A 57,671-nucleotide genomic window follows, 5' to 3' on the forward strand; every position below is an offset into this window, starting at 1 on the left:
AGGGCAGAGTCGATTGACTGGCCCTGACGATATAGAGCACGCCTGGCAATACGCTCAGGAAGGTGGCCGTGCCGGAGCCGGTAAGGTAATAGTTGAAGGGCATGTGAATTTCGATTATGAAATTACGCTTCTGACAGTCCGCACGCGACAAGGCGTAACATTTTGTCCGCCCATTGGCCATATTCAAAAAGACGGCGACTACCAGTACTCCTGGCAACCCACCGCGATGAGCGACACAGCCCTGGCGAGCGCACAACAAATTGCCGATAAAATAACCCAGGCGCTTGGTGGCTATGGCTTATTTGGCGTAGAACTGTTTGTCTGTGGTGACGAGGTGATTTTTAGTGAGGTCTCTCCACGACCACACGATACGGGCATGGTCACACTGATTTCCCAGAACCTGTCGGAGTTTGCTTTACACAGCCGGGCGATCCTCGGGTTACCCATACCGGTTGTTAGCTGTTATGGCCCAAGCGCTTCAGCGGTGATTCTGGGCTTTGGTGAGGGCAATCGCATCAGTTTTGGCAACCTGGATAAAGCGCTCAGTCAACCGATGACAGATTTGCGTTTGTTCGGCAAACCCACTATCAACGGCAAACGCCGTTTAGGTGTAACCCTGGCTCGTGGTGAGACCATTGACTCTGCAGTTGCCACGGCCCGTGAGGCTGCCGATCTCGTGGACATTACCATCAGTAAAGATTAACCAACGATAACAATAAACCTGCCAAAACAAAAAAAGCGCCTGCAAGGGCGCTTTTTTTGTTTTCAGAAGCAAGAATGTTAGCCTGCCATGGCGGCCTGTAATTTCTTCATCGCATTCTTTTCAATCTGGCGAACCCGTTCTGCTGAGACCTGATATTTATCTGCCAGGTCCTGCAGGGTGGTTTTATCGTCCGCTAACCAGCGAGTTTCGATAATATCCTGACTTCGATCGTCCAGGGTTTTCATGGCTGAGTATAAACGCTTAGTGGCGTTAGCATCCCAATCATCATTAATCACACTTGACTCGACGTCTTCTGATTTATCTTCCAGATACTGAACCGGGGCAAAGCTGCCGTTTTCATCGTCATCGGCACTCAAATCAAAAGCCTGGTCCTGAGAGCTCATCCGCGCTTCCATTTGCAGCACTTCTTTAGTACTGACACCCAGCTCATTCGCCACGGTTTGCACTTCTTCGTGACTGAACCAGCCCAACCGCTTCTTTGCTTTACGCAAGTTAAAGAACAACTTACGCTGGGCTTTAGTGGTAGCCACTTTAACGATGCGCCAGTTTTTCAATACAAATTCGTGAATTTCGGCTTTAATCCAGTGCACGGCAAAAGAGACCAAACGCACACCCACTGACGGGTCAAAGCGTTTTACCGCTTTCATTAAACCAATATTGCCTTCCTGAATAAGGTCTGCCTGAGGCAACCCGTACCCTGAATAGGACTTGGCAATATGCACAACAAAACGAAGGTGAGACATTACCAGCTTACGTGCCGCATCGATATCTTCATCTTCACGCAAACGTAACGCCAATTCGCGCTCTTCGTCAGCGGATAGCATGTCAATCGTGCTGACAGCCTGAATGTAACCTTCAATACTTCCATTGTGTGGAACAGACAGGGCCATTGATTGTAAGTTTTTACTTGTACCCACGCTCATAGTCACCTCAATAAAATCCTATATACTTCACTTAATCCAATAACAAAAATACCAGTTTGCGAAGCTTAGGTTGGTAGCATCTCACTGCGACGCACCAACCAATCAAAAACGAAATATAGGGGTTAATACCATACTTATCAAGACCCCGATATCATAAAAAAGTTCAAATTTTTACGTCTGCGATAGCTAACCGGATGAAGAGTGTAGAAAAACCACTTTTTCAGTGCATAAATTGGCCTGCTTCATAATGTAACTTAATGTTGCTGGCACATAACATCGCAGGTATCGCAAGCATTACCTGCATAAGACCGGACTACTGTGGCCAGACTTTCACAAAAAACCTTATCAGACCCACTATTGCCTGGCATTAATCATCTTTGCGTCGCAAAATTTTCTTTGGACAGGTGATTATTAAAACTATTCGACGTATATTACTTCCATTGGACAGCACAAGATCAATAAACGCAAATGAATTGCGCTGAACTGCATGTTATGGAGATCGGATGTTTGCATATGTAGCGCGCCAGCCAATTGTAGATACATCTCAACAGTTGTATGCCTATGAGCTGTTATTCCGGGATGGGGAAAAAAACTGTTTTCCCAATATACCGCCCGATCAAGCCACTTCCAGACTTCTCGCTGCCAGCCATTTAAACATAGGGCTGGAAGCAGTAACTAACGGCGCACAGGCGTTTATCAACTTCCATACGGATACGCTACTTTACCGCTTTCCTACCAGTCTCGACCCGAAAAGTGTGGTCATTGAAATAACCGAAACCGTGGATGTTAGTGATGACCTGGTAGAAGCCTGCAAGCAAATCAGCAACCAGGGCTACCGGCTGGCACTCGATGATTATGATCTCGAGGAGAAATGGCAGGTCCTGCTGCCGCTTATCAGTATTGTTAAGTTTGATATCACCACCGTCACTGATGAACAAATTCGCGAAGCGGTTCCCCTTCTGAAGACGCATAACATTAAATTAGTAGCTGAACGAGTGGAGACCAAAGAACAGTTTCATTATTACCGCCAACTGGGCTTTGACTATTTTCAGGGTTACTTCTTTGCTCGTCCTGAAGTTATCCGCCACCGTAAGATGAGCTCGTCGGCCGTCAATATGCTCGAATTATTAAAAGAAAGCACAGCGGCTGAACTTAACATTGAGAATATTAACGCGATTCTCGAGCGGGATGTTTCTCTCTCCTACCTGTTACTGCGGTTTATTAATAACCCCACGGTAAACAAGCGTAACGAAATCACATCGTTGAAGCACGCCATGACCTTTATGGGTGAGCAGGAAGTGCGTAAATTTATTGCCCTGTTGTCGCTGGCTAATTTATCTGACGGTCAGCCCGGTGAAATCCTGAGCATGAGTCTGGTTCGGGCCCGTTTTTGTGAGCTTATCCTGATTGCGATGAAAGACCAAAGCAAACCAAGCCGTGGTTTTCTCACCGGCATACTGTCACTTATCGACACCCTGATGGAACAGGAAATGCGCGAACTGGTAAAGAAATTGCCACTACCGGATGATGTGAGTGGCGCATTATGCGGTGAAAACAACCTCCTGAAACAATGCTTACAACTGGCAACCGCGTTTGAACGCGGTCAGTGGGGTATCATAAGAGCACTAAGCTCGCGTTTCGGCCTCACCCAAAAGCAGCTACACGAAATTTATACCAGTTCGCTCAGTTGGGCTGCGGCTTTGCAGAATGAAGTTCATAACTAATTATCGCCCGAACATTGCGCCGGATCAGTCTATTTTAACTAACTAAAGATGGATCAAAGATTAACCATCGGTTAGAGTTTGTATAGGTCTGTTGTTAAGGCCAATGGTATAACAAGGATAATCACTTTAATGTTTGCATTTATCGCTCGCCAGCCAATTCTAGACCGGGAAAAGGATGTTTTCGGTTATGAACTGTTGTTCAGGGATGGTAAATCCGGTACCTACCCCACCCACGATAACGAGAAAAGCCGCTACATCGCAGAGCATTTTCACACCCTGGGGCTGGACGATATCTGCGGCGATAAAACCTCGTTTATCAACTTTCACAGCGATACACTGATTGCCGGTCTACCCGCAACGCTTAATCCTGATACGGTGGTGATTGAGCTGTCTGAATACCCAGCCCAACAAGCGGCGCTGGTGGATGCCTGTAAACATGTAAAACAGCTGGGCTTTAAACTGGCGATTGATGATCCGGCGATGATCAGCGGCCAGCATTCTATTTTTCCGCTTATCGATATACTTAAAGTCGATGTACACAAAGCCAATTACAGCGTTATTGAACAGAACATTCCTCGTTTTCTGCAATCCAGCATTCAACTGGTCGCTGAAAATGTGAATAACCACGACGACTTCGTGGTTTGTCGTGATTTGGGCTTTGATTTATTTCAGGGCTACTTTTTCGCTACGCCGGAAAAAACCACGCAACGTCAGCTACCTGCGTCAAAAATGAACCTGGTTGATTTGATGGGCGAAAGTGCCAGCTCGCAGTTTAATCTGGAGCGCATTAACCAGATTGTCGAGCGCGATGCCGCCCTGTCATTTTTGTTGCTCAAATTCATTAACAATCCCACCATTAATAAACGCTATAAGATCACCTCATTAAAGCATGCGCTTAACTATATGGGTGAGGTGGAAATTAAAAAATTTATTGCCCTGTTGTCGCTGGCTCACCTAGGTGACGAAAAGCCGCTTGAATTACTGCATATGTCTTTAGTACGGGCTAAATTTTTCGACCTGCTCGCTCAGGAACGCGGGCTGAATTCCGATCCGCCGATTGGCTTTTTGATTGGCCTGTTTTCATTACTCGATGCCCTGCTCGATCAGGAAATGCCGGATATTTTACGCCAGCTCCCGCTGACCGACGAAGTCAACGATGCGCTGCTGTGTAAATCGGCTGAATTTAATCACTACATGAAACTGGTCCGAGCCTTTGAAGGGGCAATGTGGATGAATGTTATTCGCGAATCCAGAGAGCTCAACATCGATCAGAAATACCTGCACAGCTTGTTTAATCAGGCCATTGTATGGGGCAACGGGGTACGTAAAACCATTTCGTCCTACTTCCCGAGAAAACAGGTCACTGACAAATAAAGTCGTTCAGTCTTCTACGCCCTGCTGGCGCACGGCGGCCAGAAGTTGTGGAAAGAATGTCAGAAACGATTGCTCAAACACCCTATAATTTTGCTGCACTTCGTCGATGCTGCCATGAAAGTTATGCTGAAAACGAATGCGACTGGCAGTGCGCTCCAGCGCCCTTTCTACGCCCTGCAAATGCGTATAGGTATCCAGCCAACGATGGGTCAGCATGCTCCTGACCATTGCCTGCATGGACTCGGGCATAACACTGACACGCTGGGCCAGACAATCATAGGCACGATGACTGAATACCGTAAAACTATCCTCGCTGTATAGCGACCAGTGCTTAATCAGGAAGTGATCAAACAACACATCCAACATGATACCGGCAAACCGCCGGCGCCTGGCAGAAACTTCACCACGGGCCTGGCGCACAATACTGTGCGAATCAGTGAATTTGTCCACTAATATATGGTTGGCGACGCCTGCTCTCACCGCATCGGAATAGAGGTCAAGATCAACGCCACGGCGAAAATCGCCCAACAAATTACCGAAGCAGGAATCGGCAGTGGGCCGGGCTAAAAATAAATGGGCCAGATAGTTCATAAGAAAACTTACTGTGGCTCAATTTCCCGCACATGCCGCTGCACCGAAATTAACGAGCCCACCAGCCCCAGCATCACCGACAAGAACAACATGGTAAGTAGCGCCGAACCGGTTAACCCGGTAATATGAAAGGACTTGTCGTATAAACTGGCAAACGCCTGAATGCTGCTGTCCATCCACCACAGAATAATGATGACCGCCATCCAGGCAATCACGCCCCCCAGCAAGCCATACCAGAACCCCGTATAGAGGAAGGGCCGGTGGATAAACCCGTCGGTGGCACCCACCAGTTTCATCACCAGGATCTCATCCCGCTTGTTGAGGATATTCAGCCGGATGGTATTACCAACAATCAGGACAACGGCAATAAATAACAGCACGCCAATAATAGTGACCAGCTCAGTAGCGATTTGCAGAAAGCTGTAGAGCCGCTCCAGCCACTCAATATCCAGCTTGCCCATATCCACTTCCCGCTGTTGCTGCAATTTCTCCAGCAGCATCTGGGCAGCGGTTGGTGCGGTATGTTTATCGCCGGGGGTAACCAGCACTACATCCGGTAATGGATTGGCTTCAAGATATTTCACCGCATCCCCTAAACCAGACAACTGTTTAAACTCTTCCAGCGCATCATCAGCGGGGATATAAACCACCCGCTCAATCTCCGGCCAGGTTTGTAAACGAGTGATTAACTGTTGCGCTTCTGCGGCGCTGGTCTGATCTTTCAGAAACAACGAAATTTCCGCTGCCTGCTCCCAGCCGGCGCTGATTTTTTCGGTGTTCTTTACCAAAATGTACAGCGTACTGGGCAGGGTAATACTTAACCCCAATACACCAATTGTCATCAGCGATGCTGCAGGCTGCCGCCACAGCTCACCAAGGCTTCCCAGCGCCTGACGGATGTGATTAACGAAGAACATAACAAAGCGCTGGGCAATATTGATTTTACGTTCACTGGCGCCCTGACTGCGGCCTTTAAACAAAATACTCATAGCGCTTCCTCGCCGTCCGTTAAGCCGTCGGTGATCATTTTACCGTTCTTAAGTGTAAGAGTGCGATAGCGCATGCGCGCAATCAGGCCCAAATCGTGGGTGGCTATGAGTACAGAAACACCGGCCTGATTAAAATCTTCAAACAGGCGCACAATTTCCATGGATAATTTGGGGTCGAGGTTACCTGTCGGCTCATCGGCCAGCAGCAGAGGCGGTTTATTTACCACAGCCCTGGCGATGCCGACACGTTGTTGCTCACCGCCAGACAAGGTTATGGGTAAATTGCGTGCTTTGCTGCGCAGCCCCACCATCTCCAGTGCGGCATCCACCCGCTTGGCAATTTCCTTGTGACCGTATCCTTCAATGACCAGTGGCAGTGCCACGTTATCGAAGACCGTTTTGTCCATCAGCAGTTGATGGCTCTGAAAAATCATGCCGATATCACGACGAATATAAGCAATCTGGCGTCGCTTAATCACGTTAAGATCGTGGCCGTTAATGAGTACCCGGCCAACAGTGGGGCGCTCCATTATACTGATCAGTTTAAGCAGGGTACTTTTACCGGCACCGGAATGCCCGGTTAAAAACGCCATTTCGCCCTGGGCTATGTGAAAGTCGACTTTAGACAGCGCTCGCTGGCCGCCGGGATACGTTTTGCTTACCTGCTCAAATCTGATCATCAAGGATCCTGATTATTCTGTCTGTTGTTTTTATTAGGGTTAACCAATACCAGATTAACTTTTCTCACCCTCGCTGAACAGCGCATCGATAAATTCGTCGCCGTTAAAGCCACGCAGGTCGTCAATGCCTTCCCCCACCCCAATGTAACGGATCGGAATAGCAAATTTATCGGCAATAGCAAAAATCACTCCGCCCTTGGCTGTTCCGTCGAGCTTGGTGAGGGTAATGCCGGTTAACCCTACGGCTTCTTTAAATAGTTTAGCCTGACTAATCGCATTCTGGCCGGTAGCGGCATCAACAGTGAGCATGACTTCATGGGGCGCATCCGGGTTGAGTTTTTTCATTACCCGCACCACTTTTTTCAGCTCTTCCATCAGGTTATCTTTATTCTGTAAGCGACCGGCCGTATCGGCGATAAGGATATCACTGCCTTTGGCCTTAGCCGACTGCAAAGCATCGTACAACACCGAAGCGCTATCCGAACCAGTAGGCTGAGCGATAACCGGAATATTGTTACGCTCCCCCCACACTTGCAATTGTTCCACCGCCGCAGCCCGGAAAGTATCACCGGCTGCCAGCATGACTTTTTTACCCTGCTGCTGATACTGCTTGGCCAGTTTACCAATGGTGGTGGTTTTACCGACCCCATTAACGCCTACCATCAGAATGACAAAAGGTCCCTGGGCTTTATCGTGACTGGCAATCACCTCTGGCAGCGGTTGCTCTACGGCAGTAAGCATGCTTCTGAGCTGCTGTTTGAGCAATTCGTATAGTGCATCGCCGTTTTTCAGTTGTGAATGTTTAGCGCCTTCCACCAGACGGTCGATAATTTTCTGGGTCGTATCCATTCCCACATCGGCCACCAATAGCTGGGTTTCGAGCTCTTCATACAGCTCATCGTCAATAGCCTTGCCGCGGAACAGACTAACGATACCGCTGCCGAGGTTGGCCTTAGTACGCGATAAACTGGCTTTAAGGCGACCGAAAAAGGATTTCTTTTCAGTTGCTGCAGAGTCTGCAACAGTTTGCGTTGTCGGAGGTTGTTCAACCTCGGGGGCTGGCGCTGGTATTACCTGTTCCTGCGAAGCAGGTTCCACCGTATCAACAACCTGCTCTCCAACGTTAGATTCATCCGTTAGCGCGTCGATGGGTTCGGCTTCTACCAGACTGCTGTCTGGCTCAGCTTCATCAGGTACTTCGGGTTGTTCTTGCTCAACCAGATCTTTTTCAACCTGCTCCTTTGTGGCAACGATGGCTGTATTGCTGTCTGAGCTTTCGTCTTGAGGGGGATTAGTTGCTGGTTCCGGCGTTTTATTTTCATTTTTATTTTTGTTAAACCAGCCAAAGAGTTTAGACATTGTATTGACAATTCCTTACTGAGAAACCGCTTTGTGCGGTAAACTACTAAATATTAATTTAAGCGTGCTGCGTTATATCAGCACATAATACCATCGACTGGCATAATGAATCGAGTAGCAAAACCAACCTCACGCCATAACAAAAAAAGTGGTAGCGTACGCATTATCAGCGGCCAGTGGCGCGGTCGCCGGTTACCTGTGCTGGATGCTGAAGGGTTACGCCCCAGTACCGACCGCACCCGCGAAACACTGTTTAACTGGCTCATGGCCCATGTCCAGGGTAGCCGGGTACTCGACGTTTTTGCCGGCTCCGGCGTACTGGGACTAGAGGCGTTATCTCGCTATGCCAAAGAAACCGTGTTTATCGAAAAACATGCCCCCACAGCCAAACAATTAAAAGCCAATCTTACGACACTGAAAGCCGGGGCTGAGGTTCACTGTAACGATGCAATGGCGGTATTACCAACGCTAAAAACCCCTTTTGATATTATTTTTATTGACCCGCCCTTTGGGTATGATTTAGTCAATCCTTGTCTGACCGCACTGCATAAGTACCGGTTACTGGCCGCAAATGCCCTGATATATATTGAACAGGAAATCAACGCTCCGGTGCTCTCCCTGCCACCCGGCTGTCAGGTTATCAAGCAAAAGCAAACCGGCCAGCTGACCTATTGTCTGCTTGAGTATACCGGCGCTGACGCTTAAGGGTTTAATTCCAGGCCGATATTGGATATCCCTTCACTGGCGGCAATGGCTCTAAGCTTTGATACTTTCTGTGTCATTGGCGCTTTGGTGGTCACGGCATCGAGCAATTCCTGCTGTATGGCTATTTCAAATTGCATCAGCGGATGCGTTTTCACGTCATCCTCTGTGGCTTCACCCGTGGCCAGTAAGTAAGCTTCAACACTGCCCTGGGACAGTTTACTGACAACCACGGCACCATGGGGATCCACTTTCATAATCAGGTTAATGGCCGACGACATGGCAATGGCAGCATCCAGCGCAGGATACACACCAAAAGAGTCGTAATCGCTTACATCAGGTGTTGCCTCTTCTACCTTTTCCAGTTGCGTGGCAAAGTTAATTTTGCTCTTGGGGCTGCACAGAGACTCCCAGATAAGATCCAGGCATTTTGCCAGGGTATCAGGCTCAGCAAACTCAGTAAGCTCACAAAAAAGCTGATAATTGGGCACCATACGGTGCAGTAGTGCAGCACTGAACGCAATGGCATCAGTGCCTTCCAAAGCCCGGACCTGGGCGAATGTTGAGAGTTTAGTTGTCAAATTAACGCCTGTTTTCCAATCTGAAGCCATACAATATTGGGGCACATATTAACCCACCTGAGAAAAATAAGTACCCACACCGTCTAAAAACATTTGGATGGCAATCATCACCAGGATCATTCCCATCAGGCGCTCCATGGCGGTTAAGCCGCGCTCGCCTAACACCCGGTGAAATGCGCCTGAGAATAGCAATATGGTCGCACTCACCAGCCAGGCGGCACCCAATGCCAACGACCAGTCTCCCATACGATCAGGGCTCTGGTTAGATAGCAGGATCAAAGCTGCAAGCGTTGACGGGCCTGCAATCAGCGGTATAGCCAGCGGCACGATGTAAGGCTCCTCGCCTGCCGCCAGTCCCAGCGGACTGCCGCCGGCCTTAGGAAAGATCATTTTAAGGGCGATCAGGAACAAAATAATTCCGCCGGCGATGCTCACGGTTTCCTGTTTTACATTCAAAAAGTCCAGTACCGCCTGACCGCTAAACAGAAAAACATACAAAATAACCAGGGCAAATACTAATTCACGTATCAAAACGATGCGTCGGCGCTTTGGCTCGATCATCTTCAGAACAGACATGAATATGGGCAGGTTGCCGAGCGGGTCCATAATTAAAAACAGCATGACCGCTGCTGACCAGGTATCCATAATCGATTGTCTCCCATCGAAATACAGGCAATATTTACCTATATTTAAAGTTTATTTCACAAATTAAGTTTTTTGCGCTTTACTCTCTGTACCGCTTTCACTATGCAGGTTGCATTTATGAGTTTAATGACAGTCCAGGAGGTTGCGGATTTTCTTGATGTTCAGGAAATTCGCGTTGAGCGTCTACAGCGAGAGAGTCTGCTCGTTGCAAAAGAGACAGACGGTAACGGCAATCCCTTATTTGACTCTGTTGAAGTAGAAAAATACAAAACCTTAGCAGAGCGACTCGGCGGTCTGTAACCACCGAGTAATCCCTTTCTACTGGCCGATAAAGGCTGCCAGTGTTCTGATACCGGCCGCTGTAGCACCTGCCGGCATTTCGCTGTTGGCACTGCCGTGATATGCCGCGGCCAAATCCAGGTGTAACCAACTGTCTGCCGGGGTCACAAAACGCGACAAAAACCCGGCGGCATTAGAGGCGCCACCTGCGCCGCCGCCTTTTTGCGGACGACTGTTAGCTGTATCGGCAAACGCTGATGGACATTTTTCCTGGTGCCACGGTTGCAGAGGTAATGGCCAGAAGAGCTCCTGCTGCGCCTGGGCTTCACTTAGAAACGATTGGCTAAGCACCGGATTGAGACTGAATACCGCGTGATAATCATACCCCAGCGCTACCGTTGCGGCACCGGTCAGCGTAGCCGCATCAATAATACAGGCAGCCTCTGCTTCGGAAGCCGCAATAAGGCCGTCGGCAAGAACAAGGCGGCCTTCGGCGTCCGTATTAACAATTTCCACACTGACACCGTTTTTATATGTCAGTACGTCACCGAGTTTGTAGGCGTGACCGCTGACCAAGTTTTCAGCGCAGCATAAAAACAGCTTCACCCGTTTATTGAGACCCTGCATTATGGCCAGTCCCAGCGCGCCGGTCACTGTTGCTGCACCGCCCATGTCACACTTCATATCCAACATACCTTCGCTGGACTTCAGGCTGTAGCCACCACTATCAAAGGTAATCCCTTTCCCAACCAATGCAAAAGCCACCGGCGCCTGCGGATCGCCACCAGGGTTATAATCCAGTTCCAGCATGGCCGGGGGGCGTTCACTGCCGCGCCCGACGTTGTAAATACCTGCCCATCCCTCAGACGCAAGCTGTTCACCACTCACTACCCGATAGGTTACTGCATCACCGTTTAATGATTGCAGCCAGTCGGCACTTTCCTGTGCCAGGCCTGCCGGAGAAAGCCGCTCAGGGGTATCATTGGTGAGCTTACGGGTAAACATCATCGCAGTTACCTGACGCTCTGCTTCAGCTCGCTCAGCGTTATCACATAACGTTACTTCACCCGGATTACGCGCCTTGGAGAAACTCATCACAAAAGTTACCTGGTCAATAACCGACCATTCACCGCTAAGCGTGACTGACGGGATCCCGAGATTGTCTATCTGTCTCGCGGCTTTACGAATACTGCGCAGACGGTCCGCTTCATCCCTGATGTGGATGGTGATGTCGTTACCGGTAAGACTTACCAACGCCTTGTCTCCCCAATGAACCGGGGCCGGGTTGCTCGTGATCTTCACTTTCATGTCAGTCATAATGCTCCTTACTATTATTGTCAGGTTTATCTATGCAGTTTACTTCACCTTTGTTGCGCGGCACACTCCTTAAGCGCTATAAACGATTTTTTGCCGATATATTGCTCGACTCCGGTGAGCAGATTACGGCCCATTGCCCGAATACCGGGGCCATGACCGGCTGCGCCGACCCCGGATTTACCGCCTGGGTCAGTCCGTCAGATAACCCAAAGCGTAAACTAAAGTTCACATGGGAACTGGCAGTCACGCCTCAGGGTGACTGGATAAGCGTTAATACGCACCGCGCTAACAAATTAGTTCAGAGTGCACTGGAAACCCACACACTGCCGGGAGTAACAGGCTACACCGAGGTCAGGCGTGAAGTCAGCCCGCCGGATTTCCATTCCCGTTTCGATTTTTGTGTGACTCGGACCGATCATACGCCGCTATACATTGAAGTAAAATCGGTCACCCTGGCCCAGGGCACTAACGGTTTTTTCCCCGATGCGGTAACCAGTCGCGGCACAAAGCACGCCGAAGAACTGGCCATGCTGGCTCGTGAGGGCGTAGCCACCGGTTTATTGTTCTGTGTTCAGCACAGCGGTATCCAAAATGTCCGGCTGGCCGAGCATATCGACCCTAAATACGCCCTCGCAGTACGTCAGGCTGCGACCGACGGGGTCAGGATTTTCGCTGTAGGCTGCCAAATCAGCCAAGAAAAAATCAATATAAATCAGTCATTACCTGTTATTTTGTAAAAAAAGAGTTGATTTTTAGGAAATGGACGTCATATTTGCGCCTTGCTGAAATAAGCAGGTACCCTTGGGTACAACCATGGGGTAAACAATACAGCATCATGTTTACCTCGTCAGACATAGACACTTTACGTTGCCTGTACAATACTATTCTGTTATAGATATTTGTTTTATTTCAGGACATTTAGGGTGTCGTAGTGTAGGAGAAGTGACACATGCCAGCTGAGAAAGAAACCAAATCCCTTGGTCTTTTGGCACTTGCCGGGCTCACCCCGTATCAACCAAAAGATGACGAAGAGTATATGAACGATGCTCAGATGGAGCATTTTCGTCAAATACTGAAAGCCTGGCGTAACCAGTTGCGTGAAGAAGTTGACCGCACGGTTACTCATATGAAGGATGAAGCAGCGAATTTCCCTGATCCAGTAGACCGCGCCGCACAAGAAGAAGAGTTCAGCTTAGAACTGCGCACCCGCGACCGTGAGCGTAAACTGATCAAGAAAATCGAAAAAACCCTGAAACGTATCGAAGAAGACGATTTTGGATTTTGTGACCAGTGTGGAATCGAAATCGGTATTCGTCGCCTCGAGGCACGTCCAACAGCCGACCTGTGTATCGACTGTAAAACCATGGCGGAAATTAAAGAAAAGCAACTCCAGGGTTAATGATAATTGCCGGTCAGTATTGTAATAACTGGCCGGTATTTTACTTTGTCTTCTTTATCATGTCCGTTTTAGCAGGACAATTGAACTACGTCTTTCATTACCACAGTGTTTAACCACGTGACTCACTGCTCCAAACCCATTTATACCGGCCGTTTTGCCCCCTCTCCCACCGGCCCCTTACATTTTGGTTCGTTAATTGCGGCGTTAGCCAGTTTTCTCGATGCCAGAGCCAATCAGGGCCAGTGGCTGGTGAGAATGGAAGATATCGACCACCCGCGGTGCATTGAAGGGGCCGATAAGGATATTCTGGACTGTTTAGCAGCCCACGGGCTTATCTGGGACGGCGATGTACGCTACCAGTCTGCACAGTTAAACGACTATGACGATGCACTGCAAACGCTATTCGCGCAAAAGGCGCTGTATGCCTGCCAATGCACCCGTAAACAAATCAAGGCATCCGGCGGGGTTTATCTGGGGACATGCCGTGAACGTAACCTGCCGCCCCAGGGCAATGCGCTAAGACTCAAATGTGACCAGCCGGTGACCACCTTTACCGATCAGTTACTCGGGCCGGTAGTGATCAGTGACCCCCATGCCCTTGAAGATACCGTGCTTCGCCGTCGCGATGGTCTGCACAGCTATAATCTGGTGGTCGTAGTGGACGATATTGCCCAGGGCGTCAATCATATTGTACGCGGCAGCGATTTGCTGACGACTACCGCGGCGCACCTGACCTTGTACCGCCAGCTTGGCGCCAAACCGCCGCTTTATGCACACATTCCGGTTGCAGCGACCTCATCAGGGCGTAAACTAAGCAAACAAAATCATGCCCGGCCACTGGATCACAATCATGCTCTGCAAAACCTGCAACATGCATTGGGCTTTCTTGGGTTTAGCGACATCGCAGAAAAGTACAGCACGATATCGGCATTACTTAATGCAGCGATAGCGGCCTGGCAGTATAATAAAATACCGAAAAGACATGAAATTATTGTCGACGGGGCAGAATCTACTTATCATAGTGCCCCTGAAAGTTAAGGAGTAGTTACCATCATAACCCGCGTTCTAGACAAGGTGAAACGCGCATTGAGTCGCGACAGTGAACAAGCCCCGCTGATTGAAGGTGTGGTGATCCCTCGCGCTGAGCATACAATATCCCGGGAAGACATTAGTGATAATGCCCTGAAGGTGATGTACCGCCTGAATAACGCCGGGTTTTCTGCTTATCTGGTTGGCGGTTGCGTGCGCGACCTGATGCTGGGCCATAAACCTAAAGATTTCGATGTCGTCACCAATGCCACCCCCGAGCAGATCAAAGGGTTGTTTCGCAACTGTCGCCTTATTGGTCGCCGTTTTCGCCTGGCGCACATTGTATTTGGTCGTGAAATCATTGAAGTCGCGACCTTTCGTGGCCACCACAATGAAGATCAGTCACTGGCCAAACAGGATGAGCAGGGACAGCTGGTAAGAGACAATGTATTTGGCACCATTGAAGAAGATGCCGAACGCCGCGACTTTACCTTCAATGCCATGTATTACGATGTGGCAACCTTTTCTGTCACTGATTTTGCCAACGGTATCCGTGCCATTAAGCGACGCGAAGTGGATTTAATTGGCGACCCTGAAGTCCGCTATCGGGAAGATCCGGTCAGAATGCTGCGCGCCGTGCGTTTTGCTGCCAAACTGGATATGACGATCAACCCGCGTACGGCAGAACCTATCCGTGAACTGGCACATCTGTTATCCAATATTCCGCCGGCGCGTCTGTTTGAAGAAATACTCAAACTGTTTTTGTCTGGTCAGGGTCTCAAGACATTCCGCATGCTGCGTGAGTTTAACCTTCTGGAGCCTTTGTTCCCGATGCTTGGCAGAGTGTTTGCCGCGGCTGACAGCAAGGAAATAGCGCTGATTGAACGGGTATTGGTAAATACCGACGAACGTATTAACACCGGGCAGCGGGTCACACCGGCTTTTTTGATTGCCACCTTATTGTGGTACCCAGTAGAAGAGCATGCCACCAAACTCCAGTCAGAGGCAGGCCTCAACGCGCACGATGCATTCAATATTGCCATGGGTGATGTATTACATCGCCAATCCCAGCGCATTATGATCCCAAAACGTTTCAGCACGGTGGTACGCGACATCTGGAACCTGCAGCAGCGGCTACCAAGACGCTTTGGCCGACGGGCTTTCCAGTTATTGTCGCATCCGAAGTTCCGCGCAGCGTACGACTTTTTACTCGCCCGCGGTCAGACTGAAGGAGGTGCATTGCTGGAGTTAGCCGATTGGTGGACCCAGTTTCAGGATGCGTCACCCAACCAGCAAAAGAAAATGCTCAATACCCTGCGTCAGGAAGAAGGCGGAGCCCAGCGTAAACGCCGCCGTCCCAGAAAACCGAAATCCGATAACCATGTCCAGTAAGCATAATGTTTATATTGGCCTGGGCAGTAATCTGGGCGAATCACTGAGCCAGTTGATTTCGGCTATTTGCGCGATCAGTGAATTGTCAGATACCCAGGTAGAGAAGGCTTCCTCTTTTTATCAGAGTAAGCCCATGGGCCCGCAGGATCAGCCCGTTTATATTAACGCCGTTGCACGCATTACAACCACTTTAGATCCCCATGAATTATTAACCAGCCTGCAAAAAATCGAACATCATCACGGCCGGGTCCGTGAAGGTGAGCGCTGGGGACCACGCACCCTCGATTTAGATATTCTGCTGTATGATACCGAGACCATCAATACCGATGCTCTGATCATTCCGCACATTGGTATGGCCGAGCGCGAATTTGTACTGGTTCCGCTTTTTGAAATTGCGCCAGACATGATTATGCCAGACGGACTGCCGCTATCAGTGTGGGTGTCACGCTGCTCGCTGGACGGTCTTAAGCGCCTCGCCTCAATCAACGAGACATCCACTCTATAATGGCCCTGTCGCCTTTATTGCATTGGGAGAATGCCCATGAAAAAAGTCACCATTTCGACGCTGATTAAACAAAAACAACAGGGTGAAAAAATCACCGCCCTGACAGCCTATGACGCCAGTTTTGCCAAGCTATTTGATGAGCAAGGGATTGATGTGCTGTTAATAGGAGACTCACTGGGCATGGTGTTACAGGGCCAGGACAGCACCTTGCCGGTAACCACGGTAGATGTTGCCTACCATACCCGCTCAGTCGCTGCCGGGGTGAATACAGCCTTCGTGATTGCCGATATGCCGTTTATGTCCTATGCCACACCAGCGCAGGCTTATGAAAACGCAGCGCAATTAATGGCCGCCGGTGCCAGTATGGTCAAACTGGAGGGCGGGTCCTGGCTACGTGACACCATCACCGGCCTTAAACAGCGAGGAGTGCCGGTTTGTGGTCATCTGGGGCTTACCCCGCAATCGGTGAATGTCTTTGGTGGCTTTAAAGTACAAGGTCGTGAAGAAGACAAAGCACAACAGCTTGTGGATGACGCGTTGGCTTTGGAGGCAGCGGGAGCACAAATGCTGGTACTCGAGTGTGTCCCCACGCCACTGGGTAAAGCGGTAAGTGAACAACTCAACATTCCGGTAATAGGCATAGGCGCGGGCGTGCACACCGACGGCCAGATCCTGGTCATGCACGATATGTTTGGTGTCAGCGCCAATTATATGCCCAAGTTTTCGAAAAACTATCTTACCGAGACAGGTGATCTGCGTAAAGCCGTTGCCCTGTATATTGAACAAGTAAAAAACGGCCTGTTCCCCGGCCCCGAACATAGCTTTGACAAATAATGCAATTTATTGAATCACTAAGTACTTTACGAGAAGTTCGAGAAGATTGGCGCAGCGCCGGTCGCTCTGTTGCCTTTGTTCCCACCATGGGTAATTTACACGACGGCCATCTGGATCTGGTGAAGCAGGCCAAAAAACTGGCCGATAAAGTGGTGGTGTCGATTTTCGTAAACCCGATGCAGTTTGGTGCCAATGAAGATCTGGATGCCTATCCACGTACGCTTGACGCCGATCGTAGCAAGCTAGAAGCCCACGGTGTTGACGCGCTGTTTTTCCCGGCGGTTGATGATGTTTATCCACGCGGTTTAAGTGAACAAACCTTTGTCGAAGTGCCCGGCATATCTGAACTACTGTGCGGGGCGAGTCGCCCCGGCCATTTCCGCGGTGTCGCGACCATCGTGTGTAAGTTATTTAATATGGTACAGCCCAACGTGGCTTGTTTTGGTGAGAAAGACTTCCAGCAGTTACAGGTGATCCGCATCATGGTGGAAGATTTATCCATGCCGATTAACATTGTTGGCGTGCCCACAAGACGTCAGGAAGACGGACTGGCGATGAGTTCCCGCAATGGTTACCTCAGTGCTGAACAACGGGCCGCAGCCACTCAGATATACGCCGCCATGGAACAAATGCGAGAAGCGATTTGTAATGGTCGCGAAAGCTATGCGGATATCGAGCGTAAAGCATCTCAGTCGCTTATGGCAGCTGGTTTTAAACCGGATTACGTTACTATTCGAAATGCCAGGAGCCTGCAACCTGCACAGCCAAAGGACACTCAGCTGGTCATTCTGATGGCGGCGTTTATAGGCACAACACGTTTAATCGACAATATGCAGATTACACTGGATCAGGCCTGATCCAGTGTCGCAGGGGTGTTCACCGCCAATAATTCCTGCCACACGCGATTGCGGCTGGCAATGGCGTGTTGCTCTTCCAGAATCGCTCTGAGATCGCGGGTTGTGGTCATTGGATTGGCCAGCACAACACGAAAAACCGTGATGGGATAAGCGCCATAAACCGGACATTCCAAACGAGTCCGTGACACAAATGACTTACCAGCTTCACGCTGCAATTTTTGCACATTGACGACCAGGCGGTCAGCTTTACTGTTGAGCCGCTGCGCGTGTACCTGAGGCAACGTTTTCAATTGGGCCTGAATAGCCGCCGGACAAACCCGGTAAGTCATAATAGAAAGTGTGGGGGAAGTGATCAGCTCGAAATCAGCATGTGCCTCAATCATAGCCGCAAATTTTTTCGCTTTTTCAATACTCTGGTTAATCAGCAGTTCATAGCCACGGCGGCCCAGAATATGCAATGACGAATACACCATCATGGCCATGCCATTACGAGAGCCTTCGAGAGTAGTCGCACCCAGATCCTTTGAACCTTCACGCAGAATATATTGCGCGTGATGACGCACAGCGTTGGCATCTGCCGGGTTCTTAAACAGCGCCATGCCTGCCCCCATGGGTACATACATTTGCTTGTGCGCGTCAATAGTCACCGAGTCGGCCTTTTCAATGCCTTTTAAAATGCCCCGGTAGTGCTTGGAAAACAGCGTAGCACCGCCCCAGGCAGCATCTACGTGGAACCAGCAGCCCAGTTCTTCAGCCACATCGGCCAGTTCATCGAGCGGATCAACATGACCGGTTTCCGTGGTTCCGCCAATACCAACAATGGCCAGCAGTTTATTGCCCTGTTCCTGATATTCCCGGCCTTTTCTGAGCGCCTCGGTGGGATCAAGCACTTGCTCCGGACAAGGCAACGTAAGCAGGTTTTCGCGCCCGATCCCCAGTACATCCACCGCTTTCGAGAGGCTGTAATGACCACGCCGCGAGCACAATACCCCGAGATTGTCGATATCATAGTGACGGTAAGCACTGGCCAGTCCGGCTCTGGCTACACCAGGAAAACGCCCCTGTGGACCAAGGATTTTGTTCCGTGCCACCCAAAGTGCGGTAATGTTGGCAACAGTACCACCAGAGCAAAACGCGCCCAGGGCGTGTCGGGCACTGTGCAGGTATTGTTCGTAAAAACTTTCGTCCTGCTCGTAAACCAGATTGTGCATCATGCCCAGCACCTGACGTTCAAGTGGGGTAAACGCTTTTGAGGTTTCTATTTTGACCAGGTTCTGATTCAGACCTACCAGCAGCTTGGCCAGCGATAAATGAAAGTACGGCAACGCCGATGTCATATGGCCAATAAAAGTTGGGGAATAGGTATTCACTGAATGAGCAACCAGCTTTTCCAGCAGGTTTTCAGCGTGCGTTGACACAAACTCCGGCGACTCAGGCATCATTGCATCGGCAAAGTCCTGTTCGACTTCTTCCAGCGAGGTTTTCTTCGTCACTACGTGTCGAGACAAGAAATCCAGGATATTGTCTGAAAGGTGTTCTTCAATTTGTGCCAGCTTAGAGTCTTTGTGCTCTGGCTTGGTAAAAACCCGAAACAGGTGCTTCAAGCTTACTTGTGCTTCACCCACACTGTACACCTCTCGAATTGAAAATGATAACTGCGCTGAAGCTTTGTCACATTAACTTTTAAACGCTCGCGCAACATTGCCAACCGGCCTAATCTGAAACTCATTCCGGATACTTAGCAATGACCTTTCACAGCCCATGACTGTAGCGCAGATTACCGGCTACGCCAAGGCCAGCCAACGTTTCTTGCGCTAAACAGCCAGTAAAAAGATCTTCCGGGGCAGCCCCAAAGAGTGTGCGATTATAAGGATTTTCTAACAAAAACCCATGAAAATCTGTCATATTAGTGACACAAATCCAGTTTTTAACCACTTTAGTGTGTGGCCTTATTCCGCCACTGCCCCGAGCAACTGCCAGCATTGCTGGCCACTGTCCTGATACTTCTGCTCAAAGGGCGTTAACGCCGTTCGCTGTGAATTAACCTCAGCAATCTCACACTGCATGCCATATTTAGCCGCGGCAACAGCGAATTCCTCAAGGTAAATCAACCAATTACTGCGCACTTCAAGACAAGGGGACAGGGCCATGAGAGCGGGCATAGCCTGACTCGCATGCCAGCGCTTTTGTACCTGAGAAGGTTTGGGGTACGGATTAGGATACAGCAGATAATGGGCTTTGATGCGCCAGGGGCTCTGGTTACAGGCATCTCCCATCAACCGCCAGAAGTCGACTACATCAGCCCGCACTACCCGGTAGTTTGTTCGCTCGCTCTGATAATGCTGGTGCTTACTGACTCTCAGGGCTGATTTATCGATGCCGACGATCCGCGCTTGCGGATATCGTTGAGCCAGTTCGGCCGTGCTTTTGCCCACCCCACAGCAGGAGTCGAGGATCACCTCGCCCTGCCAGTCACTCAGCCAGTCAGCGACTTCATCGAAAGCCTGCTGGGTATGGGCATGGATGGGGCGACGGTTTTCGGTACGCTGGTACTTTTCAACTATCGCCTCAAGCTTATCGTGAACGCCATTTTGCTGGCTTTCTACGGTGCGAGAATTCCCCCGCATGATCAGGAACGGATCCCCGTGCCGCGCTTGAGCAACGTGTAAGCAACGGTAAACAATGCCAGGTTAAACAACACCAGTAAACCCATGGCCAGGCCAATATTAACATCAGACACGCCTAAAAAGCCGTAGCGGAAACCATTCACCATATACACAATGGGGTTTGCCTTACTAACCCATTGCCAGAACTCAGGTAAGAGTGTCAGCGAGTAGAAGACGCCCCCAAGGTAAGTCAGCGGTGTTAGCACGAAAGTGGGGATCAGGCTGATATCGTCAAAGGTTTTAGCGAAAATACCATTAACCAGCCCAGCCGTCGCAAACAGTGTTGCCGTGAGTATCAGGGTCAGCACTATAATAGCCAGGTTGTGAATATGGACATCCACAAATAACATCGATACCACCGTTACAATAAGGCCAATCAGCATGGCCCTGGCTACACCGCCGCCCACGTAGCCCAGAATAATCACCGAGGTAGGTACCGGTGCCACCAGCATTTCTTCCAGGTTACGCTGGAACTTGGCGCTGAAAAATGAAGACGACACATTGGCATATGAGTTGGTAATTACCGACATCATGATCAGGCCAGGCACAATGAATTCCATATAGGTAAAGCCACCCATCTGACCGATACGTTCGCCGATGAGATTACCAAAAATAACAAAGTACAAACTCATAGTAATGGCTGGCGGCACCAGGGTTTGTACCCAAATTCGCAGAAAGCGCGTGCACTCTTTTATCCAGATGGTGGTTAAAGCTATCCAGTTGTTTCCGGCAGACATTACACCGACTCCTTACGTCCGGCTTCAACCAGACTAACAAATAATTCTTCCAGACGATTGGCCTTATTACGCATACTCATTACCTGTATGCCCTGCTCCGTCAACTGACTGAACACCGGATTAAGGCCATCGGATTTGGCTACGTCCACTTCCAGCGTGTTGCTGTCGAGTAAGCGGTATTCAAAACCCGCCAGGCTGACATCAGCAGTTTCACCCTGCAAATCCAGCACAAAGGTTTCGATATTGAGTTTCGACAACAGCGCCTTCATGGACGTATTTTCAACAATCAGTCCTTTATCGATGATGGCGATATTGCGACACAGCATTTCCGCTTCTTCCAGGTAATGCGTAGTCAGAATGATGGTGATCCCCTGGCCGTTAATTTCCTGCAGGAAGTGCCACATTGAGCGCCTGATTTCGATATCAACGCCTGCTGTAGGTTCATCGAGGATGAGCATTTTGGGCTCATGCATTAAGGCTCTGGCAATCATCAGGCGACGCTTCATACCACCTGATAATTCACGTGCACGGGCATTACGTTTTTCCCATAAATCGAGCTGCGATAAATATTTTTCGGCCCGTTCGTGAGCAACATTACGTGGCACGCCGTAATAACCGGCCTGATTGAGCACGATCTGCAATACGGTTTCGAACTGATTAAAGTTAAACTCCTGCGGCACCAGACCGATGCACGACTTGGCCAGCTCCTTTTCCTTATCCAAATCGTAACCAAACACTTTTACGTCACCTGAAGTTTGGTTTACCAACGAGCTAATGATGCCAATTGTGGTTGATTTACCCGCCCCATTAGGACCGAGCAGGGCAAAAAAGTCACCCTCTTGCACACTCAGCTCAACGCCTTTTAAGGCATGAACTGAGCCACGGTAGGTTTTTGTTAACCCCGAGATTGTTAACGCTTGCATGCTGATTTCCGTGTTTATTGTTGTGTTGCCCTGGGGGGCAGGAATTGGCAAAAGGTATGTAAATACACCATATTCGCCTGACCATCCAACCCAACGTCTGTTATTGGTGTTTCATTTTTTGGCAGGAGGCCTGAGCACAACGGGTTCAGATAGAATTCGATTTTCAACTGATATGGTAACAAATTTACAGATTTAAAGTGTCTACTTTGGCGGACAAACCATTCAAAAAAACCAATAACGTATAAAATAAAATACCATAAGCGGATTATACATACCAAATTTATACCTAATGTCGGCATCTGAGGTTTGTTTCCCATCTGTGACGTGCTATTTTCAAGCTTTAACAGCAACGTATCTATTCTCTGGTAGCTCATCAGTCCTCTCTATGCCCATCCAATCCACGAAAAATATCGAGTCCTGCCTGGTTTTAATCGTTGATGATGATCACATCAGTCGTACACTGGTTGCTAATATCTTAAATAACGTCTGCCGCTCTTTCACCGCATCGTCCGCTGCCGATGCCTTAGAGTTCTGTGAAAACAAACTACCTGATTTACTGGTGGTAGACGTAAACATGCCTGATACCAATGGACTGGAGCTCTGTCGTCAGTTCAAAGCCCGCAATGATACCGCCGATATCCCGGTTATCTTTATAACCGCTGATTTAGGTAAAGATGCTCAGGTAAACTGCTGGGAGGCCGGTGGTAATGACTTTGTGACCAAACCGGTGGTTGCCCAAACCATCGTTCACCGTGTCCGTAATCAATTGCTGAGCAAGCTGCGTCTCGACGCATTAAGAAAACTCAGTTATGAGGACAGTCTGACCGGCTTATACAACCGCAATTACCTGAATGAGGAATATCCCCATTTATCGCGCCAGTTGATGCGCGACCACCAGCCATTAGGGCTAATCATTTTCGATGTGGATTATTTCAAGCAGTACAACGATCTTTATGGCCATCTGAAGGGTGATATCTGTTTGGAAAAGGTGTCGTCGGTGTTGGCTCGTTACTCGCGGCGAGCCCGTGATGCCGTGGTCAGGTATGGGGGAGAGGAGTTTATCATGCTACTGCCGAATACCAAACTATCCGGTACGCGGGAGATAGCGAATCAGATTTTAGCCGATATCTATCTGTTAAACATAGCCCACAAGCACTCACCTTTTGAGCGGGTTACCCTGAGTGCTGGTGCCGTGAGTATTCAGAATATTGAACGCTACCCCCTCAACGATGTCATCGAACAGGCTGATATCAACCTGTACGATGCAAAGCTCAAAGGTAAAAACAGGGTCGTTACGAGCTAACCGCTATCGCTGTGCGGTTAAGGTTGGATCTTCCTCACCGAGTTCAATGACCACTTTCCGGTCGAAGAAAGTGCCTTCATATTCCTTATGTTTACTGCGTTCCTCACCTAACGCCAAGGTAAGCACCTGCGTTTCGTTTACGCCCTGATTAAGTAAGTATTGCTTTACGCTAATCGCCCGTTGCATTGACAACGCCTGATTGTACTTAGCATCACCACGCTGATCTGCATGACCGGTGAGGCGAGCCTGAAGCGAGGGGTAACCGCGTAATGCCTTGGCAATCAGATCCAGTTGCTGCTGATAATCCGGCGCAATGTCATAGGCCCCGGTTTGAAACTGCACCACACTCTGCAAAGTGATAGCCGGCGCATCCTGAGTACGCGTATCACTCACCTGGGTGGTCATACTCGCCTGCTGTAACTGTTGTATCTGGCTTTTCATTGCCAGTAATGATCGATCGCGCTGCGATAATAACTCGGCCTGAGCGGTTAACCTGGCCTGCTTGGTCTGAAGTTCCTTATCCTGTTGAATATCATTACCTAATAACGCTCCCACGAAGCCAGCCACGGCGGCGCCCACCGGCCCCGCTACCATAGCGCCAATGACTACACCGGATCCCATACCAATACCGGCGGCATGTTCATAAGGTTTTTCTTTTTCGCTGGCCATGGCTGGCGCAACTGATGTTAAGCAAGACATGGCAAGTGCGGCTGAAATGATAGTTTTACGCATAGTAGTTTCCTTTGGGTAATCAAGTTATGTTTCGCTGTGAACGATAGGTATTACACCAGCGGGATATGGCACGGTTGGTGTCAGGTTGTGGCAATGTGCTGAACAAAAAAGGAAAAACATGGCAACTTGTGGCGATATTAAACACCAAATGAATTGCCAACTGCGGAAAACCCACCATCACCAGCGCAAAAGTGGCAGAAAAATGGCAAGCTCGGGGAATTTGTGCCGAACTTCCGCCTAACCCTGTTAACTAAGTTATAGTAGAGGCCGGTATTAGACAGGATGAATGATGTATGCCAAAAACCATTGCCATTGTTGAAGATGATATTGCTATCCGTGATAACTATACTGCCGTGCTGAGCGGACAAGGCTATACGGTTCAGGCTTATGCTGATCGACCGTCGGCCACCCTGGCATTCAGCCAGTCTTTACCCGACCTCGCTATTATCGATATCGGTCTGAATGACGAAATGGAAGGCGGCTTTATGCTTTGCCAACAGTTGCGTCAGCTTTCCCAGTCGTTACCTATCATCTTTTTTACTGCGCGGGATAATGACGTGGATACCATCAGCGGCCTGCGTATGGGTGCCGATGACTACCTGACCAAAGACATCAGTATGGCACACCTGTTAGCGCGCATTGCCGCCCTGTTCAGACGCACCGACTTACTTGCCACGCCAAAACAGGACTCAGATTCAATTCGCCTTGGCCATCTTAAGGTGGATGTCAGTCGCATGACAGTGAGCTGGAAGGATATCCCGGTTGCCCTGACCGTCACCGAATTCTGGATGTTGCACGCTCTGATCAAGCGCCCGGGGCATGTTAAAAGCCGTCAGCAACTGATGGATGAATCACGTATGGTAGTCGATGACTCTACAATCACCTCACATATCAAGCGCATGCGGAAAAAATTTGTGCAACTCGACGAAAGCTTCGATCATATCGATACAGTCTATGGCATGGGATATCGCTGGCAGCAATAGCTGGCCGGTGTAAGAAGGAATCAGGCTGGTGAAGTTGCGTTTTTCAATTCGTCTGCAGTTATTGGTACTGTCGCTATTCTTGTTTGCCATTCCCTGGCTCGGCTATAAATATGTCTGGGAGCTGGAGCAATACCTACGCATCGGGCAGGAACAAACTATGATTGGCACGGCCAGAGCGGTTGCCACTGCGCTGCACGAACGCCCGGCCCTGTTTGACAGTCAGTCCGCATACTTACAAAACGTACGCCCCGGTACAGATTTGTATGCGCCGCCCATTGATGTGCCCATTCAGCTCGACGGACGCTTACAGGAATGGCAGGCGGTATCACCACTTATCCAGTCTTATAATGAAGAGAACGTAGTCACTTGGTTTGCCGATCAGAATGTGCCGGTCACCCTGTCCGTAGAGCACATGGTGGGTCGTTACGATCAGTACTTTTACGCCATGTTCGCAGTAACTGATGACAACGTGGTTTTTCGTGCACCCAACAGCCTGAGCGTTGACCGCTCCGATCATCTACTGATCGGTATGCTGGATGCTCAGGATACCCTGCACCGCTACATAATTTCGCCCTACGACGCCGGCTGGGTAAATGCTTACCAACTTGATGAGAACCCTGGCCGCTTTCGCGCCGTCGATAACGCGCTGGAAATTCAGGGCCGCTGGGAGCTAACCAATAGCGGTTATAATGTCGAACTCCGCTTTCCAATTACCATGACATCCGGCGCCCTGGCTTTCGCCATTGTCGATGTTGACGACCCGGTTAACCGCGCCAAACAGTATGCCGTGGGTACCGCTAACCCCAACCAGAGTGATGATTTAGGCACCGTGGTAACCCCATCTCCTGAAATCGAGCGGATACTTTCCGGGTTACGCTATGCCGACTCCAGAGTGTGGGTTATCGATAAACACAAGCGAGTACTGGCCCGCTCAGGTTCTATCCATTCTTCTCTCGGGCTTAATGCCGGTAGCCAGGAAAGCAGCAGTCAGGGATGGTGGCACTACGTAGAACAACAATGGTTGCTGCCACTGTATTATCAGATACTCACCCGTCCCCCCGGCGATTTTGTTGACGAGCTGGCAGACGCCTATGCGCTGGCTGGCAAAGATATCAATCACGCGCTGAGTGGCCAGCCAGACTCCCTGTGGCGTCTGACTCCGGACAACAAAGCAGTGATATTATCTGCCGCCTATCCCATTTACATTGGCGATTCTGTCATGGGGGCGGTGGTCGTTGAACAGACCACCCACGGGATCCGAACGTTGCGGAACCGGGCACTGGAACAGCTTTTTCACGTTATTCTTGCCGTAATGCTACTCGGTACGCTCGGCTTGTTGATGTTTGCCCACCGCATCTCCAGTCGTATTCGCAATTTACGTGATGATACCGAAGCGGTCATCGACCCGAACGGCAAAATAATCGGCAGCCTGCCGCCATCCCGACATGGTGATGAAATTGGCGACTTATCCCGCTCATTCAGCGCGGTGTTAAGCCGCCTGCAGCAGTACAATTCATACCTAGAAAATATGGCATCCCGCCTTTCCCACGAACTACGTACGCCTATTGCCGTGGTTCGCTCCTCACTGGATACCCTCAACGAGGTTAAGGATCCAGCCCAGCAACAGGTGTTTTTAAGCCGCGCACAATCTGGTATAAGCCGGTTAAGCAGCATTCTGAACAGCATGAGCGAAGCAACCCGATTGGAACAAATGATCAGTCAGGAAGACACTGAGCGCTTCGATATAGTGAAAGTAGTTGGTGGCTGTGTAGCAGGCTATCAACATGCCTACCCCCACCGGCAGTTTGCGCTCAGGCTCAGTTGTGAGAAAGCACTGCTCAATGGCTCGCCGGATTTAATTGCTCAAATGCTGGACAAGATTATCGCTAATGCGGTGGAATTCAGCCAGGCAAAGAGTACTATTGCTCTGCATATGTGGCAGGAACAGCGCACTGTTAAGCTCAGCATTACCAATACCGGCCCGTTGCTACCCAAAGGTATGCACGAACAACTGACCCAGTCCATGGTGTCGGTTCGCGCAGAGGGCAATAATGCCGATGGACCGCCGCATTTAGGCCTCGGGCTATATATTGCCAACATGATTGTGGCCTTCCATAAAGGGAACATTGTACTTCAGGATTTACCAGACAAAACCGGGGTCTGCGTGGTGATTTCACTGCCCGTAACCCAGAACTAACCAGAAAGGGTGAAAGAATGAGCGAAGCTGATCCGCGGATTGTGGCACTGGAAAAGCAGTTCAGTCAGTTACACGTACAATTGTTTGATACTTTTAGTCACGCCCAGTCTGCGGTGATGACGGTGATCCAGACCGGCCAGGATATCGACGCCAACCATGATGACTTTACCCAGCTTAAGCGTGATTTTGAGGTAACCGTGGCGATGTATCCGGGCCGCGACCAGACTATGCAGCAGAAAATCAACGCTACCAACGAGCTGGCAACGAGTCAGCAGAGCTCGAATGTACACTTAACTCAGGTGTGGGCTGCGGCGGTATCAGCATTGTCCTGCGACCGCATGCTGGCGATGATTCCAACAGATTTGCGGGACGATCCCGATGTGACTGGTGAGTTACAGCAAAAACGCCGGGAACATCTGACCATGTGGGAGGAGCGACTGGACAATCCTTAACGTAGTCCGTATCGGGCTACTTTTTGCCCGGCGCCGACGTCATACTGCTATCAGGTACATTTTTAAGCATCATCAGTTGCTTACGGCGGTGCATCACATAAGCCAGACGGCGCATGCTAACATTGGTATCCTTCTCATCCTCAATATCCACACCCAGTAATCTTTCCAATAGATCCTCCAGCGTCAGTATGCCTTCCAAACCACCGTATTCATCCACAACCAGCACAATATGCACGTGGTTTTTAATAAACTGATCGAAAGTAGATGACAACGGCATCGAACTTAGTACGGTCAACATGCTCATACGGTATTGTGACAACGGATTGTCGCCATGGCCTTTTGCCTGGGCAACCAACAAATCAGACCGCATCACAAAGCCGGTAATTTGCTCTGAGTCGCCCTCTTCATAAATGGGAATGCGTGAGTATTTAATACTGCCATGTTTATGGAAAAACTCTGTAATGGTCTGTGTTTCGGGCACCGAAAACACCTGGGTACGATGAGTGATGGCATCTTTTACCGACAGCTCATTGAGAGTAAGCAAGCTCTTCATGACAGACGCTTCATGCTCATTTAATTGGCCTTCTTCGCCGCTCAACTCTGCCATAGCGTGTAACTCGGCACGATTAAGCCCGCGCAAAGGACTCTCTTCTTTAAAACCCTTAGTTAGCCATTCAGACATCTTCACAAAAGGGTAAAGCAGAAGAACCAGGTACTTAAGGAAGTACGCAGTGACTGGAGCCAGAGCGCGCCAGAAAGTTGCGCCCAAAGTTTTGGGGATAATTTCCGAAAAGACCAGAATCAACAAAGTGAGAATAGCCGAAATAAGGCCCAGATACGCATCACCAAATACTATTGCCGCCTGAGCACCGGCACCAGCAGCCCCCATGGTATGGGCAATAGTATTTAACGTTAAAATGGCCGATAAGGGGCGGTTAATATCTTCGGTGAGATGGCGAAGCACCACGCCACTGGGCTTCTGCTCTTTTTCCAGAACAGAAATATAGGCTGAAGAAACGCTCAGGATCACCGCTTCGGCGATGGAACACAAGAATGAAAATCCTAGTGCGATAATCACGTAAACGAGCAATAAAATCATGTAAAGCAGTCCATTGAGTCAGTGTACAAAGGTTATTATGAGGCCTTATCCGGTGGATACAAGCGCTATAAAGCGTAACAAAATATCTAATACCAAAGAATGATTAACAAATTTAATAATTATTGTTACATTTGAATTACATTCGATGAAAAAGAGGTTCGAATTATGACTAAAGCTAAATTGTCAGATCAAATTTCACTGGTGTTGTATTCTGTTTCGTTAATGATCATTACTGCGGGTGTTTTTAACGCATATATTTGAACGCAAAGCTCTTAAAGAGTCAGCGTGGCTAGCACATAAAGCAAAAAGCCGTCAGTAGCACTGACGGCTTTTTTCATCAGGATGATTGCCGTTTGAATTTACGGATCACCGACCAGGATTCAAGCATTACCAACACACTGACAATCAACACAACCGCATCTAAAAAGACCAGTAGATAGTTACCATCGAGGTAGTACTCTTTTAGCTTAATAATCCCCGCCAAAAATGCCATCACAATTACAAAGGTCATAGGTACCAGGGTATAAACAGCCGGGCGCTTCATTTTAATCAGCATCACTGAAATCACCAGCAGCGTCATACTTGCCAGGATCTGATTGGTTGAACCAAACAATGGCCAGATGATCATACCACCGCTGCCCGAGGAGCCGCCAGCACCGAAGGCCAGTAACAGGCAGCAGGCTACAGCAACCAGGGTAGCTATCACGCCATTTTTCAGTACCGGTAACTGATAAATTTCACCCCACTCCTGAATAATGTAACGCTGTAAGCGAACGCCAGAGTCCATGGTGGTACCGGCAAACAACACAACCATCGTCGCCAGAATGGTGGATGAGAAGTCTACCGGTAAGCCCCAGCCCTGTTGGATAAGGTTAGCGCCACCTGTGATGAATGCCGCTACCGAGCCATCCCCAAGATGGCTGTATACCTCATGCCACTCTTCTGGTGATGCGGCTAATGCCACGCCGCTGACCGCAACAATCGTCACCAGAGCCAGACAACCCTCACCTACCGCACCAAGGTAACCAACGAAACGGGCATCCGTTTCTTTATCCAGTTGCTTCGAGCTGGTACCCGAAGAAACGATCCCATGAAAACCCGACACCGCGCCGCAAGCAATAGTGACGAACAACAAAGGGATAATACTGGGGGTATCCACCGCTGTCTGGGTATTAAACGCAGGTGCCGTAATATCCGGTAGCGACACAAACACCGCACCATAAAGTAAAAACAATCCAACCAGTAACTGCATGCCGTTAATGAAGTCTCTAGGCTGTAGAAGCATCCACACCGGCAGTAGTGAAGCAATGGCAGCATAGATGAACAAAATAATGATCCAGTTAGCATTGGCGGATAAGCCAAACAGGGTTTCCGGTAACTCGATAGGAATGTAGCTACCAGCAAACACTGAAGCGTAAAGCACTATGATCCCCACCAGACACATCGGGATCAGGCTAAAGTTTCGTTTCAGAAGCTGGCCAATAACCAGCGCCACGGCAATCGCCATCCAGGCAGGAAATACCGCGTTAGGCTGGGAGACAAATGATTTAGCAATGACAACGCCGAAAACGGCATTTACCATGAGCAAGACTAGGAAGACGACTACCATGAACAGTGAACGGGTATGCTTACCAATGACATCTTCCGCGAGCGCCCCCATAGACTTACCCTTATGCCGGCTGCTGGCCCACAGCGCCCCCATGTCATGTACCCCGGCAAAAAACATTGTACCGAAGACGACCCAGAGTACTGCAGGAACCCACCCCCAGTAAACCGCGATAGCCGGACCGACAATCGGCGCAGCGCCCGCTACAGAGGTGAAATGATGGCCCCACAAAACCACTTTATTCGTGGGGACAAAGTCCACACCATCACGTAGTTCGTGAGCGGGCGTTTTAAAGTTAGGATCGAGCTGGAAAATCCGTTCCGCAATAAACTTTGAATAAACAAACCAACCCAGCATCATTCCCGCAATGCCGAGCAAAACTATCAGTACTGAAGCCATGAAAACACCTTAAGAAGGTGATAACGACTCAATAGACGTTAATCACCAACAATTAAACTATGTAACTCCCAATTCTAACGCATTTCATTACTAAGCAAAGCACCCTACGCATTCTACTCTGGATAAGGTGCTGGTCACTCAGGATGAATAACGGCTTTAAATCGGTCCATTTTGTATTGCTTGATTATAAAGCAGTTTGGCATACTAGCTTCCGTATAACGATTCATTTTTATCAGCGCTATTATAAGAACCAAGCTATTCCATGGACGATAAAACGTCTTCAGTACCCGACTCTTCAGCCTGATCTCAGTCGATACACTTTGCAGATTGGTTACTCACACCCAGGGCTCGCGAGCTTTCCCACCGGGGTAAGGTTATTGAATTAGAGCCGCTGTTGTTCAACCTGTTACTTTATTTTATTGTAAATCACAGCCGTCTTGTCTCACGTCAGAACCTGGTCGATGATGCCTGGCAGCAAAATTGACTCAGACAAAAAACCTTTAATTCAAACACTGTATATCTGCGTTTCCAACATCGGTAATAATGCTTTATACAGCATTAGCACCCCGAATTAAGGCTTTATAAGGTTTTCATAAGACACAATCGCAAAAAACCTGCTTAATCTTGCTCCTGTCATCAGGCAACAACGCCTGACAACAGATAAAGGAGCAATACCATGAAACGCATTCACAACCGTCTGGCGACATTCGTTACTTTAACGTTTATCAGTGTTTGTTCAAGCCGGGTTGTATTAGCACAAGAAAGTCAGACTGAGGCAGCTGTTAAGGTAACCGTTACAACAAAACCCAACCAATGCACAGTTAACATCCCCTGAACAGGCGCAATATACTGTTGACGTGTCTTTAGCTAATGCGTTTTTAAAAGAAGTAGAAGCACAGGTTTCAACAGCTATCCAACAGCGTCGCCAAGCATTGGAGTCTGCACTGGTTAACACGGTTTCAAACATAATTTCACTTTAATCGTCGGGAGCTAACTCATGACAAACACCATTATTCGTTCTGCAATTTGTGCCCTTGGCTTATTGGCCGCCGTAATCACCCCGGTATCAGGTTTTGCGGGCGATGCACACAGCTCGGTCTGGAAAGTAACCAAAGGGGAAGATAGCGTCATTATAGGCGGTACCATTCACATTCTGCCGGTAGCGGAGTTTCCGCTACCAGAAGCGTTTACAGATGCTTACGCCAAAAGTGATACTTTAGTCTTTGAAGCCGAACTGCCTGATCTAACCGATGCGGCGGCTCAACAGCAGGTAATGGCGGCTATGATGTATAAAAATGGTGAGACGCTGAAGGACACATTGTCGGCATCAACCTATCAGGCACTCAGCGAGTATTTCAAGGCGTTTGGCGCCAATATGGAGCAATTATCTCAGTTCAAACCCGGTTTCATCACTACCATGATGACCGCGATGGAAGCCCAGCGAGTGAGAATGGCCGGCGAAGGTGTAGACGGGTACTTTATGCAGTTGGCGCAGAGAGACCATAAAGACCAACAATATCTTGAAACAATTGAATATCAGATTAGCGTTCTGTCTTCGTTAGGTGAAGGCGATGAAGATCGTATGATCTCAGAAAGCCTGACAATGATGCCTCAGTTAAAAACCTACTTACAAGACATTATCACAGCATGGCGCGCCGGTGATACTGACACACTGCGGGCCCTATCAGTGGATAAATTCAAAAAAGAGTCACCGGCTTCATTTGATTTAATGTTTACCGAGCGCAATAACAACTGGGTTCCTCAGATTGAAGCGATGTTTGGCAATGATGCACAGGAGTTTGTATTAGTGGGCACCGGACACCTGGTAGGTCCAACCAATGTGTTGGCATTACTCGAAGCAAAAGGCTACACAGTGGAGCGTTTCTAACACCGTCTTTAGCGCATAGTCATTGCGGGTAAGCAGCTTACCCGCTAAACAAGAAAGGGAACCCAATGTTTTATCACTATTGCTGGCCGTAACGCCGAGTGTCGCAAAGCCATTAAAATTAATCTGTGCGCTGGCTGTTACCGAGAAGAGTACCAGTGAAACGACACGGATAAGACTCGAAAAACTTCGGCATTTATTCCAGAACAAGAACAATTTTGATCTCCTCTGAAACACTATTTACCGGTAAGCACGACAATGCTGATGAATTTTTAGTAAATACTCAACGCTTGCATCAAGGGTAGCAACCTGCACCCAGCGGCTTGGCCCTACCGAAAAAGATAAGCCGTGAACAGTAAGCACCGATTTCTTGCTCACCCACTGAGCACTTGTAAAAAAGTCCGTAAACTGGTGCCATTAACATAACCTGTAGTGGTGTTCACAAGCATTGAACGATATTTGAGCGTTCATGCTCTCACCCTGCCAGCCCCCCTAAGCATATTAAAGCGAGAATGAGTCCGTATTTTTTCATAATAATATCCTTTAATTAAACTTATTTATCTTAGTAACTAATGACTTATATTCATTTCCTGTAATTTTCTGGGCCTCCCTAACCAATCTTTCAGCTTCTTCAATGTTAAAAATTTCTGGGTGATGAATGTGATCCAAATACTTCATCGCTAAAAATACTTTAGCTTGTGGTTCGACTACTGATGCTTTTTTTAAAAGAACCAGTGACCTATTATGCAACTCACTTGCTTCAGGACTCGTTCGCTTTAAACCTAATGCTTTATTATCAAGGGCTAGTGCTAAAAAAAGTTGAGACTTTTGATTATTTCCCTCAGCTGATTCTTCTAATCTTTCAAAAGTTTCTTCAATGAACTCTTCTTCTGAACTATCCCCTACAAGTGAATTGCAAACTTTCATTTTGTTAACCATATTAGCCCTTAAACCCGCCAACAATTCAGGCGTATACATTGAGCTAACATTTGCTTGTTGAATTAGGAAGTCATCTATTTTATTTTCAGTATCATATTCAAAATAAGAGAAGCAATTTCTTCTTTCTTTATATTCATCTACATCTTTATTTGGGCGTTGAGATTCAAGGGATGATGAATATAATTCCTTATAATCTCTTTCTATTTCTGATTGGTGTTTGGTTATCACTTTTGGCTTTTCTTCCGCGACAATTAAAGTGACGTCGTTGCCATCGGCACTTGAATTATCATTAGCTCTTACCGTTCCATTTTCAGTGCTAGAAATATTTTCCATGACTGAGCTTTCCCTTTTTGGGGACTCGAAACTCTTAAAAATTATAAACGAAGTAATTATCGCAAAACTTAAGATTGAAAAAATTTTCAATGAATACATTGTCAGCCATTCCTTTTGTATTCTTTTATATTAATCATTTTGTATTAAAAAATACAATAGGTGTCGATTGAGCAAGTTTCTCTGCAGGGCGAGAGCATGAGCGTTCAAATATCGTTCAACAATACCAAACCTGCCGGATACATCTTTTGCGAGTAATCAGTGCTACCAGTGCACGCTTCTGTTTCCATAGCAAACTCACTTTTCTGGTTGTCTTCGTACGAAGCATGTTCAAGGCAAGTTTCCTCGCCATTGACAGTATTTCGGCGGCATTGCAACTCACGTTATTGGTCAACACCACTCCGGCACCAAAAGCCCGTTAGATAGATAAAGTATGGCGGACGAACGTCCGCTATAATGTAAACTTTCTCGTTCAAAGTAAGCACTGCTTTCTTCCGCTTTTCGCTCATTGATGCCATTAAAGACTCAATGAGCAAACGTCCGGTTTACGGAGCAGCATAACAGCGTCAGAGGCACCTTTAGACAAGGACTCTCAATACCTGCAATTGAAACTGATTTCGAGCGTTGCTGAAAACAGTCCGGGCAAGGTGAGTTTGTTACATGCTGTTTTCGTGAACAATACTGTACGCCCATTCTGTGAATAGCCGCTCAGTGATATATCCCTCACTTTTATTCTTTATTAACTGTTCAACTAATTTTTGCATATTTTCTCGGAGCCAGACATGTAACATTCTTCTTAGGGCATAGCCCACGTGTTTATATCCCAGGGAGATAATTGACTCTCCTCAGAAGTGAGTCAGAGATAGCGCATCTACTATATTTTGAATATAAGCACGCTAGCACCTCGATTTGTTAATTTTTTGCTAGTTCTGGATTGTTATGCAATATAAAATTAATAACTAACAGAAGGTTAGTTCCTATAAATAAGTGTTCACTTTGCTTGTAAGTATGGCAGATCCCTGTCAATTTTCTGTCCATGGGAGTTAATGATTCAAATGTCTTCGGCCAAATAAATATGCCTCCCCCGCTAATACCATGCGGCAAAGGTGATATTTCTATTTTGCCAGTGTATGAATCCACAGCTTTTTTCCTGTTGAATTTCATAACGATTTGGTAAGGCTGTTTACAGTTATGTTTTTCATATTCCTCCGGTTTAGACTGCAATGCTGAATACGAGAAAACTTTATTATTTACCTGGTCATTTTCAATTTTTGCTTTGCGGTATGGATAGCCACACAAACTAAAAATGGTGTCTTCTGCGTACTCGGGTGCCAAAAACATATCCTGTTCAGTAACTACCTCAAAGACTTTAGATAATTCTAAACCAAAATCGGTCTCTAACTTAAAGTAACCCACATCAACTAGATCATTTTTACGGCCAATTATTGGGTTGAAGTGAGAAAAACTTCCACGTATCCCTGTAAGGTGCCTTGTTACACCAGGAATCAATAAGTGACCAGATTTTTGTTCATCTATTACATGCCCAGCAGTAAGTATGAAGTAATAAGCTCTAAAAAGTATTAATACACCAGACCCTATTTGATTAATTTTCTCTGTTTGAAAATCTTGATGAAAAATTGGTATTACTGAGGCTAACTGGTCCTTCAAATTCATCCTTAAAAAACTAAATAGTTGATTACTGATACATCATAGTAACACCCGTTTCACTGGAAAAACCATATTCTCAGTATTCACGGGAAAGAAAATGGATGTCCGCTTTACAAGAGACTGTCGGGTTAGGTTGTAACTAATCCACATAACCAACAGGAAGAACCTTCTGCTCACGTTCAAGTACATCAAAGCGCCCCATAAAATCGTCAATGAGTTCGCGTCTGCTACAGAGAGCAAAAGTAAGATATGCAGGGAAAACCTACCTTATATTTTATTCAAAGCTACTGCTCACAGACAACTAGTAAAAATTCACAGTAACTTAACTAAATTTGTGAAAGTCTCGAGCAAACGAATAATGGCCAAGGTATTTACAGGTGAGGACAATACTGAGTTAAAACGTCCGCAGCGTCATTTGCGTAACGGTAACGAAACATGCTACATCTCCGCGAGTTCTTAGCGGTGAGTTCCCAATATATAGTCGTAGAATTTAAAAGAGTTGTGCTGAAAAGGTTATTTTGGCTAAGACAGCCTTTTTAAGGAGTTCCCGGATATGCGCTGCGCGGATTCCGGGATGATCTCATAATAGATGCTCTTTCTCCGGGCATAAAAAAAGGCCGCGTAAGCGACCTTTTTTGGGTACGGTGTTAATCGTCGATCTTAATCGATGATTTTAGATACAACACCAGCACCTACTGTACGACCACCTTCACGGATTGCGAAGCGCAGACCTTCGTCCATCGCGATTGGTGCAATCAGTTCAACTTCGAACTTCAGGTTGTCGCCAGGCATTACCATTTCAACGCCTTCTGGCAGTTGAACAGCACCGGTTACGTCAGTGGTACGGAAGTAGAACTGTGGACGGTAACCTTTGAAGAATGGCGTGTGACGACCACCTTCATCTTTAGACAGTACATATACTTCCGCTTCAAACTTGGTATGTGGCGTGATTGAACCAGGCTTAGCCAGTACTTGTCCGCGCTCTACATCGTCACGCTTAGTACCACGTAACAGAACACCAACGTTCTCACCTGCACGACCTTCGTCAAGCAGCTTACGGAACATTTCAACACCAGTACAAGTCGTTTTAGTTGTATCTTTGATACCAACGATTTCTACTTCTTCACCTACTTTAACGATACCTTGCTCAACACGACCCGTTACAACAGTACCACGGCCTGAGATTGAGAATACGTCTTCGATTGGCAGGATGAACGGTTTATCGATGTCACGCTCTGGCTCTGGGATGTATGAATCCAGGGCTTCACCTAACTCAACAATTTTCGCTTCCCACGCTGCATCGCCTTCAAGGGCTTTCAGTGCTGAACCTTGAATTACTGGCAGGTCATCACCTGGGAAATCGTACTCTGATAACAGTTCACGAACTTCCATTTCAACCAGCTCAAGCAGCTCTTCGTCATCAACCATGTCACATTTGTTCATGAATACGATGATGTAAGGTACGCCTACCTGACGACCTAACAGGATGTGCTCACGAGTCTGAGGCATAGGGCCGTCAGTTGCAGCAACTACCAGGATCGCGCCGTCCATCTGAGCCGCACCGGTGATCATGTTTTTAACATAGTCAGCGTGTCCAGGACAGTCTACGTGAGCGTAGTGACGAGTTGGAGTGTCATATTCTACGTGTGAAGTAGAGATGGTGATACCACGTGCTTTTTCTTCAGGCGCGTTATCGATTTGATCAAACGCTTGAGCAGAACCACCGTAAGTCTTTGCAAGAACAGTAGTGATTGCTGCAGTCAGAGTGGTTTTACCGTGGTCAACGTGGCCGATAGTACCCACGTTTACATGGGGTTTCGACCTTTCAAACTTTTCTTTTGCCATTTTTCTCGTTTCCTAAGTTAAAAGTCCGATCCAATAGCAGACCGGACCGAACCTTCAAATTTATTAGCTTCGTGCTTCAATGATTGCTTTCGCCACGTTATTAGGCGCTTCTACATAGTTGAAGAACTCCATTGAATAAGAGGCGCGCCCCTGCGTAGCAGAACGCAGGTCTGTAGCATAACCGAACATCTCTGAAAGTGGCACCTTTGCCCGCACAATTTTTATACCGGCCACACCGTCTTCCATACCTTCGATCATTCCACGGCGGCGATTCAGGTCGCCAACAACGTCACCCATCCAGTCTTCCGGAGTGGTTACTTCAACGTTCATTGTGGGCTCAAGCAATACCGGGTTCGCCTCAGCGGCCCCTTTCTTAAAGCCCATTGAACCGGCGATCTTAAACGCCATTTCAGAAGAGTCAACATCATGGTAAGAGCCGTCGAACAAAGTTACCTTTACATCGAGAACCGGGTAACCTGCCAGCACACCATTTTGCATTTGCTCCTGAATTCCTTTGTCCACCGAAGGAATAAACTCTTTCGGGATAACGCCGCCAACAATCTCGTTAACGAATTGGTACCCTGCGCCTTCTTCATTCGGCTCTATGCGCAGCCAGACGTGACCAAACTGGCCACGGCCGCCCGACTGACGGACAAACTTGCCTTCGACTTCCACTTTCTTGCGGATCGTCTCGCGGTAAGCCACTTGTGGGTTACCAACGTTACATTCAACTTTAAACTCCCGCTTCATGCGGTCGACAATGATATCTAAGTGTAGTTCACCCATGCCGGAAATGATGGTTTGTCCGGTTTCATCGTCGGTTTTAACGCGGAACGATGGATCTTCAGCTGCCAGCTTACTCAGGGCAATGCCCATTTTTTCCTGATCGGCTGTTGATTTTGGCTCAACAGCAATTGAAATTACCGGATCAGGGAATTCCATCCGTTCCAGTGTGATCACATTGTTTGGATCACACAGCGTATCGCCCGTGGTGACATCTTTCATGCCGATAGCGGCCGCGATGTCACCCGCGCGAACTTCTTTTAATTCTTCACGGTCTTTCGAGTGCATTTGCACAATTCGACCAAAGCGTTCCCGCTTACCTTTCACCGGGTTAAACACGGTATCACCGGTGTTTACCACGCCGGAGTAACAGCGGAAGAACGTTAACGTACCCACGAATGGGTCGGTGGCTATCTTAAACGCCAGCGCTGAGAATGGCTCGTCATCATTTGCATGACGCTCGCCTTCGCTATCATCAGGTAAAATACCCTTGATTGCCGGCACATCGATAGGTGCGGGTAAGTAGCGAACCACAGCATCAAGTACTGCCTGAACGCCTTTGTTTTTAAATGCACTACCACAGGTTGCTAACACAATTTCGTTGTTTAGCGTACGAATGCGCAGGCCTTCATGAATTTCATCTTCAGTCAGTTCTCCGCCTTCTAAATACTTGTCCATTAACTCGTCGGTGGCTTCAGCGGCCGCTTCGATCATCTCGCTACGATATTGCTCAGCTTTGTCCAACAACTCAGCAGGAATATCTTCGTAAGTAAAAGTCATGCCTTTATCTTCAGCATTCCAGTTAATGGATTTCATTTTAATCAGGTCAATCACGCCGCTGAACTCTTCCTCAGCACCGATGTTAAGCTGAATAGGCACGCAGTTTGCGCCCAAACGCTTACGGATTTGACCAACAACCCGTTCGAAATCAGCCCCGGCACGGTCCATCTTATTCACAAAGACCATGCGCGGAACGTGATATTTATCCGCTTGTCGCCAAACGGTTTCTGATTGAGGCTCTACGCCCGAAGACCCACAAAATACCACTACGGCACCATCCAGAACGCGCAATGAACGCTCTACCTCGATGGTAAAGTCGACGTGTCCGGGGGTGTCGATAATATTGATGCGATGCTGATCAAACTGTTGCTGCATCCCGGCCCAGAAACAGGTAGTAGCGGCGGAAGTAATGGTAATTCCGCGCTCTTGTTCCTGTTCCATCCAGTCCATGGTTGCTGCACCATCATGCACTTCACCAATTTTATGCGATAACCCGGTATAGAACAGCACGCGCTCGGTTGTAGTGGTTTTACCCGCATCAACGTGCGCAACAATGCCTATATTCCGGTAGCGATCAATTGGGGTCTTACGCGACATACATCTCTCTCAGTTAAACGTTGATTACCAACGATAGTGTGCGAACGCTTTGTTCGCTTCGGCCATACGGTGAACGTCTTCACGTTTCTTAACCGCTGAACCTTTGTTGTCAGCTGCATCTAACATTTCGGCTGCAAGGCGTTGAGCCATTGACTTCTCGCCACGTTTACGTGCCGCTTCTACCATCCAACGCATACCTAATGCATTACGACGAACAGGACGAACCTCTACTGGTACCTGGTAAGTTGAACCACCAACGCGGCGAGACTTAACCTCTACAGTAGGACGAATGTTGTCCAGAGCTTCTTCGAATACATCTAAGTGTGCCTTGCCGGTTTTTTCAGCAACAATATCAAGCGCACCGTAAACGATTTTTTCTGCAATCGATTTCTTGCCGTCGAGCATTACGACATTCATGAACTTAGCAAGCAGCTGTGAACCAAATTTTGGTTCTGGTAGGATTTTACGTTGACCTACGACTCTTCTTCTTGGCATCTTCTATTCTCCGTGGAATTCAGGGATAACCCAAAACTCAATTAATTCAGTTTGGCCTTACTAACGGAGAACCGTTAAGACTTGGGCCGCTTGGCGCCGTATTTAGAACGGGCCTGTTTACGATCGTTTACGCCGGCGCAGTCAAGCGTACCGCGAACCGTGTGATAACGAACACCTGGCAGATCTTTTACACGACCGCCACGAATAAGAACAACACTGTGCTCTTGCAGGTTGTGGCCTTCACCACCGATGTATGAAGAAACTTCAAAACCGTTGGTTAAACGCACACGACATACTTTACGTAGTGCTGAGTTTGGTTTCTTAGGCGTAGTAGTATATACACGAGTACATACACCACGTCTTTGCGGGCAAGCTTGCAGGGCAGCAACGTTGCTTTTCTCAACGGGCTTTCTGCGTGGCTTGCGCACTAACTGGTTAACTGTTGCCATTAACTAGCTCCTGATTAAAAACTACAAAAACCCGGGCCTTTGTCCGGGTCGATTAATTACGACTTTTACATCGTTGTCAGACCGTATGCTCGTTACGATCCTAATGACATTGAATCTAAAAACCGTGCCCTGTGTGGGCGGCTAAAAAGCCTGCTACCATTTTTGGGTCGCGGAATAGTAAAGATCAATGCCTGTGCTGTCAAGATGTACAAAGGTTAACCACAGAATAAACCGGTATTTAGCCTGTACAGATGACAAAATGGGGCACTACCTTGCGGTAGTGCCCCAATCGCTTGCTTAAGTGATTATTCCTCTGACGCAGACTGGTCAGAAGATACTTCAGCATTTAATGCTTCAGTCAGCGCTTGTTCTGCTTCAGCAGCAGACACTGACAATTCAGCAATTTCTTCATGACGACGCTGAGCACGTTTCTCGTGATAAGCGAAGCCGGTACCAGCTGGGATCAGGCGGCCAACGATAACGTTTTCTTTCAGACCACGTAAATCGTCTTCTTTGCCCTGAACCGCGGCTTCGGTCAGTACGCGGGTTGTTTCCTGGAACGATGCTGCTGAGATGAAAGACTCTGTAGACAGCGACGCTTTGGTGATACCCAGTAACTGGATTTCATAAAGCGCAGGCAGTTTGCCTTGTTTTTCCATTTCACGGTTCGCGATCTTAACCGCTGCGACCTCTACCTGTTCACCTTCCAGGAATTGCGTATCGCCCGGTGCCGTGATCAAACACTTACGCAGCATCTGGCGGATAACCACCTCGATGTGCTTATCGTTAATTTTTACACCCTGCAGACGGTAAACTTCCTGAACCTCGTTCACGATGTAATTTGATACCGCGCTTACGCCACGCAGACGTAGGATGTCATGTGGTGACTCCGGGCCATCAGCGATAACTTCACCGCGTTCCACGTTTTCACCTTCAAACACGTTAAGCTGACGCCACTTCGGAATCATTTCCTCGTATGGGTCGCCGTCTTTCGGGGTGATAACCAAACGTTTCTTGCCTTTGGTTTCTTTACCGAAACCAATGGTACCAGAGACTTCAGCAAGGATTGCAGGCTCTTTGGGCTTACGCGCTTCGAAGAGGTCAGCAACCCGTGGCAGACCACCGGTGATGTCTCGAGTTTTCGAGCTTTCCTGAGGAATACGTGCCAGCACATCACCTTCGTTAGCGACTTTTCCGTCAGCCGCTTCGATGGTGGTGAAGCTTGGCAGGCGGATTTCCTGCAGACCGAACTCGTCGCTCTCCAGAATCAGCTTAGGCTCTTTCGCATTCACTTTAGACAGATCTTTCACCACAACACGGGTCAGACCAGTCAGCTCATCCTGCTGCATTTCGGTGTTCGAGTCATCGATATCAGCAAATGAGATCTTCGATGCACGCTCAACGATAATTGGGTGACTGTGCGGATCCCAGTTAGCGACGACGTCGCCAGCCTGTACAGCAGCACCGTCATCAACCGTTAAGGTTGCACCGTAAGGCACTTTATAACGTTCTTTCTCACGGCCCTGCTCGTCGGTCATGGTCAGTTCAGTTGAACGTGAAACAATAACCAATTTACCGTCGGTGTTTCGTACATACTTGGCGTTGTGCAGCTTCAGGTTACCGGCTGTTTTAACCTGTACACTGTTTTCTGCAGACGCTCGTGATGCCGCACCACCAATGTGGAAGGTACGCATGGTAAGCTGAGTGCCCGGTTCACCGATTGACTGAGCAGCGATAACACCAACAGATTCGCCTTTACCAACCATATGACCGCGCGCTAGGTCACGACCGTAACAGTTAGCACACACGCCGTAATCGTTGTCACAGGTGATTACAGAGCGAACCATAACCTGATCAACAGAGTTGGCTTCAAGCAGGTCTACCAGGGCTTCGTCAAGCAGCGTGTTACGCTCAAGCAGAATTTCTTCAGTACCCGGAATGTAAACATCTTCTGCAACTACGCGACCAAGCACTCGCTCACGCAGTGGCTCAACAACGTCACCACCTTCAATCAGTGGCGTCATCAGTACACCTTCGTACGTACCACAATCTGAGTTAGTGATAACCAGATCCTGTGCCACGTCTACCAGACGACGAGTCAGATAACCCGAGTTCGCAGTCTTAAGGGCGGTATCGGCAAGACCTTTACGCGCACCGTGGGTTGAGATGAAGTACTGTAGTACGTTCAGACCTTCACGGAAGTTAGCCGTAATGGGCGTTTCGATGATTGAGCCATCCGGCTTCGCCATCAGACCACGCATACCCGCAAGCTGACGAATCTGTGCCGCACTACCACGAGCACCGGAGTCAGCCATCATGTAAACAGAGTTAAATGAGGCCTGCTCTTCTTCTTCGCCTTTGGCGTTGACAACCACGTCAGTTTTCAGGTTATCCATCATGGCCTTGGCAACTTTTTCGTTGGCATTTGACCAGATATCGATAACTTTGTTGTAGCGCTCACCGGCTGTTACAAGACCGCTTTGGAACTGTTCCTGGATCTCGATAACTTCCGCTTCAGCAGCGTCGATAATTTCTTTCTTGGCATCCGGGATAACCATATCGTCGATACCAACAGACGCACCCGCGATCATCGCGTAGTGGAAACCGGTATACATGATTTGGTCAGCCGCAATAACGGTGTCTTTCAGACCAAGACGACGGTAACAGGCGTTAAGCAGACCAGAGATTTGCTTTTTACCCATTGCCTGGTTGATCAGTTCAAAAGGCAGACCTTTTGGCAGGATCAGAGAGAAAATCGCACGACCAACCGTAGTATCGGTCAGGGTGACTTTCTCAGTTTTAGCGCCGTCTTCCGCTACGTCATATTCTGTAATACGTACTTTAACGCGTGAATGTAGTTCGGCGTTACCGGTACGGTAGGCTTTTTCTGCTTCGTGCGGGCTGGTAAATACCATGCCTTCGCCCTGACCGTTCACTTTGTCACGTGTCAGGTAGTACAGACCCAATACAACGTCCTGTGAAGGTACGATGATTGGCTCACCGTTCGCTGGCGACAGAATGTTATTTGTCGACATCATCAGTGAGCGGGCTTCTAACTGGGCTTCAATGGTCAGTGGTACGTGTACCGCCATTTGGTCACCGTCGAAGTCAGCGTTATAGGCCGCACACACTAATGGGTGCAACTGGATCGCTTTACCTTCAATAAGGGTCGGTTCAAACGCCTGGATACCCAGACGGTGAAGCGTTGGTGCCCGGTTAAGGAGTACCGGGTGTTCGCGAATAACTTCGTCCAGTACGTCCCATACTTCCGGCGCTTCGCGCTCTACCAGCTTTTTAGCCGCTTTAATGGTAGTGGCTAAACCACGACCTTCTAACTTACCGTAGATAAACGGCTTGAACAGCTCAAGCGCCATTTTCTTAGGCAGACCACACTGGTGCAGACGCAGTGTCGGACCAACGGTAATTACAGAACGGCCTGAGTAGTCAACACGCTTACCCAGCAGGTTCTGACGGAAACGACCCTGCTTACCTTTGATCATATCGGCAAGCGATTTCAGAGGACGCTTGTTGGAACCGGTGATAGCGCGGCCACGACGACCGTTATCAAGTAGTGCATCGACCGCTTCCTGCAGCATACGTTTTTCGTTACGTACGATGATGTCAGGTGCCGCCAGGTCTAACAGACGCTTCAGACGGTTGTTACGGTTGATAACACGACGGTATAAATCGTTCAGATCAGACGTTGCAAAACGGCCACCGTCCAGCGGTACCAGAGGACGTAAATCCGGTGGCAGAACTGGCAGTACGGTCATGATCATCCACTCTGGTTTGTTGCCAGACTGTTGGAATGATTCAAGCAGTTTTAAACGTTTGGTGATCTTCTTACGCTTGGTTTCTGAGTTGATTGACGGCAGCTCTTCACGCATTGCAGCAACATCAGCATCAACATCCAGATGCTTAAGCAGATCGAATACGGCTTCGGCACCCATCTTGGCTTCAAACTCGTCACCGTGCTCTTCTAACGCATCCAGGTACTCTTCTTCGCTCAGCAGTTGGCTGCGCTCAAGCGTCGTCATGCCTGGTTCTGTTACAACGAATGACTCGAAGTACAGCACACGCTCGATATCACGCAGAGTCATATCCAGCATCAGACCGATACGAGACGGCAGAGATTTCAGGAACCAGATGTGGGCAACTGGGCTGGCCAGTTCGATGTGACCCATACGCTCACGACGTACTTTGGTAAGGGTTACTTCAACACCACACTTTTCACAGATAACACCACGGTGCTTCAGGCGCTTGTACTTACCGCACAGACACTCGTAGTCTTTTACAGGACCAAAGATACGCGCACAGAACAGACCATCACGCTCTGGCTTAAACGTACGATAGTTGATGGTTTCTGGTTTCTTAACTTCACCAAAAGACCATGAACGGATCATGTCTGGTGAGGCAAGACCAATGCGAATATTATCGAATTCTTCAGTCTTGTTTTGTTGTTTTAGAAACTTTAATAAGTCTTTCACAATACTCTCCCGGCGGAGTCAGTCTCTATGGCCCGGTTACCCGGGCCAACTCAATCAATTATGGCAACAAACGGCCTGCTTAGTTTTCTTCCAGCTCGATATTAATACCGAGTGAACGGATTTCTTTAAGCAGTACGTTGAAGGACTCAGGCATACCTGGTTCCATTCTGTGATCGCCATCAACGATGTTCTTGTACATTTTGGTACGGCCGTTAACGTCATCCGACTTAACCGTCAGCATTTCCTGCAGGGTGTAAGCGGCACCGTATGCTTCCAGTGCCCACACTTCCATCTCACCGAAGCGCTGACCACCAAACTGTGCTTTACCACCCAGCGGCTGCTGAGTAACCAGGCTGTAAGAACCGGTTGAACGCGCGTGCATCTTATCGTCAACCAAGTGGTTCAGTTTCAGCATGTACATGTAACCAACGGTAACCGGACGTTCGAATTCACGACCCGTACGACCATCAAACAGGGTAATCTGCCCGCTCTCTGGAATATCCGCCAGTTTTAACATCTCTTTGATTTCAGCTTCACGTGCGCCGTCGAATACTGGTGTTGCTACCGGTACACCCTTACGCAGGTTGTCGGCTAAACGCAGTACTTCGTGGTCAGTAAAGGTGCTGATATCGACCTGTTTCGGGTTATCACCCAAATCGTACACTTCTTGCAGGAAGCCACGCAGTTTTTGCATTTCTTCTTGCTCTTTCAGCATACGGTCGATCTTAACGCCCAGACCGTGCGCAGCCATACCTAAGTGCGTTTCAAGGATCTGACCGATGTTCATCCGTGACGGTACACCCAGTGGGTTCAGTACGATGTCTACCGGCGTACCGTTTTCATCGTATGGCATGTCTTCTACCGGGATAACGGTAGAGATAACACCTTTGTTACCGTGACGACCAGCCATCTTGTCACCAGGCTGGATGTGACGCTTAACAGCCAGGTAGACCTTAACGATCTTCAGTACGCCTGGAGCCAGGTCATCGCCTTGAGTGATCTTGCGACGCTTAACTTCAAATTTCTTGTCGAAATCGGCTTTGATTTCGTCGTGCTGGGCACCGATTTGGTCTAAATCGCTCTGCAGATCAGCATCCGTCAGTGGGATATCGAACCATTTTTCACGCGGCATGCTGTCCAGTTTACCCTGCTCTACGCCTGCTTTAAGCAGCAGGTTTGCAGCACGTGCGAAGATGCCGTCGGCTAGGATATTGAATTCGTCAGACAGGTCTTTCTTAACCTGACGTAACTGCATGTCTTCAATTTCCAGAGCACGCTTGTCTTTTTCTACGCCATCACGGGTGAATACCTGAACGTCGATAACGGTTCCGTGCACAGAGTTAGGTACACGTAATGAGGTATCTTTCACGTCAGAGGCTTTTTCACCAAAGATAGCACGTAACAGTTTTTCTTCTGGCGTCAGCTGGGTTTCGCCCTTAGGCGTTACCTTACCTACCAGAATGTCACCGCCCTTCACTTCTGCACCGATGTAAACAACGCCGGATTCATCCAGCTTGCTCAGCGCAGACTCACCTACGTTTGGAATGTCAGAAGAAATTTCTTCTGGCCCTAACTTGGTGTCACGAGCGATACAGCTCAATTCCTGAATATGGATCGTGGTAAAACGGTCTTCCTGAGCAACACGCTCAGAGATCAGGATCGAGTCTTCGAAGTTGTAACCGTTCCAAGGCATGAACGCGATACGCATGTTCTGACCAAGGGCCAGATCACCTAAGTCCGTAGACGGACCGTCAGCCAGTACATCGCCTGCTACGATCGGGTCACCGACGCTACAGGTTGGACGCTGGTTAATACAGGTGTTCTGGTTAGAACGGGTGTATTTGTTCAGGTTGTAAATGTCGATACCGGCTTCACCAGCAAACATCTCATCTTCATCAACCTTCACCACGATACGGCTGGCATCGACATAGTCGATCACACCACCACGCTTAGCCACTACGGTTACACCGGAGTCTACAGCGATGGTTTTTTCCATACCGGTACCAACCAGCGGCTTGTCAGCGCGCAGCGTAGGTACTGCCTGACGTTGCATGTTGGCACCCATCAGAGCACGGTTAGCATCATCGTGTTCTAGGAACGGGATAATGCTGGCAGCGATAGACACGATCTGCTGTGGTGAAACGTCCATATACTTGATGTCTTCTTTCGGCATCAGAGTGGTTTCACCGCGGTGACGACATGGGATCAGGTCATCAACCAGTTCCATGCTGTCAGTCAGTAATATATTTGCCTGTGCAATCGCGAACTGACCTTCTTCAATCGCTGATAAGTAATCGATTTCATCGGTCACTACACCATCTACGATGCGGCGGAAAGGCGTTTCAAGGAAACCAAAGTCATTGGTACGGGCAAAGCTCGCCAATGAGTTGATCAAACCGATGTTCGGACCTTCAGGGGTTTCGATAGGACACAGACGACCATAGTGCGTCGGGTGTACGTCCCGAACCTCAAAGCCTGCACGTTCTCGAGTCAGACCACCCGGGCCTAAGGCAGAAATACGACGCTTGTGCGTAACTTCTGACAGCGGGTTGTTCTGGTCCATAAACTGAGACAGCTGTGAAGAACCGAAGAATTCTTTAACGGCTGCAGAAATAGGCTTGGCGTTGATCAGGTCCTGTGGCATTACGTTGTCCAGGTCACCCAGAGACAGACGTTCTTTCACGGCGCGTTCAACACGCACCAGACCTACACGGAACTGGTTTTCGGCCATTTCGCCAACAGAACGGATACGACGGTTACCTAAGTGGTCGATATCGTCCACTTCGTCTTTACCGTCACGGATAAGGATGAGTTGTTTCATCACATCGATGATGTCTTGCTTATCCAGCGTACCTGAACCAACCAATTCTTCCCGACCTAAACGGCGGTTAAACTTCATACGACCTACCGATGACAGATCGTAACGCTCTTCAGAGAAGAACAGATTATCGAACAGCGTTTCAGCAGCATCTTTTGTAGGTGGTTCACCAGGACGCATCATGCGGTAGATTTCTACCAGTGCTTCCAGGCGATTTGTTGAGCTGTCAATACGCAGCGTATCTGAGATATACGAACCATGGTCAAGCTCGTTAATATACAGCGTAGTAAACTCTTTAATACCTGCCTGGCTTAGTGCCGCCAGCGTTTCCAGAGTCACTTCATCGTTAGCATTAACCAGCACTTCACCAGTGTCTTCGTTGATATAAGTCTCGCCATACACACGGCCAGCCAGGTATTCAACAGGTACTTCCAGCTCAGTAACACCGGCTTTTTCTAAAGCACGAGTGTGACGGGCTGAAATACGACGGCCAGTCTCAACCAGCACATTGCCTTCGCCATCCAGGATGTCGAATTGAGCCGTTTCACCGCGCAGGCGATCAGGAACGACTTCCATCAGCATCTTGTTATCGGCTATACGCACCTGGATTTTTTCGAAGAAAGTATCAAGGATTTCTTCGGTGGTCATTTCCAGTGCGCGTAAGATAATTGTTGCAGGCAACTTACGACGACGGTCGATACGTACAAACAGGTTATCTTTCGGGTCAAACTCGAAATCTAACCACGAACCGCGGTAAGGGATTACGCGTGCGTTGTAGAGAACTTTACCTGAAGAGTGCGTTTTACCTTTGTCGTGATCATAGAACACGCCAGGAGAACGGTGCAGCTGAGAAACGATAACACGCTCGGTACCATTAATAACGAACGTACCGTTCTCTGTCATTAATGGGATCTCACCCATGTACACTTCTTGTTCTTTAATGTCTTTTACAGTACCAGGTGCTGCTTCTTTATCGAATAATACCAGGCGCAGTTTCACTCTTAACGGCGCGGAGAAGGTTACGCCACGGATTTGACATTCTTTAACGTCAAATACCGGTTCGCCGAGGCGGTAACTTACATATTGTAATTCTGAATTGCCAGAGTAACTTTTGATTGGAAACACAGAACGGAATGCTGCTTCCAAACCATATTGACCATCTACATCGATATCAATAAATTTCTTGAAAGAATCTAGCTGGATTGAAAGAAGGTATGGAATTTCCAATACCTGTGGGCGTTTGCCAAAATCCTTACGGATACGTTTCTTTTCGCTATAAGAGTAAACCATGGGTTCCTCAGCCTGCTGATTTTTGACCCAACCTGTTGCCGTAAAACTCGTTGACAACAAACTTCCAGTACCCTTTCACAGGGAACAATCAGATAGCATACACCAAAAATTAGCCAATTTTTAGTTAACTTGTTGGTTTATTGCTAAATAAATTATTCTCAGTGGTGGCGCATGACGTGTACAGACAAGGGTAATAAACCGTACACCCTACAGCGCAAAAAGGCTGGTGGTCAAAAAAACCACCAGCCTATGCCATTTCTGGCAAGCAATCTGCTAGTGCAGATTACTTAATTTCAACTTCTGCACCAGCTTCTTCAAGCTCTTTCTTCAGTGCTTCAGCTTCGTCTTTGCTTACGCCTTCTTTGATAGCTTTAGGAGCAGATTCAACTACTTCTTTCGCTTCTTTCAGACCTAAGCCAGTCGCGCCGCGAACTGCTTTGATTACTGCAACTTTGTTGCCACCGAATGAAGTCATAACAACGTCAAATTCAGTTTTCTCTTCTGCAGCAGCTGCTTCACCAGCTACAGCAGGACCAGCAACTGCAACAGCAGCAGCAGATACGTTGAATTTTTCTTCAGCTGCTTCGATCAGTTCAACCAGTTCCATTACTGGCATTTCAGCGATCGCGTTTAAGATATCTTCTTTAGTTAGAGCCATTTTCTCTAAACTCCTGGGATTAAAATGTTAAAAAAATCAATATGCCAAAAACGCCAATTACTTGGTGTCTTTGACCGCCGCCAATACGCGCACAAACTTGCCAGGCACTTCGTTGATAGTACGAACGAATTTCTCGGCAGGTGCTTTGAAGGTTGCAAGTAGTTTTGCAAGCGCTTCGTCGCGGGTAGGCAGAGATGCCACTGCATCCAGTTTTTCTGGACCAAGCAGACCACTACCAATTGAAAGTGCAGTAACTTTCAGCTTCTCGTTGGTTTTACCGAAGTCTTTGAAAAGACGTGCTGCACCGCCAGGTGCATCGATAGAGAAACCATAGATAAGCGGGCCAGTTAAGGCGCTTTCTAAATCTGAAAATTTGCTATCTGCTAACGCACGTTTTGCCAGAGTATTACGTACAACCTTCAGGTATACGCCTTGCTCACGGGCTTTAACGCGCAGGTCAGTCAGATCTGCAACTTCCATCCCACGGTATTCAGCAACGGCTACGGATAGAGCGCGAGATGCAACTTCGGAAACCTCTGCTACGATCTCTTTTTTTGCTGCTAAACCTAGTGCCACTGAGTTCACCTCTTAAAATCTGATTAAGCACAACAACTACCTAATCAGGGTTCACAGATTGATGACTCCACCAATTGAAGTCACCGCTCTACGGTGTTTTTTACCCCAGAGAGTCTGAGTTCAAACCACCGTCTGCGCAGGCTGGTCGATTAAGTAACGCATTAAACGTAAAAGTTCTCTTACCTCTTTTACTGCGTTACGCCTGCGGTCTAGGACGGGAGCCAGAATTCGCTTTGCGAAATAATGGCTCCAACCCAAAACCGAAGAGAATGCCGGTTCAATAAACCAGCAAGGGGCATTACTGACCTACGGTCGCCTTATCAACAGAAACGCCGGCGCCCATAGTGGTGCTCAGACTAACTTTCTTGATGTAAGTACCTTTAGCAGAAGAAGGCTTAGCTTTCTTCAGAGCTTCCAGTAATGCTTCTAAGTTTTCCTGGATTTGATTTGCTTCAAAAGCAATCTTACCAATGCTGGCGTGGATGATACCGTTCTTATCATTACGGTAGCGAACCTGACCGGCTTTAGCATTTTTAACTGCAGTAGCTACGTCTGGCGTTACAGTGCCAGTTTTAGGGTTAGGCATCAGGCCACGTGGACCTAATATTTGACCTAACTGACCAACAACGCGCATTGCGTCCGGGCTGGCCACTACTACGTCAAAGTTCATTTCGCCTTTCTTAACCTGGTCAGCCAGGTCGTCCATACCAACGATGTCGGCACCGGCTTCTTTCGCCGCTTCAGCGTTTGCGCCTTGAGTAAATACCGCTACGCGAACATCTTTACCAGTGCCGTTTGGCAGTACGGTTGCACCACGCACGTTTTGGTCAGATTTTTTAGCGTCGATACCCAGATTAATAGCAACGTCTACGCTTTCTGCAAAGTTGGCAGTAGCCAGTTCTTTTAACAGAGCAACTGCTTCAGCAATATCGTACTCTTTGGTTGCATCAACCTTGTCACGGATTAAACGTGCGCGTTTAGTTAATTTAGCCATTCGATTAACCCTCTACCTTCAAGCCCATTGAGCGAGCAGAACCCGCAATTGTACGTACTGCAGCGTCCAGGTCAGCAGCTGTCAGATCCGGCTCTTTAGTTTTGGCAATTTCTTCCAGTTGAGCACGGGTAACAGTACCCACTTTTTCGGTGTTTGGACGGCCAGAACCACTCTTGATACCAGCCGCTTTTTTCAGCAGGTAAGAAGCAGGAGGCGTTTTGGTTTCGAATGTGAAAGAGCGATCTTCGTACACAGTAATTTCTACTGGTACTGGCGCGCCTTTTTCAAGACTTTCGGTTTTTGCGTTGAAAGCCTTACAGAATTCCATGATGTTTACACCATGTTGACCAAGTGCTGGACCAACTGGTGGAGACGGGTTAGCAGCACCGGCTGCAACCTGAAGCTTAATTAAGCCTGTTACTTTTTTAGCCATTTTAAATGCTCTCGTTGTTGGGTATAACGCCTCGCAAATGTCGAGATTATTTGCTCAATCGGCTTCCCGGTTCCAATAAAAGGGGCGCGAATTATAGGCTAACAATTAGCCTGATGCAACCTCTTATGTAAATTAGTTTTAATCGGCTTATACAAAGCAAAAAGCCTTACTGCCATATGGCAATAAGGCTTTAATTTTATTGTGTAAAAATTAACCTTTTTCGACCTGACTGAATTCCAGTTCGACCGGTGTAGAGCGACCAAAAATAAGTACCGACACTTTTACGCGGCTTTTTTCGTAGTCGACTTCCTCTACCACACCATTGAAATCGGCAAATGGGCCATCGATAACGCGTACCACTTCGCCTGGCTCGAACAATGTTTTCGGCTTCGGCTTATCAACTGACTCTTCCAGACGGTTAAGAATAGCATCGGCTTCACGCTGAGAAATCGGCATTGGACGGTCTGACGTACCACCAATAAAACCCAGTACCCGCGGCACACTTTTCACTAAGTGCCATGAGTCTTCGTTCATTTCCATTTCAACCAAGACGTAACCCGGGTAAAACTTACGCTCGGATTTACGCTTCTGCCCGGCACGCATTTCAACCACTTCTTCGGTAGGTACTAATACCTGGCCGAAATAGTCTTCCATGCCGTGCATTTTGATGTACTCAAGCAGGGTTTTCTTAACACGTGACTCGTACTGAGAATAAGCTTGTACAACGTACCAACGTTTCTTTGGTTTGTTTTCTTCAGTCATGACTTATGCTCCAATACCAGTAATAAATCCAACGACCCAAACCAGAATCCCGTCAAGGCCCCAAAGAATAAGTGCAGCAATAACGACTGCAACAAGCACGATAAGGGTTGTCTGGTTCAATTCCTGACGCGATGGCCATACTACTTTGCGTACTTCCATACGTGAGTCTTTAGCAAATGTCAGAAATGCGCTGCCTTTTGCCGTGGTTGCAGCAATAAAGCCCGCGATCGCTACACCGGCAACAGCGCCAATGGCGCGGTATAATACTGACAACTCACCATACACATAGTTGGCTGTAATCACACCTGCCAACAAGGCAAATACGATCAACCACTTTAGTAAGTCCATTGGATTGGATTGACTTTCCGTTTTTTCGCTCATTTCACGACCCTAGCAATACGGCACATTTCAGTTACCCGCAGAAAAAATTCTCACACGCGCAACCAGATTAATCTGGCAGGGGTGGAGGGACTCGAACCCCCAACCATCGGTTTTGGAGACCGCTGTTCTACCAATTCGAACTACACCCCTATACTCTTCATTTAAAGAGTAATAACCAGCCTTATGGCTGATTTTACTTACACTCACCTTGTGAAGTTTTGTCGTCTTTTTAGTGAAAAAGTGCGGCTTCGCAAGGGAGGGACGCGTATTATACTCAACACGCATTGAGATACAAGCGCTTTATTACCATCACTGTATGCTCACTTACCGGGTAAAGATGTGATGCTGTGTGGCCGTAAAATAATCGCGGAATATCTGGTTTACAGGGTTGTTTTCAGTCGCCCCGGCAATTCCCAAACAGGGATACAGTGAAATAATGGCTGATGACATCTGCGCTACAGACATTGCTGCAATACGATGAATGTCTGCGATTTGTTGTTCGCTTAGCGCTTGCCTGCCCTTTACCAATGCCGAACAATGCCTCGCCTGTACCTCCACGTCCGCGTTGGCTTTTGCTACTACTGCCTGCAAGGCGGTTCGTTGTGCCACCTTACTGTCAGCCGTCACATCAAGTAAGTGCTCTGCCATACCAATATAGTTAACCCATAATGTAAGGTCGGCAAACACACTGAAATTGAGACGGTAAAGAGGCTGGGGGAGGTACACCTTTTCGTATTGAAAAGTTTGCAGTGGTGATGCCATTAGGTTTTCTGCAATAAAGCTATGTGTTGCGGTTGCTTGAAGGCCCATGGTTTGCCAGTCATTAACCACTTTCACCTGTTCGGCGGGCACCACAAAAGACCGGAAAACCGGTGTGCCGTCGGCATACTCAAGTGCCCTGCCATGTTGGTGAAGCTGCGCATTCAGGGTAAAGTGGGTGAGATAAGGTGCTCCGGTAGCATAACGCCAGTGGCCGTTTAACTGATAGCCCTCACGGGTTTCAACCGCGGTGCCAAAAATGCCGCCACTGCCGCCCATGATAACCGGCTGATGGTTAAAAACAGACTTGGCATAATCCGGTTGTAAGTTGCCAATAAAAAAATTAGCCCCTGCACACAAAGTGACCGTCCAGCCCAGACTGCCGTCTATTCTGGCTAAAGATTGCAGGGTTCTGAGACCGTCTAGCAAGTCAGCCTCGAGCCCGCCGCAGTCACGTGGCACCCATAAATTCCACAAATTATTTCCGGCTATCCAATTAAGCGTAGCGGCAGACAGTTGGTTATTTTCTTCGATGTCAGGTGGAGCTGATAAATGCATAGCGTTATAAAGATCCAGGTGAGTCATTGCGTGCCATTATTATAGAGGCTCATGGAAAAATCACGTCCCCTCATCCCCAATATTGCAACGCCAATATCGGGACTCTCTTGCAGGATATCGTAGCGTTAAAAAGTACATCATCAAAAAGGCTGTTTTGGATGAGGCAGCCTTTTGAGCGGGACCAGGATAAATGCTTTGCCCTCTCCGGGACAGGTGATTTTCAGGTCTGAATAAGCACGCAAGCGTGCTTATTCGAGACCGAGAAATCCACCTGTCTGGTGAGCCCATAACTTGGCGTAGATGCCACCTTTTTCCAGCAGTTCCTGATGGGTGCCCTGCTCTACGATTTCGCCATTATCCAGTACCAGCAAGCGGTCCATTTGCGCAATGGTGGATAAACGGTGAGCGATGGCCAGTACGGTTTTATTTTCCATTACCTTATTCAGGCACTCCTGAATGGCCGATTCCACTTCTGAGTCGAGCGCTGAAGTAGCTTCATCGAGGATGAGTACCGGCGCATCTTTCAGTAACACACGGGCAATCGCAATCCGCTGACGTTGACCACCGGACAGTTTTACGCCGCGCTCACCTACCTGGGCATCGAAACCGGTGCGACCATCTTTGTCGGATAACTGCTGGATAAATTCAAAGGCTTCGGCTTGCTCCGCCGCTTTTATCATTGCGGCGTCATCGGCATCATTACGGCCGTAGATAATATTATCCCGTACCGAGCGGTGCATTAAAGAGGTATCCTGGGTCACCATACTGATTTGCGCCCGTAACGACTCCTGATCGACCTGACTAATATCCTGTCCGTCAATTAATATCTGGCCTTCGGTGGTATCGTAAAAGCGCAACAGCAGATTCACCAGAGTCGACTTACCCGCTCCGGAGCGCCCTACCAGTCCCACTTTTTCACCCGGTTTAATGTTTAAGTCCAGGTTTTTAAATACCGGCACCGGTTGCTCATTAGCACCGGGATAACTAAAACTCATATTCTTGAAGTGAATTTGCCCGCCACTAACGTTTAGCGCAGGGGCCTTATCCACATTCTTCACTGCAATGGGCTGGGCCAGGGTGTTAATACCATCCTGCACGGTGCCTAAATTTTCAAACAATGAAGCCACTTCCCACATTACCCAGTGCGACATGCCGTTTAAGCGCAAACATAAACTCACAGCCAGGGCAATTTCACCGGGTGTCACAATTTGTTGTAACCACAAGTACACCGACAGCGCGCCCACACTGAAGATCAGTAATGCATTACTCAGCTCAACGCAAAACTCAAGAATCGTCACCAGGCGCATTTGTGGATACACGGTATGCAGGAACTTATCCATACTTTCCTGAGCATAGCTGGCTTCACGCTGGCTATGGGAGAACAGCTTCACTGTGGAAATGTTAGTGTAACTGTCTACAATACGGCCGGTCATTAGCGAGCGGGCATCGGCCTGATACTGAGACACTTTTTTTAACTTGGGCACAAGTACCCGTAAAATCCCAATATAAACTCCGAGCCACACAATCAATGGCAAGGCCAGCCGCCAGTCAGCGGTAAAAATCAGTACCACCATAGCGATAAAATAAACGCCGATATACACCATTAAATCGAGCAGCTTCATCACCGTTTCCCGCACCGACAGGGCGGTTTGCATTACCTTGGTGGCCACGCGTCCGGCAAATTCGTTGTGGAAAAAAGATAAGCTCTGGCCAAGCAGATAACGGTGGGCCTGCCAGCGAATACGCATGGGGTAGTTCCCCAGCAGCGACTGGCGGGAAAATAGCGAGCGCAGTAGAATAAACCCCGGAATGAGCACTACCACAACGATCCCCATCAGCATAAGCGTGCTGCTTTCCTGTTCCACAAAAGTGGCGCGATCTCGTTCGGCAAACCAGTCCACCAGCTTGCCCATAAAACCAAATAAAGTAACTTCAAGTATCGCCACAATGGCGCTGAGTAATGAAACCGTGAGCAATACTGCCCACATACCCTTGGTATAATGCTTACAAAAAGCCACCATACCGCTTGGTGGCTGCGTGGGAGATTCGGATGGAAACGGGTTGGTTAATCGCTCAAAAAAAGAAAACATCAGGCCTTTTGCTTATTGTCAGGTGTCGCTGAACCCCAGTTTGCTGAGGATAGCTTCGACATTGTCATGGTGTTTGGTTTGCCATTCATCAAGGGTCATACTGCTGTCTTTGTCGGCGCGTTTTTTAGCAATATCAAAGGCGTCAGCAGCAGCGGATTGTGGGACGACGGCAATACCCTCTTCGTCGGCGACAATGATATCACCGGGATGCACTGTCACACCACCACAGTTGATCGGTTGGTTGAGTGGGTCGACGCATTTCTTTGCACCGGGTTTGGGGAGCACGCCGCGGGCAAACACCGGAAAGCCCATCTCCCGTACCTCGGCTAAATCTCTGATCACACCATCGACCACAAAACCAGCTATGCCCCGGCGTTGGGCAATCGCACACACGTTACCGCCGGATACCGCAAATTGATCGTCTGCTTCCACTACAATGATATCGCCCGGGTTAGCCCGGTAAATGGCTGCGTGTAACATCAGGTGATCGCCCGGCTGACACTTTACGGTAAACGCAGGGCCCGAAATGTTAGGCACCGGTTGCCACAATGAATGAATTGCATAATCCATAAATTGCTCGCGCGGCAGTGCGTCGGCATACTCGCATGTTGAGACAGATGAAAAGTCAATGGTCATTACGTTCTCCCCGATGAAATAACAGATTAAAGAATCACCACTATATCAACCCTGCACCAATTGAGGAGTAGTTGACGTGTATTTTCATTATCACTGTCTGTGTTATCTTGGACTTAAAAAACGATTACCCCAGCCCATGAACCTGTTTGATTATCACCAGTTGGCCGCGCTGCTTTATTCAACTTTGTTGTTGCTTTGTACCGTCTCCTCAAAGCGAACTCTCCGCTACGGTATACCATTGGTGGCCGTGTGGTTATCGTTGAGTTTTGCCGGCAGCCTGCTGTTTGCCTTGCAGGCCGTTGCCTATATCGGGCTGACTTATCTACTTCATCAACAACGACTGCCAGGGCGGTGGTTGATGACGATAACCTGGGTACTGTGGGTTGCGTTAAGCGTTGGATTACTCACTCACCTGCTGCCGGGTTACCAGGGACTTCCATTAACCGACACCACACAG

50 protein-coding genes and 1 tRNA gene (2 of these 51 cut by a window edge) are annotated in these 57,671 nt (G+C 48.3%); 18 read left to right on the forward strand and 33 right to left on the reverse strand.

Translation table 11 applies throughout. The annotated features are described in order from the left end of the window. Positions 1-703, forward strand: partial view of a formate-dependent phosphoribosylglycinamide formyltransferase gene (purT, locus tag AC2T0J_RS02490; RefSeq protein WP_489808617.1) — the 3' portion only. 488 nt of this gene lie to the left of the window's left edge; 703 of the gene's 1,191 nt are visible here — the last part of the coding sequence; the start codon falls outside the window, past its left edge; it ends in the stop codon at positions 701-703. A 77-nt stretch (positions 704-780) separates the two neighbouring features. On the opposite strand, the gene rpoH is transcribed toward purT, so the two are convergent. Then, positions 781-1,647 (reverse strand): RNA polymerase sigma factor RpoH, encoded by an 867-nt coding sequence (rpoH, locus tag AC2T0J_RS02495; protein WP_489808618.1) that lies wholly within the window; start codon positions 1,645-1,647, stop codon positions 781-783. Positions 1,648-2,150: 503 nt separating this feature from the next. Here rpoH and AC2T0J_RS02500 point away from each other — a divergent pair. Both AC2T0J_RS02500 and AC2T0J_RS02505 read left to right on the forward strand, forming a co-directional pair. After that, positions 2,151-3,371: an EAL and HDOD domain-containing protein gene (locus AC2T0J_RS02500; RefSeq protein ID WP_489808619.1), complete on the forward strand. Its 1,221-nt coding sequence runs from the start codon at positions 2,151-2,153 to the stop codon at positions 3,369-3,371. A 129-nt stretch (positions 3,372-3,500) separates the two neighbouring features. Beyond that, positions 3,501-4,745, forward strand: coding sequence for an EAL and HDOD domain-containing protein (locus AC2T0J_RS02505; RefSeq protein ID WP_489808620.1), 1,245 nt, complete (start codon positions 3,501-3,503; stop codon positions 4,743-4,745). Positions 4,746-4,751: 6 nt separating this feature from the next. Here AC2T0J_RS02505 and AC2T0J_RS02510 read toward each other — a convergent pair whose 3' ends face one another. The 4 genes from AC2T0J_RS02510 to ftsY are packed head-to-tail and all read right to left on the reverse strand — an operon-like array spanning position 4,752 to position 8,364. Then, a complete protein-coding gene (locus tag AC2T0J_RS02510; protein WP_489808621.1) occupies positions 4,752-5,336 on the reverse strand; it encodes an acyl carrier protein phosphodiesterase in 585 nt (194 codons plus the stop codon). 8 nt (positions 5,337-5,344) lie between these two features. Further along, positions 5,345-6,325, reverse strand: coding sequence for a permease-like cell division protein FtsX (ftsX, locus tag AC2T0J_RS02515; RefSeq protein ID WP_489808622.1), 981 nt, complete (start codon positions 6,323-6,325; stop codon positions 5,345-5,347). After that, positions 6,322-7,005: a cell division ATP-binding protein FtsE gene (gene ftsE / locus AC2T0J_RS02520; RefSeq protein WP_489808623.1), complete on the reverse strand. Its 684-nt coding sequence runs from the start codon at positions 7,003-7,005 to the stop codon at positions 6,322-6,324. Before ftsE ends, ftsX begins: the two co-directional genes overlap by 4 nt. A 54-nt stretch (positions 7,006-7,059) precedes the next feature. Next, a complete protein-coding gene (gene ftsY, locus AC2T0J_RS02525) occupies positions 7,060-8,364 on the reverse strand; it encodes a signal recognition particle-docking protein FtsY (protein ID WP_489808624.1) in 1,305 nt (434 codons plus the stop codon). 105 nt (positions 8,365-8,469) lie between these two features. Between ftsY and rsmD the strand changes: the two genes are divergently transcribed. Next, the gene (gene rsmD / locus AC2T0J_RS02530) at positions 8,470-9,069 is read left to right on the forward strand and encodes a 16S rRNA (guanine(966)-N(2))-methyltransferase RsmD (RefSeq protein ID WP_489808625.1); all 600 of its coding nucleotides are present in this window, start codon (positions 8,470-8,472) and stop codon (positions 9,067-9,069) included. Here the strand turns inward: rsmD and AC2T0J_RS02535 are convergent. Together AC2T0J_RS02535 and AC2T0J_RS02540 are read right to left on the reverse strand one after the other, a co-directional pair. Further along, positions 9,066-9,677, reverse strand: a complete 612-nt coding sequence (locus tag AC2T0J_RS02535; protein ID WP_489808626.1) for a YjaG family protein — start codon at positions 9,675-9,677, stop codon at positions 9,066-9,068. The genes rsmD and AC2T0J_RS02535 overlap by 4 nt on opposite strands. Positions 9,678-9,695: 18 nt before the next feature. Then, the gene (locus tag AC2T0J_RS02540) at positions 9,696-10,292 is read right to left on the reverse strand and encodes a YhgN family NAAT transporter (RefSeq protein ID WP_489808627.1); all 597 of its coding nucleotides are present in this window, start codon (positions 10,290-10,292) and stop codon (positions 9,696-9,698) included. A 117-nt stretch (positions 10,293-10,409) separates the two neighbouring features. Between AC2T0J_RS02540 and AC2T0J_RS02545 the strand changes: the two genes are divergently transcribed. Next, positions 10,410-10,592, forward strand: coding sequence for a helix-turn-helix domain-containing protein (locus tag AC2T0J_RS02545; RefSeq protein WP_105934947.1), 183 nt, complete (start codon positions 10,410-10,412; stop codon positions 10,590-10,592). Between the two features lie 18 nt (positions 10,593-10,610). Here the strand turns inward: AC2T0J_RS02545 and pepB are convergent, their stop codons facing one another. After that, the gene (gene pepB / locus AC2T0J_RS02550; protein WP_489808628.1) at positions 10,611-11,888 is read right to left on the reverse strand and encodes an aminopeptidase PepB; all 1,278 of its coding nucleotides are present in this window, start codon (positions 11,886-11,888) and stop codon (positions 10,611-10,613) included. Between the two features lie 32 nt (positions 11,889-11,920). Between pepB and sfsA the strand changes: the two genes are divergently transcribed. The 7 genes from sfsA to panC all read left to right on the forward strand — a co-directional run bounded on the left by sfsA (position 11,921) and on the right by panC (position 17,904). Further along, positions 11,921-12,625 (forward strand): DNA/RNA nuclease SfsA, encoded by a 705-nt coding sequence (sfsA, locus tag AC2T0J_RS02555; RefSeq protein WP_489808629.1) that lies wholly within the window; start codon positions 11,921-11,923, stop codon positions 12,623-12,625. Between the two features lie 212 nt (positions 12,626-12,837). After that, positions 12,838-13,287: an RNA polymerase-binding protein DksA gene (gene dksA, locus AC2T0J_RS02560; RefSeq protein WP_070174721.1), complete on the forward strand. Its 450-nt coding sequence runs from the start codon at positions 12,838-12,840 to the stop codon at positions 13,285-13,287. Between the two features lie 117 nt (positions 13,288-13,404). Beyond that, the gene (gene gluQRS / locus AC2T0J_RS02565; RefSeq protein ID WP_489808630.1) at positions 13,405-14,325 is read left to right on the forward strand and encodes a tRNA glutamyl-Q(34) synthetase GluQRS; all 921 of its coding nucleotides are present in this window, start codon (positions 13,405-13,407) and stop codon (positions 14,323-14,325) included. Positions 14,326-14,418: 93 nt separating this feature from the next. Continuing rightward, positions 14,419-15,708, forward strand: a complete 1,290-nt coding sequence (gene pcnB / locus AC2T0J_RS02570; RefSeq protein ID WP_489810423.1) for a polynucleotide adenylyltransferase PcnB — start codon at positions 14,419-14,421, stop codon at positions 15,706-15,708. Next, complete coding sequence (folK, locus tag AC2T0J_RS02575; protein ID WP_489808631.1) at positions 15,698-16,213, forward strand: 2-amino-4-hydroxy-6-hydroxymethyldihydropteridine diphosphokinase; 516 nt, start codon at positions 15,698-15,700, stop codon at positions 16,211-16,213. The genes pcnB and folK overlap by 11 nt, the downstream gene beginning before the upstream one ends. A gap of 36 nt (positions 16,214-16,249) precedes the next feature. Beyond that, complete coding sequence (gene panB / locus AC2T0J_RS02580; RefSeq protein WP_489808632.1) at positions 16,250-17,047, forward strand: 3-methyl-2-oxobutanoate hydroxymethyltransferase; 798 nt, start codon at positions 16,250-16,252, stop codon at positions 17,045-17,047. Next, complete coding sequence (gene panC / locus AC2T0J_RS02585) at positions 17,047-17,904, forward strand: pantoate--beta-alanine ligase (RefSeq protein WP_489808633.1); 858 nt, start codon at positions 17,047-17,049, stop codon at positions 17,902-17,904. Before panB ends, panC begins: the two co-directional genes overlap by 1 nt. On the opposite strand, the gene panP is transcribed toward panC, so the two are convergent. The 4 genes from panP to AC2T0J_RS02605 all read right to left on the reverse strand — a co-directional run bounded on the left by panP (position 17,895) and on the right by AC2T0J_RS02605 (position 22,230). Then, complete coding sequence (panP, locus tag AC2T0J_RS02590; protein WP_489808634.1) at positions 17,895-19,529, reverse strand: pyridoxal-dependent aspartate 1-decarboxylase PanP; 1,635 nt, start codon at positions 19,527-19,529, stop codon at positions 17,895-17,897. The two genes, panC and panP, sit on opposite strands and share 10 nt — an antisense overlap. A 324-nt stretch (positions 19,530-19,853) precedes the next feature. Then, complete coding sequence (gene trmB, locus AC2T0J_RS02595) at positions 19,854-20,534, reverse strand: tRNA (guanine(46)-N(7))-methyltransferase TrmB (RefSeq protein WP_489810424.1); 681 nt, start codon at positions 20,532-20,534, stop codon at positions 19,854-19,856. Then, entirely contained in the window at positions 20,534-21,307 is a 774-nt protein-coding gene (locus AC2T0J_RS02600; protein ID WP_489808635.1) for an ABC transporter permease, read from the reverse strand. The genes trmB and AC2T0J_RS02600 overlap by 1 nt, the downstream gene beginning before the upstream one ends. Then, a complete protein-coding gene (locus tag AC2T0J_RS02605) occupies positions 21,307-22,230 on the reverse strand; it encodes an ABC transporter ATP-binding protein (RefSeq protein WP_489808636.1) in 924 nt (307 codons plus the stop codon). The genes AC2T0J_RS02600 and AC2T0J_RS02605 overlap by 1 nt, the downstream gene beginning before the upstream one ends. 385 nt (positions 22,231-22,615) lie before the next feature. Here AC2T0J_RS02605 and AC2T0J_RS02610 point away from each other — a divergent pair, with 385 nt between their 5' ends. Further along, positions 22,616-23,533 (forward strand): diguanylate cyclase, encoded by a 918-nt coding sequence (locus AC2T0J_RS02610; protein ID WP_489808637.1) that lies wholly within the window; start codon positions 22,616-22,618, stop codon positions 23,531-23,533. 3 nt (positions 23,534-23,536) lie between these two features. On the opposite strand, the gene pdsO is transcribed toward AC2T0J_RS02610, so the two are convergent. Then, positions 23,537-24,265, reverse strand: a complete 729-nt coding sequence (gene pdsO, locus AC2T0J_RS02615) for a sortase-associated OmpA-like protein PdsO (protein ID WP_489808638.1) — start codon at positions 24,263-24,265, stop codon at positions 23,537-23,539. 293 nt (positions 24,266-24,558) lie between these two features. Here pdsO and pdsR point away from each other — a divergent pair, with 293 nt between their 5' ends. The 3 genes from pdsR to AC2T0J_RS02630 are packed head-to-tail and all read left to right on the forward strand — an operon-like array spanning position 24,559 to position 27,897. After that, a complete protein-coding gene (gene pdsR, locus AC2T0J_RS02620) occupies positions 24,559-25,248 on the forward strand; it encodes a proteobacterial dedicated sortase system response regulator (protein WP_489808639.1) in 690 nt (229 codons plus the stop codon). 28 nt (positions 25,249-25,276) lie between these two features. Continuing rightward, entirely contained in the window at positions 25,277-27,445 is a 2,169-nt protein-coding gene (pdsS, locus tag AC2T0J_RS02625) for a proteobacterial dedicated sortase system histidine kinase (RefSeq protein ID WP_489808640.1), read from the forward strand. A gap of 17 nt (positions 27,446-27,462) precedes the next feature. Continuing rightward, positions 27,463-27,897, forward strand: a complete 435-nt coding sequence (locus AC2T0J_RS02630; protein ID WP_489808641.1) for a hypothetical protein — start codon at positions 27,463-27,465, stop codon at positions 27,895-27,897. Between the two features lie 16 nt (positions 27,898-27,913). On the opposite strand, the gene AC2T0J_RS02635 is transcribed toward AC2T0J_RS02630, so the two are convergent. Continuing rightward, positions 27,914-28,996, reverse strand: a complete 1,083-nt coding sequence (locus AC2T0J_RS02635) for a CNNM domain-containing protein (protein WP_489808642.1) — start codon at positions 28,994-28,996, stop codon at positions 27,914-27,916. A 337-nt stretch (positions 28,997-29,333) separates the two neighbouring features. Then, a complete protein-coding gene (locus AC2T0J_RS02640; RefSeq protein ID WP_489808643.1) occupies positions 29,334-31,001 on the reverse strand; it encodes a carbon starvation CstA family protein in 1,668 nt (555 codons plus the stop codon). Between the two features lie 997 nt (positions 31,002-31,998). Here AC2T0J_RS02640 and AC2T0J_RS02645 point away from each other — a divergent pair. Continuing rightward, on the forward strand, positions 31,999-32,889 hold the full coding sequence (locus AC2T0J_RS02645) for a TraB/GumN family protein (RefSeq protein ID WP_489808644.1): 891 nt from the start codon (positions 31,999-32,001) through the stop codon (positions 32,887-32,889). A 540-nt stretch (positions 32,890-33,429) separates the two neighbouring features. Here AC2T0J_RS02645 and AC2T0J_RS02650 read toward each other — a convergent pair. From AC2T0J_RS02650 to AC2T0J_RS02735, 18 genes are all read right to left on the reverse strand, one after another. Continuing rightward, positions 33,430-34,158 (reverse strand): hypothetical protein, encoded by a 729-nt coding sequence (locus tag AC2T0J_RS02650; RefSeq protein WP_489808645.1) that lies wholly within the window; start codon positions 34,156-34,158, stop codon positions 33,430-33,432. Positions 34,159-35,067: 909 nt separating this feature from the next. Continuing rightward, complete coding sequence (locus AC2T0J_RS02655; RefSeq protein WP_489808646.1) at positions 35,068-35,823, reverse strand: hypothetical protein; 756 nt, start codon at positions 35,821-35,823, stop codon at positions 35,068-35,070. Positions 35,824-36,483: 660 nt separating this feature from the next. Beyond that, complete coding sequence (gene tuf, locus AC2T0J_RS02660; RefSeq protein ID WP_489808647.1) at positions 36,484-37,668, reverse strand: elongation factor Tu; 1,185 nt, start codon at positions 37,666-37,668, stop codon at positions 36,484-36,486. A 63-nt stretch (positions 37,669-37,731) separates the two neighbouring features. Then, positions 37,732-39,828: an elongation factor G gene (fusA, locus tag AC2T0J_RS02665; protein ID WP_489808648.1), complete on the reverse strand. Its 2,097-nt coding sequence runs from the start codon at positions 39,826-39,828 to the stop codon at positions 37,732-37,734. A 24-nt stretch (positions 39,829-39,852) separates the two neighbouring features. Next, positions 39,853-40,323, reverse strand: a complete 471-nt coding sequence (gene rpsG, locus AC2T0J_RS02670) for a 30S ribosomal protein S7 (protein ID WP_070178456.1) — start codon at positions 40,321-40,323, stop codon at positions 39,853-39,855. Between the two features lie 74 nt (positions 40,324-40,397). Then, positions 40,398-40,772 carry a 30S ribosomal protein S12 gene (rpsL, locus tag AC2T0J_RS02675; RefSeq protein ID WP_071980814.1) on the reverse strand — a complete coding sequence of 125 codons (375 nt, stop codon included), beginning with the start codon at positions 40,770-40,772 and terminating at the stop codon, positions 40,398-40,400. Positions 40,773-41,077: 305 nt separating this feature from the next. Further along, positions 41,078-45,259: a DNA-directed RNA polymerase subunit beta' gene (gene rpoC, locus AC2T0J_RS02680; protein WP_489808649.1), complete on the reverse strand. Its 4,182-nt coding sequence runs from the start codon at positions 45,257-45,259 to the stop codon at positions 41,078-41,080. 79 nt (positions 45,260-45,338) lie between these two features. Continuing rightward, complete coding sequence (rpoB, locus tag AC2T0J_RS02685; protein ID WP_489810425.1) at positions 45,339-49,367, reverse strand: DNA-directed RNA polymerase subunit beta; 4,029 nt, start codon at positions 49,365-49,367, stop codon at positions 45,339-45,341. A gap of 283 nt (positions 49,368-49,650) precedes the next feature. Next, complete coding sequence (rplL, locus tag AC2T0J_RS02690; RefSeq protein WP_279320561.1) at positions 49,651-50,025, reverse strand: 50S ribosomal protein L7/L12; 375 nt, start codon at positions 50,023-50,025, stop codon at positions 49,651-49,653. Between the two features lie 57 nt (positions 50,026-50,082). Then, positions 50,083-50,601 (reverse strand): 50S ribosomal protein L10, encoded by a 519-nt coding sequence (gene rplJ / locus AC2T0J_RS02695; RefSeq protein ID WP_489808650.1) that lies wholly within the window; start codon positions 50,599-50,601, stop codon positions 50,083-50,085. A 298-nt stretch (positions 50,602-50,899) separates the two neighbouring features. Beyond that, complete coding sequence (gene rplA, locus AC2T0J_RS02700) at positions 50,900-51,595, reverse strand: 50S ribosomal protein L1 (RefSeq protein WP_279320563.1); 696 nt, start codon at positions 51,593-51,595, stop codon at positions 50,900-50,902. A gap of 4 nt (positions 51,596-51,599) precedes the next feature. Continuing rightward, a complete protein-coding gene (gene rplK / locus AC2T0J_RS02705) occupies positions 51,600-52,028 on the reverse strand; it encodes a 50S ribosomal protein L11 (RefSeq protein ID WP_073316563.1) in 429 nt (142 codons plus the stop codon). 210 nt (positions 52,029-52,238) lie between these two features. Beyond that, positions 52,239-52,790 (reverse strand): transcription termination/antitermination protein NusG, encoded by a 552-nt coding sequence (nusG, locus tag AC2T0J_RS02710; RefSeq protein WP_489808651.1) that lies wholly within the window; start codon positions 52,788-52,790, stop codon positions 52,239-52,241. Between the two features lie 3 nt (positions 52,791-52,793). Further along, the gene (gene secE / locus AC2T0J_RS02715; RefSeq protein WP_489808652.1) at positions 52,794-53,171 is read right to left on the reverse strand and encodes a preprotein translocase subunit SecE; all 378 of its coding nucleotides are present in this window, start codon (positions 53,169-53,171) and stop codon (positions 52,794-52,796) included. Between the two features lie 73 nt (positions 53,172-53,244). Continuing rightward, positions 53,245-53,321 (reverse strand) — tRNA-Trp (locus AC2T0J_RS02720). A 174-nt stretch (positions 53,322-53,495) separates the two neighbouring features. Beyond that, positions 53,496-54,488, reverse strand: a complete 993-nt coding sequence (locus AC2T0J_RS02725; RefSeq protein WP_489808653.1) for an acyl-CoA dehydrogenase family protein — start codon at positions 54,486-54,488, stop codon at positions 53,496-53,498. 248 nt (positions 54,489-54,736) lie between these two features. Next, entirely contained in the window at positions 54,737-56,578 is a 1,842-nt protein-coding gene (locus AC2T0J_RS02730) for an ABC transporter ATP-binding protein (protein ID WP_489808654.1), read from the reverse strand. Between the two features lie 18 nt (positions 56,579-56,596). Further along, positions 56,597-57,214 carry an RraA family protein gene (locus AC2T0J_RS02735; RefSeq protein WP_489808655.1) on the reverse strand — a complete coding sequence of 206 codons (618 nt, stop codon included), beginning with the start codon at positions 57,212-57,214 and terminating at the stop codon, positions 56,597-56,599. Positions 57,215-57,290: 76 nt separating this feature from the next. Between AC2T0J_RS02735 and AC2T0J_RS02740 the strand changes: the two genes are divergently transcribed. Next, positions 57,291-57,671, forward strand: partial view of a CPBP family intramembrane glutamic endopeptidase gene (locus AC2T0J_RS02740; protein ID WP_489808656.1) — the 5' end (the start) only. Its footprint extends 534 nt past the window's final position; the window shows 381 of its 915 coding nt (coding positions 1-381); the start codon lies at positions 57,291-57,293; its stop codon lies beyond the right edge, outside the window.

This window comes from Alteromonas sp. ISO5 (genome assembly GCF_058105165.1).

What these genes read in the sequence shown, in the direction of transcription:
- rpoH (WP_489808618.1), bottom strand. Translation starts at nt 1,647, where the DNA reads ATGAGCGTGGGTACAAGTAAAAACTTACAATCAATGGCCCTGTCTGTT.
- AC2T0J_RS02500 (WP_489808619.1), top strand. Translation starts at nt 2,151, where the DNA reads ATGTTTGCATATGTAGCGCGCCAGCCAATTGTAGATACATCTCAACAG.
- AC2T0J_RS02505 (WP_489808620.1), top strand. Translation starts at nt 3,501, where the DNA reads ATGTTTGCATTTATCGCTCGCCAGCCAATTCTAGACCGGGAAAAGGAT.
- AC2T0J_RS02510 (WP_489808621.1), bottom strand. Translation starts at nt 5,336, where the DNA reads ATGAACTATCTGGCCCATTTATTTTTAGCCCGGCCCACTGCCGATTCC.
- ftsX (WP_489808622.1), bottom strand. Translation starts at nt 6,325, where the DNA reads ATGAGTATTTTGTTTAAAGGCCGCAGTCAGGGCGCCAGTGAACGTAAA.
- ftsE (WP_489808623.1), bottom strand. Translation starts at nt 7,005, where the DNA reads ATGATCAGATTTGAGCAGGTAAGCAAAACGTATCCCGGCGGCCAGCGA.
- ftsY (WP_489808624.1), bottom strand. Translation starts at nt 8,364, where the DNA reads ATGTCTAAACTCTTTGGCTGGTTTAACAAAAATAAAAATGAAAATAAA.
- rsmD (WP_489808625.1), top strand. Translation starts at nt 8,470, where the DNA reads ATGAATCGAGTAGCAAAACCAACCTCACGCCATAACAAAAAAAGTGGT.
- AC2T0J_RS02535 (WP_489808626.1), bottom strand. Translation starts at nt 9,677, where the DNA reads ATGGCTTCAGATTGGAAAACAGGCGTTAATTTGACAACTAAACTCTCA.
- AC2T0J_RS02540 (WP_489808627.1), bottom strand. Translation starts at nt 10,292, where the DNA reads ATGGATACCTGGTCAGCAGCGGTCATGCTGTTTTTAATTATGGACCCG.
- AC2T0J_RS02545 (WP_105934947.1), top strand. Translation starts at nt 10,410, where the DNA reads ATGAGTTTAATGACAGTCCAGGAGGTTGCGGATTTTCTTGATGTTCAG.
- pepB (WP_489808628.1), bottom strand. Translation starts at nt 11,888, where the DNA reads ATGACTGACATGAAAGTGAAGATCACGAGCAACCCGGCCCCGGTTCAT.
- sfsA (WP_489808629.1), top strand. Translation starts at nt 11,921, where the DNA reads ATGCAGTTTACTTCACCTTTGTTGCGCGGCACACTCCTTAAGCGCTAT.
- dksA (WP_070174721.1), top strand. Translation starts at nt 12,838, where the DNA reads ATGCCAGCTGAGAAAGAAACCAAATCCCTTGGTCTTTTGGCACTTGCC.
- folK (WP_489808631.1), top strand. Translation starts at nt 15,698, where the DNA reads ATGTCCAGTAAGCATAATGTTTATATTGGCCTGGGCAGTAATCTGGGC.
- panB (WP_489808632.1), top strand. Translation starts at nt 16,250, where the DNA reads ATGAAAAAAGTCACCATTTCGACGCTGATTAAACAAAAACAACAGGGT.
- panC (WP_489808633.1), top strand. Translation starts at nt 17,047, where the DNA reads ATGCAATTTATTGAATCACTAAGTACTTTACGAGAAGTTCGAGAAGAT.
- AC2T0J_RS02600 (WP_489808635.1), bottom strand. Translation starts at nt 21,307, where the DNA reads ATGTCTGCCGGAAACAACTGGATAGCTTTAACCACCATCTGGATAAAA.
- AC2T0J_RS02605 (WP_489808636.1), bottom strand. Translation starts at nt 22,230, where the DNA reads ATGCAAGCGTTAACAATCTCGGGGTTAACAAAAACCTACCGTGGCTCA.
- AC2T0J_RS02610 (WP_489808637.1), top strand. Translation starts at nt 22,616, where the DNA reads ATGCCCATCCAATCCACGAAAAATATCGAGTCCTGCCTGGTTTTAATC.
- pdsO (WP_489808638.1), bottom strand. Translation starts at nt 24,265, where the DNA reads ATGCGTAAAACTATCATTTCAGCCGCACTTGCCATGTCTTGCTTAACA.
- pdsR (WP_489808639.1), top strand. Translation starts at nt 24,559, where the DNA reads ATGCCAAAAACCATTGCCATTGTTGAAGATGATATTGCTATCCGTGAT.
- AC2T0J_RS02630 (WP_489808641.1), top strand. Translation starts at nt 27,463, where the DNA reads ATGAGCGAAGCTGATCCGCGGATTGTGGCACTGGAAAAGCAGTTCAGT.
- AC2T0J_RS02635 (WP_489808642.1), bottom strand. Translation starts at nt 28,996, where the DNA reads ATGATTTTATTGCTCGTTTACGTGATTATCGCACTAGGATTTTCATTC.
- AC2T0J_RS02640 (WP_489808643.1), bottom strand. Translation starts at nt 31,001, where the DNA reads ATGGCTTCAGTACTGATAGTTTTGCTCGGCATTGCGGGAATGATGCTG.
- AC2T0J_RS02645 (WP_489808644.1), top strand. Translation starts at nt 31,999, where the DNA reads ATGACAAACACCATTATTCGTTCTGCAATTTGTGCCCTTGGCTTATTG.
- AC2T0J_RS02650 (WP_489808645.1), bottom strand. Translation starts at nt 34,158, where the DNA reads ATGGAAAATATTTCTAGCACTGAAAATGGAACGGTAAGAGCTAATGAT.
- tuf (WP_489808647.1), bottom strand. Translation starts at nt 37,668, where the DNA reads ATGGCAAAAGAAAAGTTTGAAAGGTCGAAACCCCATGTAAACGTGGGT.
- fusA (WP_489808648.1), bottom strand. Translation starts at nt 39,828, where the DNA reads ATGTCGCGTAAGACCCCAATTGATCGCTACCGGAATATAGGCATTGTT.
- rpsG (WP_070178456.1), bottom strand. Translation starts at nt 40,323, where the DNA reads ATGCCAAGAAGAAGAGTCGTAGGTCAACGTAAAATCCTACCAGAACCA.
- rpsL (WP_071980814.1), bottom strand. Translation starts at nt 40,772, where the DNA reads ATGGCAACAGTTAACCAGTTAGTGCGCAAGCCACGCAGAAAGCCCGTT.
- rpoB (WP_489810425.1), bottom strand. Translation starts at nt 49,367, where the DNA reads ATGGTTTACTCTTATAGCGAAAAGAAACGTATCCGTAAGGATTTTGGC.
- rplL (WP_279320561.1), bottom strand. Translation starts at nt 50,025, where the DNA reads ATGGCTCTAACTAAAGAAGATATCTTAAACGCGATCGCTGAAATGCCA.
- rplA (WP_279320563.1), bottom strand. Translation starts at nt 51,595, where the DNA reads ATGGCTAAATTAACTAAACGCGCACGTTTAATCCGTGACAAGGTTGAT.
- rplK (WP_073316563.1), bottom strand. Translation starts at nt 52,028, where the DNA reads ATGGCTAAAAAAGTAACAGGCTTAATTAAGCTTCAGGTTGCAGCCGGT.
- nusG (WP_489808651.1), bottom strand. Translation starts at nt 52,790, where the DNA reads ATGACTGAAGAAAACAAACCAAAGAAACGTTGGTACGTTGTACAAGCT.
- secE (WP_489808652.1), bottom strand. Translation starts at nt 53,171, where the DNA reads ATGAGCGAAAAAACGGAAAGTCAATCCAATCCAATGGACTTACTAAAG.
- AC2T0J_RS02725 (WP_489808653.1), bottom strand. Translation starts at nt 54,488, where the DNA reads ATGCATTTATCAGCTCCACCTGACATCGAAGAAAATAACCAACTGTCT.
- AC2T0J_RS02730 (WP_489808654.1), bottom strand. Translation starts at nt 56,578, where the DNA reads ATGTTTTCTTTTTTTGAGCGATTAACCAACCCGTTTCCATCCGAATCT.
- AC2T0J_RS02735 (WP_489808655.1), bottom strand. Translation starts at nt 57,214, where the DNA reads ATGACCATTGACTTTTCATCTGTCTCAACATGCGAGTATGCCGACGCA.